General features: G+C 73.6%; 8 protein-coding genes and 4 pseudogenes (2 of these 12 cut by a window edge). 1 reads left to right on the top strand and 11 read right to left on the bottom strand.

Annotated features, from left to right (window positions below; all coding sequences use genetic code 11):
• Positions 1-714: the 3' portion of a cytochrome P450 gene (locus HNR22_RS00995; protein ID WP_179778574.1), read on the top strand. 528 nt of this gene lie to the left of the window's left edge; the window shows 714 of its 1,242 coding nt (coding positions 529-1,242); its start codon lies beyond the left edge, outside the window; it ends in the stop codon at positions 712-714.
• A gap of 58 nt (positions 715-772) precedes the next feature.
• Here the strand turns inward: HNR22_RS00995 and HNR22_RS00990 are convergent, their stop codons facing one another.
• The 11 genes and pseudogenes from HNR22_RS00990 to HNR22_RS00930 all read right to left on the bottom strand — a co-directional run.
• Positions 773-2,722, bottom strand: coding sequence for a hypothetical protein (locus HNR22_RS00990; protein ID WP_179778573.1), 1,950 nt, complete (start codon positions 2,720-2,722; stop codon positions 773-775).
• Positions 2,707-3,477, bottom strand: coding sequence for an ATP-binding cassette domain-containing protein (locus tag HNR22_RS00985; RefSeq protein ID WP_179778572.1), 771 nt, complete (start codon positions 3,475-3,477; stop codon positions 2,707-2,709). Before HNR22_RS00985 ends, HNR22_RS00990 begins: the two co-directional genes overlap by 16 nt.
• Positions 3,478-3,520: 43 nt before the next feature.
• Positions 3,521-4,279 (bottom strand): thioesterase II family protein, encoded by a 759-nt coding sequence (locus HNR22_RS00980; protein WP_281374099.1) that lies wholly within the window; start codon positions 4,277-4,279, stop codon positions 3,521-3,523.
• Positions 4,280-4,306: 27 nt separating this feature from the next.
• Positions 4,307-8,149 (bottom strand): annotated as a pseudogene (locus HNR22_RS00975) (type I polyketide synthase); the annotation flags it as partial.
• Between the two features lie 25 nt (positions 8,150-8,174).
• A pseudogene (locus tag HNR22_RS30770) lies at positions 8,175-17,408 on the bottom strand (type I polyketide synthase); the annotation flags it as partial.
• 29 nt (positions 17,409-17,437) lie between these two features.
• Positions 17,438-22,294 (bottom strand): type I polyketide synthase, encoded by a 4,857-nt coding sequence (locus HNR22_RS00950; RefSeq protein ID WP_425488037.1) that lies wholly within the window; start codon positions 22,292-22,294, stop codon positions 17,438-17,440.
• Entirely contained in the window at positions 22,291-32,952 is a 10,662-nt protein-coding gene (locus HNR22_RS00945) for a type I polyketide synthase (RefSeq protein ID WP_179778569.1), read from the bottom strand. Before HNR22_RS00945 ends, HNR22_RS00950 begins: the two co-directional genes overlap by 4 nt.
• A gap of 36 nt (positions 32,953-32,988) precedes the next feature.
• Complete coding sequence (locus HNR22_RS00940; protein ID WP_425488087.1) at positions 32,989-42,249, bottom strand: type I polyketide synthase; 9,261 nt, start codon at positions 42,247-42,249, stop codon at positions 32,989-32,991.
• A gap of 33 nt (positions 42,250-42,282) precedes the next feature.
• A pseudogene (locus HNR22_RS31975) lies at positions 42,283-42,360 on the bottom strand (polyketide synthase docking domain-containing protein); the annotation flags it as partial.
• Positions 42,361-42,393: 33 nt separating this feature from the next.
• Positions 42,394-48,726: pseudogene (locus HNR22_RS00935) on the bottom strand (type I polyketide synthase); the annotation flags it as partial.
• A 127-nt stretch (positions 48,727-48,853) separates the two neighbouring features.
• A protein-coding gene (locus HNR22_RS00930) for a type I polyketide synthase (protein ID WP_179778566.1) crosses the window boundary here: on the bottom strand, positions 48,854-57,671 show its 3' portion. 9,284 nt of this gene lie beyond the right edge of the window; the window shows 8,818 of its 18,102 coding nt (coding positions 9,285-18,102); its start codon lies off the right edge, out of view — the gene reads right to left on this strand; the stop codon is at positions 48,854-48,856.

The raw sequence follows: 57,671 nt of genomic DNA, 5'->3' as shown, positions 1-57,671 counted from the left end.
CGCGAGCAGTTCCAGACGTTGACCGCGGCGATGCTGCGCACCGACGCCACCCCGATGGAGATCGGGATGTCCGCCTGGAACCTGCGCCAGTACCTGGCCGCCCTGGTCGCCACCAAACACGACGAGCCGGACGGCGCCCTGATCTCCGGCCTGATCCACGACTCGGACGACGAGCCGCTCACCGACGAGGAACTGACCAGCATCGCCATGCTGCTGCTCGTCGGCGGCCACGAGACCACCGCCAACCAGCTCAGCCTCGGCGTGTTCGCGCTGCTCAGCAACCCCGAGCAGCTGGCCGTCCTGCGTGCCGACCTGGACCGGATCCCGGACGCCGTCGAGGAGCTGCTCCGCTACCTGCCGACCTTCCAGTTCGGCGTGACCCGCCTCGCCACCGAGGACGTGCCGGTGGGCGGGCAGCTCATCCGCGCCGGCGAGAGCGTCAGCCTCTCGCTGTCCGCCGCCAACCGGGACCCGTCCCGCTATGCCGATCCCGGCGTCCTCGACGTGACCCGGACCGGCAACCAGCACCTCGCCTTCGGTCACGGCGTGCACCTCTGCATCGGCCAGCAACTCGCCCGCGCGGAACTCAGGATCGCCCTGCGGGCCCTGTTCACCCGCTTCCCCGGCCTGCGCCTGCACGGGGCGATCGAGGACGTTCCGTTGCGCTCCGAGTCGCTGATCTACGGCGTACGCGAGCTGCCCATCACCTGGTGACGCTCCAGGCGTACGAAAGGGCTCGGCCACCGCGGTGGCCGAGCCCTTTTCCGTCCGGTCAGTGGTTCAGCTCGTCCACCTTCTCGGGTTGGCGGGTCACCACCGGCGCGTGGCCGGCCCGGTCCACTGTGGCCCGGCGGCTCTCCGCACGGGCCACCCGCAGCTGGTGGAAGCCGACGGCGATGAGACCCAGGCCGAGCACGACCATGACGCCGACGACCGGCCAGTGCAGCGCCTCGGGCACGAGGCGGGCCACGAACCAGGAGTCGCGGTCGGGGTCGTTGTATTTCAGGAAGGCCGGAACGACGCCCTGGGCGACCAGCGGGACCCAGCAGACGGTGAAGCACGCGTAGATGACGGCGCGGCGGGCCGGCGACGCCTTGTCGATGCCGAGGCGGCTCTCCCCGAGATCCACCCCGCCGAGGGAGGCGGTGATCTGATCCCAGTCGACGTCGCCACTGAGGTTGCTCTTGCGGGAGGTGGAGGCCCGCATGGTGGCGAGCAGGTCGGGGCCTGTCGCTTCCAGGTGCTTGGCGGCCAGGTCGCCGAGCAGCCAGGCCAGCAGGATGCCGGTGACCAGGCCGACGCCGGCGCCCGCCCACTCCGGGCCGTAGCGGACGGTGAGGTAGGCGGGCGCCGCGGTGGCGGCGACCAGCACCAGCATGAGCAGCACCTGGGTGAAGTCGGTGCCGTTCTCCAGGAGGTTGCCGCTGCGCTTGTGCGGGTCGGTCATCGGCACCGGGCGCAGCACCGAGATCAGCACGATGATGCCGGCGCCGCCGCCGATCAGGGCCGGCACCAGGGCGGCCAGCCACGGCCAGGCCCACGTCTGCCCACTGAGCAGGGTCGGCACGACGCTGAGGACCACGACCGCCGGGGCGGTCAGCAGCAGCCAGGCGAGCTGACGACCGCGGACGTCCTTGCGGGCGGCCCCGGGAGTGAGCACCGTCTGCCAGATCACCGTGCCGTCCTCGCCGTACAGGTTGGCGGAGATGGCCGCGGCCCAGATGCCGAACGCGACACCGATGAACGGCACGAAGATCGGCAGGTCGACCAGGAGCGGCAGCAGGCAGAACGCCAACGCGTAGACCAGGGAGAAGACCAGGTAGTGGAAGCGCATCAGATCCCGGGACGCGGTGCGCAGCTCACGACCGACGACGGCCCGCACGCCGCCACCGCGGATCTGCCGCGCGGCGGTGCGGCCCCGGGCCGGGCGGCCGCTGGCGCCCCGGTGGCTGAGCCGGCGGACCAGCAGCGCGGACCAACCGAGCATGGCCAGCACGCTGAGTACGGCGAGACCAGCCGGCGCGGCGAGGGCGAGCAGCCAGTCACCCCGGCCGGCGGCCTCTACCGCGACGATGCCCCAGCCGGACGGCAGGCGGCGCACCCAGTCCGCCAGGTTCTCCGGGAAGCCGGCGGTGAGGGCGTACTGGATGGTGGGTTTGAGCACCCACCCGGTGTGCGTGAGCGCCAGGATGCCGCCGCTGATCACGGCGGCCAGGACCGCACCGATCTTGGCGCGCATCAGCGTACTGAGCGCGGCGGTGACGAACCGGGAGGCGAGCACCACGAACAGCAGCTGGAGGAAGACCACCGGCACCGCGATCAGGGCGGCGGCACCGCCGACCGGGAGGGCGACGACGATCAGCGCGGTGAAGGCCACCAGGCTGACCACCGGTGCGACGCCGACGAACGCGACGGCGAGCAGACCGGTGGCGAGCCGGCGCGGCGGGATCGGCAGCAGGGCCAGGTGCTCCGGGCGCAGCGTCTCGTCGCCGCCACCGAACAGCACCGGGCCGAACAGCCAGCCGATCATCCAGATGGCGAACGCCGCGCCGACCAGGTCCAGTGGCAGGCCGTCGACCGGCCAGTCGTGCAGGGCCAGCCAGATCGTGCCGCCGGCGAGGACCAGGCCCAGCACGCCGCCACCGATCATGTCGGCGGCGCGCTGCCCGGTCATCGAGTGCCGCAGGACGGCCAGCTTCATCCGGATCAGGATGCCAACCATGACAGCTCCCCCGCGCTCACCGGCTGGCCGCCGACCAGGTCGACGAACCGGTTCTCCAGGGAGCTGCCGCCGCGGACCTCGTCGAGCGGGCCGGAGGCGACCACCCGGCCGCCGGTGACGACCGCGACGTGGTCGCAGAGCTGCTCGACGACCGCCATGACGTGACTGGAGAAGACCACCGAGCCGCCGGCGGCGACGAAGCGCTGGAGGATCACCTTGATCGTCGCCGCCGAGACGGGGTCGACGGCCTCCAGGGGCTCGTCGAGCACCAGCAGCTTCGGTGCGTGCAGCAGGGCCGTGGCCAGCCCGATCTTCTTGCGCATGCCGGTCGAGTATTCGAGGACCAGGGTGCTGTCGGCCCGGTCGAGTTCGAGGACCTCCAGCAGCTCCTGGCTGCGCTTGGCGACCGCCTCGGGCTCCATGCCCCGCAGCAGACCCAGGTAGCTGAGCACCTCCCGGCCGGTGAGCCGCTCGGGCATGCCCAGGCCGTCGGGCAGGACGCCGATCAGTTCCTTGGCTCGGACCGGGTCGGCCCAGACGTCGACGCCGAAGATCTCGGCGCGACCGCTGTCGGGGCGCAGCAGCCCGACGGCCATGGACAGCGATGTGGTCTTGCCGGCCCCGTTGGGGCCGACCAGCCCGAAGAACGAGCCGCCCGGAACCTCCAGATCGACGTTGTCGACGGCACGCTTGTCACCGAATGCCTTGGACAGCCCGATGAGCCGCAGAGCCGGCGTGGGTGTCGGGGTTGTCACTGGTACCTCCGGAAGTCTCGGACTGGTCGGACCGGCGTTGCCGTCAGCCTGACGTCAGGCGGTCCACAATGGTCTCCATTATGTCCGTCTGGTGGTTGTTCAGGTAGAAGTGACCACCCCTATAAACTTTCATGGCGTAGGGGCCGGTGGTGTGCGTCCGCCAGGAGTCGGCCTCGTCCACGGTGACCTTCGGGTCCGAATCGCCGGTCATCACCGTGATCGGACAGGACAGCGGCGGGCCGGGTCGGTACACATAGGTTTCCGCGGCCTTGTAGTCGTTGCGGATCGCGCCGATGATCATGCGGATCAGCTCGTCGTCGTCGAGCAGTTTGCCCTCGGTGCCGTTGAGCCGGCGCATCTCCGCGATCAGGCCGTTGTCACCCAGCTGGTGGATGTGCTCGTCGCGGTGCCGCGAGGGCGCGCGCCGCCCGGAGGCGAACAGGTGCTTCAGGACGATGCCGTCCTCCTCGAGGAGCCGGGCCACCTCGAAGGCGACCGAGGCGCCCATGCTGTGGCCGAACAGGGCGATCGGGCGGTCGGCGAGCGTGGCGACCTGCTCGGCGACCCTGGCGGCCAGGCCGTGGACGGTGTCGATGCAGGGCTCGGCGCGACGGTCCTGCCGGCCGGGGTACTGCACCGCGAACACCTCGACGCCGGTCAGGGCGCGCGAGACCGGGTGATAGTAACTGGCCGAGCCGCCGGCGTGCGGTAGGCAGACCAGACGCACCGGCGCGTCCGGTGCCGGGTGGAACCGGCGCAGCCACAGGCTGGTGTCGACAGTGCTGGTCGTCGTGATGGTCATGTCGGGTCTCCGTTCACGAAAGTCAGGTCAGAGGGTCGCGGTCAGCCAGTCGTGCACTGTCTGCGCGGTGCGGTCGACCTGGTCGCCGACCATGGTGAAGTGGTTGCCGGTGGCGTCGGCCACCGTGTGCGGGTGCAGCCAGGACGGCCGCCAGTCGCGGTCGTCCGGCACCGTGCCGAGGGGTTCACCGGCGCGGACCAGCAGGGTCGGTGCGCTGGTGGGCAGCGGTTCGAAGTCGCCGTAGTGGCGCACGTAGGACGCCCAGGCGAGATACCGCTGATCGGCCACGCCGGCGTCGTCCAGGTCCAGGCCGTCGAGCAGTTCGGGTATCCACCGGCCGAGCACCGCGTCGGCCGGCGGGTAGGAGTCGAGCAGCACCACGGCGGCGGGATTGACGCCGTCGGCCTCCAGCTCGGCGGCGAGGGCGTTGGCGACCAGGCCGCCGGCCGAGTGTCCGAGCAGGATGAACGGCTCGGTGCCGACGTCCGCGCGGATCGCCCGGACCTGGAGGCGCAATGCCGCGGCCAGGTCGGCGGGGGCCGGCTCGTCCTCCTGGTAACCGGGGTTGACCAGGGCGGAGATCTGGTACCGGCCGCGCAGGGCGCCGGCCAGCCGGGCGTACTCCTGCGGGCCGGCCATCAGCGAGGTGGTGCAGCAGGCGATGACCCGTGGGCCGCCGCCGTCCTCGGCCAGGCGCGCCAGAGCGGGTACGGCCACCCGCCCCTCGTCCACGTCGGCTGCGGTGAAGCTCGGCCGGTACTCGGCCAGCCGCATCAGCAGTGTCGTGAACTCGTGCAGGTCGTCGCGGTGCCGCGCCTGCCGGAACATCACGTCCAGCGTGGGGGCCGGCGAGGCCGACGTCGTCCCGGCCATTTCCGCCATCAGGTGCCGGGCCAGCCGGTCCGGGTCCTGGTGAGCGAAGAGCAGACCGGGGGCCAGGGTGAGGCCGGTGGCGGCGCTCAGACGGTGGCGGATCTCCTGCGCGATCACCGAGTCGACGCCGAGTTCGAGGAAGTCTCGCCCGGGCCGGATGGACTCGATGCCGGAGTAGCCGAGCATCTCGGCGGTCTCCTGCCGGATGAGGTCGCGGACCTCCTCGAACGCGGAGTCCCGCGACAGGACCGGCGCCGACGAGACGACCGGCGGCTGCTCGGCGGGTGCCGCGGCGGTCGGCATGGCGACCGGCTCCAGCGCCGGCCAGTAGTGCTGCCGCTGGAACGGGTAGGTGGGCAGGTCGACCCGCACGGTTCCGGGCAGCAACGCCGCCCAGTCCAGTCGTACGCCCCGGCAGTGCAGTCGGGCGAGCGCGGTGACCAGGGCCTCGGCCCCGTCCCCGTCGCGTCGCTGCGCGGCGACGAACAGCGGGGCGCTGTCCCGGTCGGCGCCCTCGACGCAGTCGGCGCCCAGCGGGGTGAGCACCGCGTCCGGGCCGATCTCCAGGTAGGCGCTGACGCCCCGCTCGTGCAGAGCCCGGATGCCGTCCGCGAAACGCACGGTGGCGCGGATCTGGTCCACCCAGTAGTCGGTGCCGAACTCGGCGACGTCGCCGCTGACCGTGGAGATGACCGGGATGCGGGCGGGCGCGTGGATCAGCCCGCCGATGGTCCGGGCGAAGTCCGCGGTCATCGGTGCCATCAGCGGCGAGTGCAGGGCGTGCCCCACGTCCAGCTTCCGGGTCTTGCCGAACCGGGCGACCACCTGCTCGACCGCCTCCGCCGCACCGGACACCACCACCGACTTCGGCCCGTTCACCGCGGCGACGGACACCACCGCCTCGTGTCCGGCGAGCGCCTCGCGGACCTCCGCCTCCGTCGCCCGGACCGCGACCATGACGCCACCGGCCGGGAGTGCCTGGATGAGCCGCCCCCGTGCCGCGACGAGCGCCGCCGCGTCGGGCAGTGACAGCACCCCGGCCACGTGCGCCGCCGCGATCTCCCCGGTGGAGTGGCCGATGAGCTGATCCGGGACCACTCCGAACGACGTGACCAGGCGGTACAGCGCGACCTCGACGGCGAACAGCGCCGCCTGGGCGTACCCGGTCCGCTCCAGCGCCGCCTCGTCGTCGAGGATCACCTCCCGGATCGGCCGGTCCAGGTGCACGTCGAGTTCGGCGCACACCGCGTCGAACGCCTCGGCGTACGCCGGGAAGGTGGTGTAGAGGTCCCGGCCCGTACCGGCCCGCTGGGCGCCCTGGCCGGAGAAGACGAAGGCCACCTGCGGCCGGGCGGTCGCGAGGTCGCCCGGGTCGGTCCCGTCGGCGATCCGGGCCAGCGCCGCGGTCAGGCTGTCCGTTCCGGTGCCGACCGCAACCGCCCGGTACTCGAAGTGCGACCGGGTGACCGCGAGCGAGCCGGCCACGTCGGCCGGGTCCAGGTCGGGATGTCCGGTCAGGTGGTCCAGCAGCTGCGCCGCCTGGGCCCGGAGCCCGGCGGGCTCGCGGGCCGAGACCGGCCAGGCCAGGACGCCGTGCGCCGCACGGGTCCCCGGGGTGGCGATCCGGTCCTCTTCCTCCGCGGGCTGTTCGAGGATCACGTGGGCGTTGGTGCCGCTCACCCCGAACGAGGAGACGGCGGCGCGACGCGGCCGACCCGTGGTGGGCCACGGGCGCGCCGAGGTGAGCAGTTCGACGGCTCCGGCGGACCAGTCCACCTGCGGGGTGGGCCGGTCGACGTGCAGGGTGGCCGGCAGCACGCCGTGCCGCATCGCCTGGATCATCTTGATGATGCCGGTGACCCCGGCGGCGGCCTGGGTGTGGCCGATGTTGGACTTGATCGAGCCGAGCCACACCGGCTGGTCGGCCGGCCGGTCCTGGCCGTACGTGGCCAGCAGCGCCTGCGCCTCGATCGGGTCACCCAGCCGGGTGCCGGTGCCGTGCGCCTCCACCACGTCGACGTCGGCCGCGGTCAGCCGGGCGTTCGCCAGCGCGGTCCGGATCACCCGCTGCTGGGCGGGGCCGTTCGGGGCGGTCAGGCCACTGGACGCGCCGTCCTGGTTGACAGCGCTGCCGCGCAGCACGGCGAGCACCGGATGGCCGTTGCGGCGGGCGTCGGACAGCCGTTCCAGCAGCACCATCGCGGCGCCCTCGCCCCAACCGGTGCCGTCGGCGGCGGCGGCGAACGACTTGCAGCGGCCGTTGGCGGCGAGCCCACCCTGCCGGGAGAACTCGACGAAGACCGACGGGGTGGCCATCACCGCGACGCCGCCGGCCAGCGCCAGACTGCACTCGCCGTCGCGCAGGGACTGGGCGGCGAGATGCACCGCGACCAGCGACGACGAGCAGGCGGTGTCCACGGTGAGCGCCGGGCCCTCCAGGCCGAACGTGTACGAGATCCGCCCGGAGACCACGCTCGCCGAGTTGCCGGTGCCGAGGTGCCCGTCGAAGCCCTGCGCCAGGGCGGCGACCAGCACGCCGGTGTAGTCCTGGTTGTTGGTGCCGGCGAAGACGCCGGTGCGGCTGCCCCGGGCGGTGGCCCGGTCGATCCCGGCCCGCTCGAAGGTCTCCCACGCGGTCTCCAGGAGCAGCCGCTGCTGCGGGTCCATGGCGATCGCCTCGCGCGGCGAGATACCGAAGAAGCCGGGATCGAAGTCCCCCGCGTCGTAGAGGAACGCGCCGGCGCCGGCGGTGCTGAGCTCGGACAGGGCAGCCAGGTCCCAGCCCCGGTCGGGCGGGAACTCGCCGATCGCGTCCCGGCCGTCGGTCACCAGGTCCCAGAGCTGCTCGGGGCCGCGGATCCCGCCGGGCAGCCGGCAGCCCATCGAGACGATCGCGATCGGCTCGGGCGCGGGCGGGGCCGCCGGGACGGCGTTGCGCTGCTTCAGCCGCTTGTTGTCGGCGAGCGCCGCACGCAGCGCCGCCACCACCTCGTCGTAACTCGTGGCCATCGTTTACTCCCCGTCAGCTCTCGGTGCCGTCGAGGGCGAGGCGGACCAGCTCGCTGACATCGAGCTCGGCCAGGTCCTCGCCGTCGTCATCGGTGGCCGGCGGCGCATCCGGCGCCTCCGACCCGGTCTGTGCCAGGCCGAGCAGGGTGTCCAGCAGGCCGGCCGCGCGCAGCCGCTCCACCGGGATCCGGGACAGGACCTGTCGGACCTGCTGCTCCTCCGGGTCCCCGCCCGCCTCCGGGCCGGCCAACTGGTCGAGCACGTGCTCGGCCAGGACCAGCGGTGACGGGTAGTCGAAGATCAGCGTCGCGGGCAACGGCAGGCCGAGTTCGGCGGAGAGCGCGTTGCGCAGCTCCACCCCGGTCAGCGAGTCGAAGCCGAGTTCCAGGAATCCACGGTCGACGTCGACGCCGCCGGGGGCGGTGTGCCCCAGCACCCTGGCCGCGTTCTTGCGGATCAGATCGAGCACGACCCGTTCCCGCTCGGCTGCCGGCAGGCCGGTCAGACTGCGGCGCAACGCGTCGGCGTCGGCCGCGCTCTCGGCGCCCGGCGCGGCGGCGGTGAGCGCCGCCCGCGCCTCGTCGATCTCGTCCAGCAGCCGGCCGGAGCGGACCGCCTGGAACGGCAACGCGAACCGGGCCCAGTCGACGTCGGCGACGGCGAGCGCCACCTCACGGTCGTCGATGGCGGCGGCGAGCGCCTCGATCGCCGACTCCGGGTTCATCACCGGCAGGCCACGGCGGCGCAACTGCTCCTGAGCCGGCCCTTCGGCCATGCCACCGTCGCCCCACGGACCCCAGGCCACCGCGGTACCGGCGAGGCCGCGACCACGCCGAGCCTCGGCGAGGGCGTCGAGGTACGCGTTCGCGGCCGCGTACGCGCCCTGGCCGCCGCTGCCCCAGATCCCCGCGATGGAGGAGAAGAGCACGAACGCGTCGAGCGGCCGTTCGCCGAGCAGTGCGTCCAGGTGCACCGCACCGGCGATCTTGGCGCGGACCACGGAGGCGAACTCGTCCAGATCGGTGTCCCGCAGCGATCCGGGGGTGCCGATGCCGGCGGCGTGCACCACAGCGGTCAGCGGCAGGTCGGCGGGGACACGGTCGAGCACGCCGGCCAGCGCGTCCCGGTCCGCGACGTCGCAGGCCTCGACGGTGACCCGGGCGCCGAGCGCGGTCAGCTCGCCGGTCAGGTCGGCCACCCCGGGTGCGTCGGCGCCCCGGCGGCTGAGCAGGAGCAGGTGCTCGGCTCCTCGTTCGGCGAGCAGGCGCGCGACCCGCCCGCCCAGCGCTCCGGTGCCACCGGTGATCAGGACCGTGCCGCGCGGACGCCACTGCGGACCCGGTGTCGTGCTGCGCGGGTGGCGGACCAGGCGGCGACCGAAGATCGCCGAGGCGCGGACCGCCACCTGGTCCTCACCGCCTCCGGCGCCGGCACCGGCCAGCACGGCGCAGAGCCGTGAGCCGGCGCGGTCGTCGAGCAGGGGCGGCAGGTCGACCAGACCGGCCCACAGCCGTGGCTGTTCCAGGGCGGCGACCCGGCCGAGGCCCCATACCTGCGCCTGGGCGGGCGCGGCGACCCGCTCGGAGCCGCCGATCGCGACGGCGCCGCGGGTCACGCTCCACACCGGAGCGGTGGCGCCGAGCTGGTCGAGGGCCTGGACCAGCGTCACCGTGCCGGCGACGCCCCTGGTGAGGATCGGGTGCGTGGGGTGCGGCTCCTGGTCGAGGGCGAGCAGGGACAGGATGCCGTGCACCGGGCCGTGTTCGTCGAGGGCCGCGCCGAGTCGCGCGGCGGTGCCGGCCCGGGTCAGGTCGGCTGGCGTCAGCGTGACGGTTCCGGTCGCCGCACCGTGTCGGCGCAGCACGGCGGCGAGTTCCGCCGTGGGGTGTTCCGGGGTGCTGACCAGCAGCCAGGTGCCGGTCAGGGTGGGCGTCCCGGTCGAGGACAGGGGCCGCCAGCGTACGCCGTAGCGCCACCCGTCGATCGTCGAGCTGCGCCGGGCCTGCCGCCGCCAGTCGGAGAGTGCCCGGACGACCGCCGGGAGGGTGGCGTCGGACGGCAGGGCGAGTTCGGCGCTGATGCCGTCGAGGTCCGCACGCTCGATGCGGTCCCACAGGTGCTCGTCGTTGTCGGCGGCGGGCCGGGCCCAGGAGACCGACCCGGGCCAGTAGTGCTGCCGTTGGAAGGCGTAGGTGGGCAGGTCGACCCGACGCGCCCCGGGGTGCAGGGCGGCCCAGTCCACCGCGACGCCTCGGACGTGGAGCTGGGCGAGCGCGGTGCGCAGGGCGGTGGGCTGGTCCCGGTCGGATCGTTGCACCGGCACGAACACCGCGTCGGTCACGCAGTCCGCGCCCATCGCCGACTGCACCCCGTCCGGGCCGATCTCCACGAACGTGGTGACGCCCAGACCTTCCAGGGTGGCGATGCCGTCGGCGAAGCGAACCGCTTCCCGGACGTGCCGCACCCAGTACGCGGCGTCCTGCGTCTCGGCGATCTGCCCGGTCACGTTGCTGACGACCGGAATCCGCGGAGACGCGTAGGTCAGCGTCTCCGCAACCCGTGCGAACTCCGCCAGCATCGGCTCCATCAACACCGAGTGGAACGCGTGACTGACCTTGAGCTGCTTGGACTTCTCGAACTGGGCGGCGACGGCCGCCACCTCGTCGGCGGCACCGGACAGCACCACCGAGCGAGGACCGTTGACCGCCGCGACGGACACCCCGTCGACCAGCAGCGGCAGCACCTCCGCCTCGGTGGCCCGCACCGCCACCATGACGCCACCAGCCGGCAGGGCCTGCATCAACCGGCCGCGCGCCGCGACCAGCTTCGCCGCGTCCGTCAGGGACAACACCCCGGCCACGTGGGCGGCGGCGATCTCACCGATCGAGTGCCCCACCAGATAGTCGGGGGTGGCGCCCACCAGGCGGTACAGCGCGACCTCGACAGCGAACAGGGCGGCCTGCGTGTAGACCGTCTGGTCGAGGTCGCCGCCGTCGGCGATCACCTCGCGCAACGGCCGGTCCAGATACAGATCCAGCTCCGCGCAGGCGGCGTCGAACGCCTCGGCGAACACGGGGTACGAGGCGGCCAGTTCCAGGCCCATGCCCGGGCGCTGCGAACCCTGACCGGAGAACACGATCGCCGTTCTGCCCCGCACCACCGAACCGGTGATCGGAGCCGGTGATCCGGCGGCCACCGCCGCCAGCTCGGCACGGCCGAACACCGCGGCACGATGCCGGTGCTGGGTTCGGGTGGTGGCGAGGGAGAAGCCGACGTCGTAGGGGTCCAGCCCCGGGTGCTCGTCCAGGTGGCCGAGCAACCTCCCGGCCTGGTCGCGCAACCCCTCCTCGGTCCGTGAGCTGAGCAACCACGTGGCGGGGCGCTGCGGGTTCGTGGCGGGGGCGGCGGTCGCCGGGGCCGGGTCGCCCTCCAGCACGACGTGGGCGTTGGTGCCGCTGATGCCGAACGACGACACCGCTGCGCGGCGCGGCCCGGCACCCTCCCACGGCAGGGACCGGTCGAGCAGCGCGACCGCACCGGACTCCCAGTCCACCTCGGCGCTCGGCTGGTCCACGTGCAGCGTCCGGGGCAGCACCCCGTACCGCATCGCCTGGATCACCTTGATCACTCCGGCGACACCGGCGGCGGCCTGGGTGTGGCCGATGTTCGACTTGATCGAGCCGAGCCGCAGCGGGCGGTCCGCCGGTCGGTGCTGCCCGTACGTGGCGAGCAGCGCCTGGGCCTCGATCGGGTCGCCGAGCCGGGTGCCGGTGCCGTGCGCCTCCACCAGGTCCACCTCGGAGGGTCGCAGCCCCGCGTCGGCGAGAGCGGCCCGGATCACCCGCTGCTGGGCGGGGCCGTTGGGGGCGGTCAGCCCGTTCGAGGCGCCGTCCTGGTTGATCGCGCTGCCGCGTACCGTGGCGAGGATCTGGTGACCCGCGGCCAGCGCCGCGGATCGGCGCTCAAGCAGCAGCATGCCCGCGCCCTCACCCCAGCCGGTGCCGTCGGCGCCGTCGGCGAACGCCTTGCAGCGGCCGTCGGCGGCGAGCCCGCGCTGGCGGCTGAACTCGACGAACCGGCCCGGGGTGGCCATCACCGTGACGCCGCCGGCCAGCGCCTGGCGGCACTCGCCCTGGCGCAGCGACTGGGCGGCGAGGTGCAGCGCGACCAGCGACGACGAGCAGGCGGTGTCGATGGTGACGGCCGGTCCCTCCAGGCCGAGAGCGTAGGAGATCCGGCCGGAGGCGACACTGCCGGCGTTGCCGGTCATGGTGTGCCCCTCGACGCCTTCGGTGGAGCCGTAGAGCAGGGCGCCGTAGTCCTGGCCGTTCGAGCCGACGAAGACGCCGACCTGCTCGCCTCGGGCGGTCGACGGGTCGATGCCGGCGTGCTCGAAGGCCTCCCACGCGGTCTCCAGCAGGAGCCGCTGCTGCGGGTCCATGGCCAGGGCCTCACGCGGTGAGATGCCGAAGAACTCGGGATCGAAGGCGGCGGCGCCGTAGAGGAAGCCGCCCTCGCGCACGTAGCTGGTGCCGGCGTTGTCCGGGTCGGCGTCGTAGACGCTGTCGACGTCCCAGCCGCGGTCGGCGGGGAACGTGGAGATCGCGTCCACCTCGCCGTGCACGAGCTGCCACAGCTGGTCGGGGTTGTCCGCGCCGCCGGGGAAGCGGCACGACATGCCCACCACGACGATCGGGTCGTCCTGGTCGGCGGCGGTGGAGGCGTTCGGGCCGGCATCCGGGCCGGCATCTGGCTCGGCGGCAGCGTCGGCCCCTCCGGCGAGCAGGCCGCCGAGGTGGGCGCCGAGAGCGAGGGCGCTCGGATGGTCGAAGATCAGGGTGGCGGGCAGCCGCAGGCCGATGGCCGCGCCGAGCGCGTTGCGCAGTTCGACAGCGGTGAGCGAGTCGAACCCGAGGTCACGGAAGGCGCGCTCCGGTTCCACGCCGTCGACGCCGGAGTGGCCGAGGACCGCCGCGGCGTGCCCGCGGACCAGCTCGACCAGGGCTGCGGCGCGGTCCCGGGCGGTCATCGACCGCAGCCGCCGGGTCAGGTCGCCGGACGGGTCGGTTCCGGTGCTTCCGGCGGCTTCCCAGAGGGTGGCGAGGGTGGGGTTGGGGCGTACGGCGGTGAAGGTAGGGGCGAACCGCTGCCAGTCCACGTCGGTCAGGGCCAGGGCCGACTCACCGGCGCCGATCGCGGCGGCGAGACCGGTGAGGGCCAGCGCCGGGTCCATCGCGCCCAGTCCGCCCCGGCTGAGCCGCTCCCGGCGTACGGCTTCCTCGGCGAGGCCACCGTCGCCCCAGCGGCCCCAGGCGATCGAGGTGGCCGGCAGGCCGGCGGCGGCCCGCTGCTCGGCCAGGGCGTCGAGGTACGCGTTCGCGGCGGCGTACGCGCCCTGCCCGGCGTTGCCGAGGGTGCCGGCCAGCGACGAGAACAGCACGAACGCGGTCAGGTCCCGGTCCCGGGTGAGGTCGTGCAGGTGCTGGGCGGCGACGGCCTTCGGGGCGAGCACCCGCTCGATCCGGTCCCGGTCGAGGCTGCCGAGCGTGCCGTCGTCCAGGACGGCGGCGGTGTGGAAGACGGAGGTCAGGTCCGCCAGGCCGTCGATCAGGGTGCGCAGGGCGTCCCGGTCGGCGATGTCGCAGGCGGTGATGGTGACCCGGGCGCCGGCCTGCTCCAACTCGGCTTGCAGGTCGTCGGCGCCGGGGGCGTCCGGGCCGCGCCGGCTGGTGAGCACCAGGTGCTCGGCGCCGTTGCGGGCCAGCCAGCGGGCGGTGTGCGCGCCGATCGCGCCGGTGCCGCCGGTGACCAGTGCGGTGCCCGACGGCGACCACTCGGGGGTGGCGCCCTGCGGGGCGCGGGTCAGCCGGCGGGTGTAGAGGCCCGAGGCGCGGACGGCGAACTGGTCCTCGTCGTCGCCGGTGGTGAGTGCCGCGACGAGCCGGGCGGCCGACCGGGAGTCGGGCTGCGCCGGCAGGTCGATCAGGCCACCCCAGCGGTGCGGCTCTTCGAGCGCGACGACCCGGCCGAAGCCCCAGAGCGCGGCCTGCGTGGGCGCCGGGGCGGCGTCGGAACGGCCGACCCGGACGCCGGAGCGGGTGGCGAGCCAGAGCGGGGCGGTGACGCTCGCGTCCGCGAGACCGTGCAGCACCGTTGACGCGTCGTTTACCGCGTCGGCGGCCTCGGCGGCGGGCAGGGAGAGCAGGGACAGCACTCCGTCGACGGGTGTCGCGCCGATGGAGGCGTTGACCGCGTCGGCGAGGGCGCTCCGGTCGATCGGGCCGGGGGCGATGGCCACCGGTACGACTCGGGCGCCGGCCTGTGCGAGGGCGTCCTCGACGGCGTCCGACCAGGGTTCGCCGGCAGGGCGCAGGAGCAGCCAGGTGCCGGTGAGGGTGTTCTCGGCCGGGGTGGTCCTGCTCTGCCAGGTGACCCGGTACCGCCAGTCGTCGAGGGTGTGGTGCTCGCGCTTGCGGCGGCGCCAGGCGGTGAGGGCCGGCAGCAGCTCGCCACCGTCGCCGGTGATGCCCAGCGGGGTGAGGTCGCCGTTCTCGACGGCCTGCCAGAACTCGCTGTCCACCGGGTCGGCCGCGCTGATCGCGCTGCCACGGGTGGGCCAGTAACGCTCGTGCTGGAAGGGGTAGGTGGGCAGGTCCACGACCCGGGTGGCCGGGATGATGGTGCTCCAGTCGACCGGCGCGCCCCGCACCCACGCCTCCGCAAGGGACCGTACGACCTGTTCGGGGCCGCCCGCGTCACGGCGCAGCGTGCCGATGGTGGTGGCCTCGATCGCGCCGGCGAGCACCGGGTGCGCGCTGACCTCGATGAAGATCCGGTGCCCGGCCGCCTGCGCCGCCGCAACCGCCAGGTCGAGACGCACCGGCTGACGCAGATTGCGATACCAGTAGCCGGCGTCCATCGCACCGCCGTCCTCCACAGTGGAGAACACGAGCACCTCGCCGGCCAGCAGCTGCACCCCGTCGAGGACACGGGTCAGCTCCGCTTCCACCGGTTCGACCAGAGCGCAGTGCGAGGCGTAGTCGACCTTCACCCGCCTGGCCCGCACCCCGGCCGCCTCAGCGGCGGCCAGGAACGGATCCAGGTCGGCCCCGGCGACGGCGACGCTGGTCGGACCGTTGACCACCGCGACACTCACACCGTCGGTCAACAGCGGGGTGACCACGTCCAGGCCGGCGTTGACCGACACCATCCCGCCAGTGCCCGCGATCGACAGCAGAGCCTTGCTCCGCAACGCCACAACCCTCGCCGCGTCACTCAGTGACAGCACTCCGGCCACACAGGCCGCCGCGATCTCCCCCTGCGAATGACCGATCACCGCATCCGGGGTCACACCCCTGGCCCGCCACACCTCCGCCAGGGACACGTGCACCGCCCACAACACCGGCTGCACCACATCCACCCGCTCCAACGGATCGTCCGAGCGCAACACGTCGAGGAGGTTCCAGTCCACGAACGGAGAAAGCGCCGCCGCGCACTCCGCGATCCGCGCCGCGAACACCGGCTCGGCATCCAGCAATGCTGTGGCCATGCCGACCCACTGCGAACCCTGACCCGGGAACACGAACACCACACCCGAGTCCGGGTGGGCCGCACCGGAGACGACCGAACCCGACGGCAGACCGTCCCGGAGGGCGGACAGGCCAGCGGAGTGGTCCGGGCCGAGCACGACCGCCCGGTGGCTCAGCACCGACCGGGTGGACAGCAGCGAGTACGCCACCGCGCCCGGATCCGCCGTCACCCGCGACAACCGCTCCGCCTGCCCGCGCAGCGCCTCGGGCGCCGCCGCCGACAACAGCCACGGCACGTCCGGCGCCGTCCCGACGGGTTCGTCGACCGGCGCGGCCGGCGCCTCCTCGATGATCACGTGGGCGTTCGTGCCGGACACCCCGAACGACGACACCCCGGCCCGGCGAGGACGCTCCCCCGCCGCCCACGGGCGCGGCGACGTCAGCAGCTCCACCGCACCATCGGACCAGTCCACCTGCGGCGTCGGCTCGTCCACGTGCAGGGTCCGCGGCAACGTCTCATGACGCAGCGCCTCGACCATCTTGATGATCCCGGCGACCCCAGCGGCGGCCTGCGTGTGCCCGATGTTCGACTTCACCGACCCCAACCACAACGGCTGGTCCGCCGGGCGCTCCCGGCCGTAGGTGGCGAGCAGCGCCTGCGCCTCGATCGGGTCGCCCAGCCGGGTGCCGGTGCCGTGCGCCTCCACCACGTCGACGTCCGCCGCCGAGAGCCGGGCGTCGACCAGTGCCGCCTGGATGACCCGCTGCTGCGACGGCCCGTTCGGGGCGGTCAGCCCGTTGGACGCGCCGTCCTGGTTGACGGCGCTGCCGCGCACCACGGCGAGCACGGGATGCCCGTTGCGCTGGGCCTCGGACAGCCGCTCCAACAGCAGCACACCGGCGCCCTCGGCGAAGCCGGTGCCGTCGGCGGCGCCGGCGAAGGCCTTGCAACGGCCGTCGGCGGCCAGGCCGCGCTGACGGGAGAAGCCGACGAACAGCGACGGGGTGGCCATCACCGTCACACCGCCGGCCAGCGCGAGCGAGCACTCACCGGCCCGCAGCGCCTGCGCCGCCAGGTGGAGCGCGACCAGCGACGACGAGCAGGCCGTGTCGACGGTGACCGCCGGCCCCTCCAGGCCCAGCGAGTACGACACCCGGCCGGAGATGACCGCGCCCGCGTTGCCGGTGGCGAGGTAGCCCTCCAGGCCCTCGGACGCACCCATCAGCATGGCCGCGTAGTCCGAGCCGTTGGTGCCCGCGAACACGCCGGTCGGCGACCCGGACAGCGACGCCGGGTCGATGCCGGCCCGCTCGATGGCCTCCCACGACACCTCCAGCAGGAGCCGCTGCGCCGGGTCCATCGCCAGGGCCTCGCGCGGGCTGATGCCGAAGAAGCCGGCGTCGAAGTCACCCGCCCCGCTGAGGAACCCGCCCTCGGCGGCGTACGACGTCCCCGGGTTGTCCGGGTCGGGGTCGAACAGCGCCTCGGTGTCCCAGCCCCGGTCGGCCGGGAACGGCGTGATGCCGTCCCCGTCCGCCGCGACCAGGTTCCACAGTGACTCCGGGGAGTCCACGCCACCGGGGAACCGGCAGCCCACACCGATGATCGCGATCGGTTCGTCGGCGCGTACCTCCAGGTGCCGGATACGCTCCTGGGCGGTTTCCAGGTCGGCGGTGACCCGCTTGAGGAAGTAGCGCAACCGCTCTTCGTTGGCCATCGGTAGGTCTCCCCTTGTGAGCGTGCGGGTCAGGCGATGCCGAACTTCTTGCCGAGGAGTTCGAACATCTCCTCGTCGGTGGCGTCGGCCAGGGCTTCGCCCGCGGTCTCCACCGGCTCGGCGCGGCCGTGCTTCCAGTCGGCGACGAGCGCCTGCATGCGGGTCATCAGCCGGACGTACGTGACGTCGTCCGGTTCGAGGCTGTCCAGGGCCGCTTCCAGCCGGTCCAGGTCGTCCAGCGCGGAACTGTCGTCGGCGCCGCCGCACAGGCTGTCCAGGAAGGCGGCGAGCGTGACCGGGTTCGGATAGTCGAAGACGAGCGTGACGGGCAGCCGCAGCCCGGTGGCGGCGCCCAGACGGTTGCGCAGCTCCACGGCGGTCACCGAGTCGAAGCCGAGCTCCTGGAACGCCTTCTTCGGCGGCACCTCGTCGGCCGAGGCGTAACCGAGCACAGTGGCCACCTGCGCCCGTACCGTCTCCAGCAGGACCTTGGCCCGCTCGGCCGGCGGCAGGCCCGCCAGGCGCGCCGTGGCACTCTCGCCGGCGCCGTCCCCGTCGCGGGCGATCGCCGCGAGCACCTGCTGTGCCTCCGGGATCGCGCTGACCAGCGGGCTGGGCCGGGTCGCGGTGACAGCGACGAAGAACCGCTCCCACCGGATGTCCGCGACGGTGAGGAACGGCTCGGAGTGCTCCACCGCCTGGCGCAGCGTGGTGATCGCCAGCTCGGGCGCCATCTCGGCGACACCGTGGCGGGTCAGCAGCTCACCGAACTCGCCGTCGGCCATGCCACCGCCACCCCAGGCGCCCCAGGCGATCGCGGTGCCCGGCAGGCCGAGCGACCGGCGGTGCTGCACCAGGGCGTCCAGGTAGGCGTTGGCGGGGGCGTAGTTGCCGACGCCGGAGCTGGCCACCGTGCCGGCGAACGAGGAGAACGTGATGAACGCGTCCAGGTCCAGGCCCCGGGTCAGCTCGTGCAGGTGGCGAGCCGAGTCCACCTTGGCGCGCAGGACACCGTCGACGCGGTGTGTCTCCAGCGCGTCGATCACGCAGTCGTCGAGGACTGCGGCGCTGTGCACCACGGTGGTCAGCGGGGTCTTCGCGGGGATCGCCTCGATCAGCGCGGCCAGGGCGTCCCGGTCGGTGGCGTCGCAGGCGGCCACTGTGACTGTCGCGCCCAGCGCGGTGAGGTCGTCGCGCAGACGGTCCGCGCCGGGCGCGTCCGGGCCGCGGCGGCTGACCAGCAGCAGGTGCTCGGCGCCGTGCTCGGCCAGCCAGCGGGCCAGTTGGGACCCGAGGCCGCCGGTGCCGCCCAGGATGAGGGTGGTGCCGCGCGGCTGCCAGCTCCGCGCCGGGCTGCGGTCGCCGACCGGGGCGCGCATCAGTCGCCGGCCGAGAAGGCCGGGTGGACGGATCGCGGCCTGGTCCTCGCCGGTCGCGCCGGAGAGCAGGGCGCAGAGCAGACCGGAGCCGCGCTCGTCGAGCGTCCCGGGCAGGTCCAGGAGGCCGCCCCAGCGTTCCGGGTGTTCGAGCGCGGCGACCCGGCCGAAGCCCCAGAGCAGCGCCTGGACCGGATTGGTCAGGGGGTCGCCCGCTCCGGTGCCGACCGCGCCGCGCGACGCGCACCAGAGCGGGGCGCCGACGCCGAGGTCGCCGAGGGCCTGCACCAGTACGACGGTGGCGGCGAAGCCGCGCGGGGTGGAGCGGTGCCCGTCCAGGACCCGTTCGTCCAAGGCGAGCAGGGACAGCACCCCGTCGGGGCGGTCGCAGCCGGCCGCGTCGAGCGCCAGGGTGAGCTGGGCGGCCAGGGCGGTGCGCTGGACGTCGACCGGTTCGATCTCCAGCGGCACCACGTGCGCGCCGCCGGCCCGCAGGGCTCCGCTGACCTGGGCGGGCAGCGGGGAGTCGAGGCCGGCCGGTACGGCGACCAGCCAGGTGCCGGTGAGGCGGGCGGGCTGGTCGGGGACGCGTACCCACTCGTCGCGGTAGCGCCAACTGTCCAGCATCGAGCCGGTCTGCCGCTGCCGCCGCCACGACGACAACGCCGGGAGCAGGTCCCCCACGGCCGCCGGGTCGGCGCCGATGGTCTCGGCGAGCACGTTCGCGTCCTGCCGCTCGACGGCGTTCCAGAAGACCGCGTCGTCGGTGCCCGGGGCCGCGGCGGCGGGAGCCGGGGGTCGCTGGCCGCCCAGCCAGTACGGCCGGCGCTGGAAGGCGAAGGTCGGCAGCGGCACGATGCGCCCCTGCGGCTGGACCGTCGCGAAGTCGACAGCCGCACCGTGCACGTACGCCGCGGCCAGTGACTGGGTGAACCGGCGGAGCCCACCGTCGCCGCGGCGCAGCGTGCCGAGGACCACGGCGTCGCCGCCGGTCTCCTCAGCGAGGCCGGTGAGCCCGGCGATCAGCACCGGGTGCGGGCTGATCTCGACGATCAGGGCGTGACCGGCACCCAGGGCGGTGCGGACCGCCCGGTCGAGGCGGACCGGGTTGCGCAGGTTGTCGTACCAGTAGCCGGCGTTCATCGCGGAGCCGTCGATCGGCTCGCCGGTGACCGTGGAGATGATCGGCACGGTGCCAGCGGTCGGCGTGATCCCGTCCAGGAGCCGGGCCAACTCGTCCTCGATCGGCTCGACCTGGGCGCAGTGCGAGGCGTAGTCCACCTGGACCTGACGGGCGCGGACCCCGGCCGCCTGGGCCGCGGCCAGGAAGCCTGCGACGTCGGCGCCGGCCACGACCACGCTGGACGGGCCGTTCACGGCGGCGACGGCGATGCCGCCGGTGAGCAGCGGTTCGACCGCCGAGAGCGGGGCGTTGACCGACACCATCCCGCCGGTGCCGGACAGGGCCAGCAGCGCGCGGCTGCGCAGGGCGACCACCTTGGCGGCGTCGGTCAGCGACAGCGCGCCGGCCACACAGGCGGCGGCGATCTCGCCCTGGGAGTGGCCGATGACAGCGCCGGGCCGTACGCCACGGGAGATCCAGGTTTCGGCCAGCGAGACCATCACCGCCCAGAGTGCGGGCTGCACCACGTCGACGCGGTTCAACGCGGCCGGGTCGGTGGAGCGCAACACGTCGAGCAGCGACCAGTCGACGTGGGGGTCGAGGGCGGCGGCACACTCGGCGATCCGGGCGGCGAAGACCGGCTCCTGGTCGAGCAGTTCGGTCGCCATGCCGAGCCACTGTGAGCCCTGGCCGGGGAAGACGAACAGCGGCCTGCCGCCGAGCTGCCGGTCGGCCCGGGGGGCGCTGCCGTCGGGGAACTCGGCTAGGCTCTGCAGCATCTCCCTGCGGTTGGAGCCGACGACGACGGCGCGGTGGTCGAAGATGGCCCGGGCCTTCCACAGCGAGTGACCGACGTCCGTCGGCGTGAGCGAGGGGTGCCGGGTCAGGTGGTCGTGCAGGCGCCGGGCCTGCTCGACGAGACCGGCCTCGGTACGTGCCGAGATCGGCCACGCGGCGAGGTGACCGTCGCTGCCGTCGGTGGGGTCGACCGGGGTCTCCGCCGGTGGCTGCTCCAGGATGATGTGCCCGTTCGTGCCGGAGACGCCGAACGACGAGACCCCGGCCCGGCGCGGGTGCCCGGTCTCCGGCCACGGGATCGTCTCGGTGAGCACCTGCGCGGCGCCCGCCGACCAGTCCACGTGCGAGGTGGGCGCGTCGACGTTGAGTGTCTTCGGCAGGACCCCGTGCTGGATGGAGAGCACCGCCTTGATCAGCCCGGCGATGCCGGCCGCCGACTGGGTGTGCCCGATGTTCGACTTGACCGAGGTGATCCAGAGCGGGTGCTCCGCCGGACGGCCCCGGCCGTACGTCTCCAGCAGCGCCTGTGCCTCGATCGGGTCGCCGAGGGTGGTGCCGGTGCCGTGTGACTCGACGGTGTCGACCTGGTCGGGGGTGAGTCGCGCGTTGGCGAGCGCGGCCCGGATGACCCGCTCCTGGGCCGGCCCGTTCGGCGCGGTCAGGCCGTTGGAGGCACCGTCCTGGTTGGTCGCGCTGCCGCGCACGATGGCCAGGATCGGGTGGCCGTTGCGCTGTGCGTCGGAGAGCCGCTCGGCCATGATGATGCCGACGCCCTCTCCCCAGGCGGTGCCGTCGGCGGCCTCGGCGAAGGGCTTGCACCGGCCGTCCGCGGCCAGCCCCTTCTGCCTGCTGAACAGGATGAAGGCGCCCGGCGCCGCCATGATCGTGACGCCGCCGACCAGGGCCAGGTCGCACTCGCGCGACCGCAGCGACTGGACCGCCCAGTGCATCGCGACCAGCGACGACGAGCAGGCCGTGTCCACTGTGACGGCCGGCCCACCGAAGCCCAGGCTGTACGCGATCCGGCCGGACGCGACGCTGGTGGTGGTGCCGGTGCCGAGGTACATGTCGACGCCCTCGGGCGCCTCGTGCAGAGCGGTGCCGTAGTTCTGCTGGGTGATGCCGACGAACACGCCGGTCTGGCTGCCGCGCAGGCTCTGCGGGTTGACGCCGGCCCGCTCGATCGCCTCCCAGGACGCCTCGAGCAGCAGCCGCTGCTGTGGGTCCATGGCGAGCGCCTCATGCGGGCTGATCCCGAAGAACGCGGCGTCGAAGTCGGCGGCGTCGGTCAGGAACGAGCCCTCCCGGACGTAGCTCTGGCCGGGTGCGTCCGCGTCCGGGCTGTAGAGCGACTCCAGGTCCCAGCCACGGTCGGCGGGGAGCGGGCCGAGCGCGTCGCGCCCGCCGATGAGCATCTGCCAGAGATCTTCCGGCCCGCGTACGCCGCCGGGGAACCGGCAGCTCATCGAGACGATCGCGATCGGCTCCCGGTCACGGTTCTCGGCCTCGTGCAGCTGCTGCCGGGTCTCCTGCAGGCTGGTGGTGACCTTCTTGAGGAAATGGCGAAGCTTCTCGTCGTCTGCCATCACGACACTCCGAACTCTCGGGTGATGAACTCGAACATTTCGTCGTCGGTGGCCGACTCGAGGTCCTGCGCCACGTCCGCGGCGCCGGTGGGCTCCAGCCCGGCCAGCAGGTCCCGCAGGCGACCGGTCACCTGCTCGCGGACCGGTCCGTCGCCGGGCAGCGTGGCCACGGCGGCTTCGATCCGACTCAGCTCGGCCAGCAGCGGCTCGGCCGCCCCGACCTCGTCCGGCACCACCTGCGCCCGCAGGTACGCGGCGAGCGAGTGGGCGTTCGGGTAGTCGAAGACGAGCGTGGCGCGCAGCCGCAGGCCGGTCGCGACGTTGAGCCGGTTGCGCAGCTCGACGGCGGTCAGCGAGTCGAAGCCCAGCTCCTTGAACGGCAGGGTCGGGTCCACCTCGTCGGGGCTCGGGTAGCCGAGGACGGCGGCGACGTTGGCGCGTACCACCTGGAGGACCAGGGCGTCGGCGTCCTCGTCGGCGAGACCGGCGAGCCGCTGGGCCAGGCCGACGACCGACGGGCCACCGACCGGTTCGGCGACCGGCCGGTTCGCGCCACGGACCAGTCCGCGCAGCAGCGCCGGCACGGTCTCCACCGGCTGGTTGCGCAGCCCGGCCAGGTCCAGGTCGGCCGGGATCAGCAGCGGCTCGTCCAGCACACCTGCCGTGTCGAACAGGGCGAGCGCCCGGGCGGTCGGCAGTCGCCGGACCCCGCCGCGCGCCACCCGGCGCAGGTCGGCGCCGTCCAGGTGCCCGGTCATGCCGCTGGCCTGCTCCCACAGGCCCCAGGCCAGGGATTCGGCGGGCAGGCCGAGCGCCCTGCGGTGCCGGGCCAGCTCGTCGAGGAAGGCGTTGGCCGCCGCGTAGTTGCCCTGCCCCGCGCCGCCCAGCACGCCGGCCGCCGAGGAGAAGAGCACGAACCGGGCGATCTTGCGGTCCCGGGTCAGCACGTGCAGGTTCCACGCCGCGTCGGTCTTCGGTGCCAGCACGGCGTCGATGCGCTCCGGGGTCAGCGCGGTGACCACGCCGTCGTCCAGCGCGCCCGCCGCGTGCACGACGGTCAGTGGCCGGTCGGCCGGTATCCGGTCCAGTACCGCCGCGAGGGCGTCCCGGTCGGTGGCGTCGCAGGCCTCTACTGTGACCTCGGCGCCGAGGTCGGTCAGGTCGGTCACCAGGTCGTCCACCCCGTCGGCGGAGCGTCCGCGACGTCCGGTCAGCACCAGCCGCCGAACGCCGTGCTCGGTGACGAGGTGCCGGGCGAGCAGCCCGCCGAGGGTGCCGGTGCCGCCGGTGATCAGCACGGTGCCGTCCTGGCCGCCGGGGGTGATGTCCGCGCGCGGTTCCGGCGCGACCGGGACCGGCGCCAGGCGTGGGGCCAGCGGGCGGCCGGCACGGACGACCACCTGCGGCTCGCCGGAGGCGACCGCCGGGACGGCCACCGCGAGCGAGGTGGGATCGTCGTCGAGGTCGAGCAGGACGAACCGGTCCGGGTTCTCGGCCTGCGCGGTGCGGATCAATCCCCACGCGGCGGCCGCGGCCAGGTCACCGGCCGCATCGTCGGTGTTCGCCGCGACCGCGCCACGGGTGACGACGACCAGGCGCGACGCGCCGAACGCCGGCTCCGCGAGCCATCGCTGCACCAGGTCGAGCGCGAGCGTGGTGCTGTTCCTTGCGCCGACGCCGGGTTCGGCCGTCCGCAGTGGATCCGCTTCGAGCGTCACGAAGACGAGCTCGGGTACGGCCGGGGCGTTCGCCAGCGCGGCCAGGTCCGGGTACCCGGTTCCGGCGACACCGGTGAGCTGGTACGGGTCGGCGCCGACGACGGCGGTGGCCGGCGCCGTCGCGGGCAGCACCGGGGTCCAGTCCAGCCGGTACAGCGACTCGTGGTCGCCGCCACGGGCACTGGCCAGCCGGTCCGCCGAGACCGGCCGCATGATCAGCGAGTCGATCTCGGCGACCGGGGCGCCGGTGCTGTCGGCGACGGTGAACGAGACGCCGACGGCGCCGGCCGGCTTGAGGCGGATCCGGAAGCTGGAGGAGCCGGTGGCGTGCAGCGAGATGCCACTCCAGACGAACGGCAGGCGGCTCCGTTCGGCTGGTTCGCCGTCGCCCATCCGGGTCAGGAAGGTGTTCAGCGACATGGCCTGGAGGCCGGCGTCGAGCAGGGCCGGGTGCATGCCGTAGGCGCCCGCGGCGGCCCGCCCCGACTCGGGCAGGGACAGTTCCGCGTAGACGTCGTCCTCGGTGACCCAGGCGGCGCGCAGGCCCTGGAACATCGGTCCGTAGTCGAACGCGGTCCGGCTGACGGCTTCGTAGAACTCGGTGAGGTCGACCGGCCGGGCGCCGGGCGGCGGCCAGGTGGTGAGGTCGGCCGGTGCGGCCGGATCGGCGGCGGTGCTGATCGCGCCGGTGGCGTGGTGGATCCAGCCGGTGGGGCTGAGCGCGTCGGCGGGCTCTGCGTCGTCGGAGCGGGAGCGGACGTTGAAGGCGCGCCGGCCGTTGCCGTCCGGTGGGCCCACCCAGAGCTGTAGTTGGCGGGCGCCGCGCTCGGGCACGATCAGCGGGGTGAGCAGGGTGAGTTCTTCCAGCCGCCGACATCCGGTCTGGTTGGCGACGTGCAGGGCGAGTTCGACGAAGGCGGTGCCCGGCATGACGTTGGCGCCCATCACCTTGTGCTCGCCGAGCCACGGGTGGGCCTCGACGGAGAGCAGGCCGGTGAAGAGGACCGCGTCGGAGTCGAGCAGCGGGATGGCGGCGCCGAGCATCGGGTGGCTGGCGGCGCTGAGTCCGGCGGTGGCGATGTCGGCGGTGACCGGGAGGTTGACCTCGTCGACCCAGAACCGCTGGTGCTGGAACGGGTAGGTGGGCAGGTCGACGGTCCGGGTGGGCGGGACGACGGTGCTCCAGTCGACGGGGGCGCCCTGCACCCAGGCCTCGGCGAGGGCCCGCACCACCTGTCGGGGGCCGCCGTCGCCTCGGCGTAGCGTGCCGACGGCGGGAACGTCGGCGGTGTCGGCGATCGCGCCGGTGAGCACCGGGTGAGCGCTGACCTCGATGAAGATCCGGTGCCCGGCGGTGTACGCGGCCTGCACGGCCTGGTCGAGCCGGACCGGCTGACGCAGGTTGCGGTACCAGTAGGCGGCGTCCATGACACCGCCGTCCTCGACGGTCGAGAACACCGGCACCGCACCGGGCAGCGGTCGCACACCATTCAGCACCCGGGCGAGTTCGGCTTCCACCGGTTCGACCAGCGCGCAGTGTGAGGCGTAGTCGACGTTGACGCGCTTGGCTCGCACGCCGGCCGCCTCTGCGGCGGCCAGGAACGGATCCAGGTCGGCACCGGCGACGGCGACGCTGGTCGGGCCGTTGACCACCGCCACACTCACACCGTCGGTCAGCAACGGGGTGACCACGTCCAGGCCGGCGTTGACCGACACCATGGCCCCGCTGCCGGACAGAGCCAGCAGAGCCCTGCTGCGCAACGCGACGACCTTCGCCGCGTCGCTGAGCGAGAGGACACCGGCGACACACGCCGCCGCGATCTCTCCCTGCGAGTGACCGATCACCGCGTCGGGGGTGACACCCTTGGCCTTCCACACCTCCGCCAGGGACACGTGCACCGCCCACAACACCGGCTGCACCACGTCGACACGGTCCAACGGGTCGTCGGAGCGCAGCGTGTCGAGGAGGTTCCAGTCCACGAACGGCGACAGCGCCGCCGCGCACTCGGCGATCCGGGCCGCGAACACCGGCTCGGCATCCAGCAGCTCCGCAGCCATCCCGACCCACTGCGAGCCCTGACCGGGAAACACGAACACCACACCCGACGAACGCGCCACACCAGAAACCACACCGCTCGACGGCAAACCGTCGGCCAGGGCGGCCAGACCGGCCCGGTGATCCGGACCGAGCACCACAGCCCGCTGGACGAACTCGGATCGGGCCAGCAACGAGTGGGCGACCTCGGCCGGTTCCGACGCCACGCTGGCGAGGTGACGGGCCTGGCCGGCGACAGCCTTGGCGGTACGCCCGGACAGCACCCACGGCACGTCCTGCGACACCGCAGCCGGCTCGTCGACCGGCGCTGCCGGCGCCTCCTCGATGATCACGTGCGCGTTGGTGCCGGAGACACCGAAGGACGAGACGCCGGCCCGGCGTGGACGCCCGTACGCCTCCCACGGCCGGGCGTCGGTGAGCAGCTCGACCGCGCCGGCCGACCAGTCCACCTCGGGGGTGGGCTCGTCCACGTGCAACGTGCGCGGCATCGTGGCGTTGCGGATCGCCGCGACCATCTTGATGATCCCGGCGACGCCGGCGGCGGCCTGCGCGTGCCCGATGTTCGACTTGATCGACCCGAGCCGCAGCGGCCGGTCCGCCGGCCGGCCCTGACCGTAGGTGGCGAGCAGCGCCTGCGCCTCGATCGGGTCGCCCAGCACCGTGCCGGTGCCGTGCGCCTCGACCACGTCGACGTCGGCGGTGCCCAGGCCCGCGTTGGCCAGGGCGGCCCGGATGACGCGCTGCTGAGAGGGGCCGTTCGGGGCGGTCAGGCCGTTGGAGGCGCCGTCCTGATTGATCGCGCTGCCCCGCACCACGGCGAGGACGTGGTGGCCGTTGCGCCGCGCGTCGGAGAGCCGTTCGACCACCAGGACGCCGGCGCCCTCGGCCCAGCCGATCCCGTCGGCGGACCCGGCGAACGACTTGCACCGACCGTCCGGGGCCAACCCGCGCTGCTGGCTGAACGCGACGAACGCGGCCGGGGTCGCCATCACCATCACGCCACCGACCAGCGCGAGGGAGCACTCCCCCTGCCGCAGCGCCTGGGCCGCGAGGTGCAGGGCGACCAGCGACGAGGAGCAGGCGGTGTCCACCGACAGCGACGGCCCCTCCAACCCGAGCGCGTACGAGACACGACCGGAGATGACGCTGGCGGTGGTGCTGGTCAGGCCGAAACCGCCGACGCTGGACGGGTCACGGCCGAGCACGCCGCCGTAGTCCTGGCCGCTGGTGCCGGCGAACACGCCGGTCCGGCTGCCGCGCAGCGACACCGGGTCGATGCCGGCCCGCTCGATCGCCTCCCAGGAGACCTCCAGGAGCACCCGCTGCTGCGGGTCCATGGCGACGGCCTCGCGGGGGCTGATCCCGAAGAACGCGGCGTCGAAGTCGGTGGCCCCGTCGAGGAAGCCGCCCTCCCGGACGTAGAAGCCCCCCGGTCGGTCCGCGTCCGGGTCGTAGAGACCGGCGATGTCCCAGCCCCGGTCCTCCGGAACCCCGGTGATCCCGTCGGTGCCCAGGTCGACCAGCTGCCACAGGTCCTCGGGTGTCCGCACGCCGCCGGGGTAGCGGCAGGCCATGCCGACGATGGCGATCGGCTCGTCCGCGGCGATCGGCGCCGCCTCGGGGCTCGCCGGTGTCGGCGCCTCGATGCCGATCAGCTGGTCGTGCAGGTATCCGGCGAGGGCCTGCGGGGTCGGGTAGTCGAAGATGAGGGTGGCCGGCAGGCGCAGCCCGGTCGCACCGCCCAACTGGTTGCGGATCTCCACGGCGGTCAGCGAGTCGACGCCGAGTTCGGAGAGGGGCTGCTGCGGCGGGACGGCCGCCGGACCGGGGTGGCCCAGGACGGCGGCGGCCTGTCCGCGTACGAGATCGAGCAGTGCGCGCTCCCGGTCCGCCTCGGCGAGGGCGGCGAGGTGGGTGAGGAACGCGTTGCCGGCGCGGGTCTTGGCGCCCGGCCTGCCACCCGGCAGCCGGACCAGGCCGCGCAGCAGCACCGGGACGCCGCCCTGGGCGGCCTGGGCCCGCAGCGCGGCGAAGTCCAGCCGGGCCGGCGCGACCACCGGTACGGACGCGGCGATCGCCCTGTCGAAGAGCGCGAGCGCGTAGTCGGACGGCATCGAGACGATGCCGCCGCGGGCGATGCGGGAGAAGTGGGTGTCGTCCAGGTGCTCGGACATGCCACTGCGGGCGTCCCACAGGCCCCAGACAAGCGACACCGCGGGCAGCCCGGCGGCCCGCCGGTGCTGGGCGAGCGCGTCCAGGTAGGCGTTCGCCGCCGCGTAGTTGCCCTGACCGCCACCGCCGAGGGTCGCGGCGAGCGAGGAGAACAGGACGAACGCGCTGAGGTCCGCGTCCCGGGTCAGTTCATGCAGGTGGTGGGCGGCATCGACCTTGGGCCGCAGCACCGCGCCGACCCGGTCCGGGGTGAGCGCGCTGACCACGCCGTCGTCGGAGACTCCGGCGACGTGCACCACGGCGGTCAGGGGATGCTCGGCGGGCACCGAGGCGAGCAGCGCGGCGACCGCGTCCCGGTCGGCGGTGTCGCAGGCCTCCAGTGTCACCGCGGCGCCCAGCCGGGTCAGTTCGGCGCACAGCTCGGCGGTGCCTTCGGCGGCGCCGCCCCGGCGGCTGGTGAGCAGCAGGTGCCGCGCGCCGTGCCGGGTGACCAGGTGCCGGGCGAGCAGGCCGCCCAGGGTGCCGGTGGCACCGGTGATCAGCACGGTGCCGTCCGGGTCGAGCGGGCGGTGCGACTCGCGGGTCGGGGCGAGCCGGGCCAGCCGGGGCACCCGTACCGTGCCGCGGCGGACGGCGATCTGCGGTTCGCCGGAGGTGACCGCCTCGATCAGCCGGCCCGCGCTCTCCGGGTGCGGGTCCAGGTCGGCCAGGACGAAGCGTTCCGGGTTCTCCGACTGGGCCGAGCGGATCAGGCCCCAGACCGGGGCGGCGGACAGGTCGGTGACGTCCTCGTCCGGGCCGGCGGCGATCGCCCCGTGGGTGACCAGGACCAGCCGGGCCCCGTCGAAGGCCGGGTCGTCCAGCCAGTGCTGCGCGGTGACCAGCGCGGCGATGGTGGTGGTGTGGGTGGATCGCGGGTCCGGGTCCGTCCCGGAGCAGCCGGCCAGGACCAGGTCCGGGCGGTCCGCCCCACCGGCCACTGCGACACCGAGGGCCGCGAGGTCCGGGTAGCGGTCTACGCCGCGAGCGTCGAGTTCGGGCAGGTCGTCGCCGAGGATCACGATGCGGCCCGGGTCGACGGCGGCGGTCGTGACGGCCGGCCAGTCGACGTGGAAGAGCGTGTCGTCGGTGGTGGCGAGTTGTTCGGCGGAGATTGGCCGCAGCGTGAGCACCCGCACCTCGGCGACCGGCGCGCCGGTGGCGTCCGCGACGGCGACGCTCACGTCGGCGTTCTCCGCGATCCGCACCCGGACGCGCAGGTCGGTGGCGCCGGCCGAGTGCAGCGCGACGTCGTTCCAGGCGAACGGGAGCCGGTTGCCCTGCTCGGTGGTGCGGGCCGGCAGCAGGCCGGTGGCGTGCATGGCCGCGTCGAGCAGCGCCGGGTGCAGACCGAAGTCGGCCGGGTCGGTGCCGCTGCCGTCCGGGATACGCACCTCGGCGTACGCGTACTCGCCGGCCACCCAGGCCCGCTGGAGCGCCTGGAACGCGGGTCCGTAGGTGAACCCCTCCGCGGCTAGCCGGTCGTAGAAGCCGGTCAGGTCGGCGGGGTGCGCCCCGGCCGGCGGCCAGTTGGCGAAGTCCCGCCAGTCGGCGGTGGATGCCTCGGCGGCCTGGACCACCCCGGCGGCATGGCAGGTCCACGGCTTGTCCGGGTCGGTGACGTCGACCGCTCGGGAGTGGATGGTCACCGCGCGGGAGCCGTCGTCCTCGGCCGGGCCGACCCACACCTGAAGTTCGGTGTCGCCGCGCTCGGCGAGCACCAGCGGCGCCTGGAGGGTGAGTTCCCGCAGATGGCCGCAGCCGACCTGCTCACCGGCGCGCAGCGCGAGTTCCACGAAACCGGTGCCGGGCACCAGCACGGTGCCCTGCACGGCGTGGTCGGCCAGCCAGGAGTGCTGGTCCAGGCTGAGACGGCCGGTGTAGAGGAAGCCGCCTCCGTCGGCGAGCGCGACGGCCGCGCCGAGCAGCGGGTGCCCGGCCGGGCGTACGCCCACGTTGGTCAGGTCGCCTCTCCACCGGCGGGAGGTGTCCGGCCAGTAGCGCTCGTGTTGGAAGGCGTAGGTGGGCAGGTGCACCGGCCGGCCGGCAGGGAGCACGGCACGCCAGTCCGGGGACACACCGTGCACGTGCAGGCGGCCGACCGCGGCGAGCAGGGCCACCGGTTCGGGGCGGTCCTTGCGCAGCGCGGCGACGACCACCTGACCGTCGGTCAGGCAGTCCTCGGCCAGCGCGGTGAGGACGCCGCCCGGGCCGATCTCCAGCAGGGTGGTGACGCCGGCGTCCGCCAGCGCGGTGATGCCGTCGGCGAAACGGACCGCGTCGCGGACGTGCCGCACCCAGTAGGCGGCGTCCTGTCGCTCGTCGAGCCGGCCGGTGACGTTGGAGACGATCGGGATTCGCGGTTCGTGATAGGTGATGCTCTCGGCGACCCGGCGGAAGTCGTCGAGCATCGGCTCCATCAGCGCCGAGTGGAAGGCGTGGCTCACGGTCAGTCGCTTGGCCTTGCCGAAGTGCGCGGCGACGGCCTCGACCGCGTCCTGCCGGCCGGAGAGCACGATGGAGCGTGGGCCGTTGACCGCCGCGATCGACACGTCCTCGGTCAGCAGCGGCAGCACCTCGGCCTCGGTGGCCCGAACCGCGATCATCGCCCCGCCCGAGGGCAGCGCCTGCATCAGCGTGCCGCGAGCGGCGACCAGGGTCGCGGCGTCGGCCAGGGACAGCACCCCGGCGACGTGCGCCGCGGCCAGCTCACCGATCGAGTGGCCGATCAGGTGGTCGGGGACGATGCCCCAGGACTCGACCAGCCGGTACAACGCCACCTCGACGGCGAAGAGAGCGGCCTGGGTGTAGGCGGTCTGGTCCAGCAGGCCGTCCGGGTTCTCCGCGATCACCCGGCGCAGCGGCTGCTCCAGGTGTGGCTGGAGCGCGTCGCAGACCTCGTCGAACGCCGCCGCGAAGGCGGGGTACGCGGCGGCCAGCTCGGTGCCCATGCCGGCGCGCTGGGAGCCCTGACCGGAGAAGAGAAAGGCGGTACGCGCGGTCTCCCGCTGGCCGATGAGCACTCCGGTGTCGAGGCGCCCCTCCGCCAGCGCCGCGAGCCGGTGCACCAGGTCGGCGCGGTCACCGGGCAGGAGCACGGCCCGGTGGTCGAACGTGCCGCGGGCGGACGTCAGGGCGTACGCCAGGTCGCGCAGGTCGACCCGGTCGTCGCCAGCCACCCGGGCGAGCAGTTTCGCCGCCTGGGCCCGCAGTGCCCGTTCGGTACGCCCGGACAGCAACCACGGTCCGTCCGGCGTCGGGCTGACCGCCGGTGCCGGTGCGGTGTCGTCCGCGACCTCCGGGGCCTGTTCGAGGACCACGTGCACGTTGGTGCCGCTGACCCCGAACGAGGAGACGGCCGAGCGGCGGGGCTCCCCGGTGCGCGGCCACGGCCGTCGGCTGGTGAGCAGCTCGACGGCGCCCTCGGACCAGTCGACCTGCGGGGTCGGCTCGTCGACGTGCAGCGTCTGCGGCAGGACACCGGCGCGCATCGCCAGGACCATCTTGATGATGCCGGCGACCCCGGCGGCGGCCTGGGTGTGCCCGAGGTTGGACTTGATCGAGCCGAGCCACAGCGGACGCTCGGGGTCGCGGTCCTTCCCGTAGGTGGCGATGAGGGCCTGCGCCTCGATCGGGTCGCCGAGGCTGGTGCCGGTGCCGTGCGCCTCGACAGTGTCGATCTGCGCCGGGGTGAGGCCGGCGTTGGCCAGTGCCCGTTGGATGACGCGCTGCTGGGCCGGGCCGTTCGGCGCGCTGAGCCCGTTGGAGGCGCCGTCCTGGTTGACCGCCGAGCCGCGGATCACGGCGAGGATCGGGTGGCCGTTGCGTTGCGCGTCGCTGAGCCGCTCCAGGACCAGCACACCGGCGCCCTCCGCCCAGCCGGTGCCGTCGGCCGCGGCGGCGAACGCCTTGCACCGCCCGTCGCCGGACAGCCCGCCCTGGCGGGAAAACTCCAGGAACGCGCCGGGGGTGGCCATCACTGTGGCGCCGCCGGCCAGCGCGAGCCCGCATTCCTGCTGGCGCAGGGCCTGCGCGGCGAGGTGCAGCGCCACCAGCGACGACGAGCAGGCGGTGTCGACGGTGACCGCGGGGCCCTCCAGCCCGAGGCAGTACGAGACCCGGCCGGAGACCACCGCGGCGGCGTTGCCGGTGAGCAGGTGTCCTTCCAGTCCTTCGGAGGCGCCCAGCAGCAGAGTGCCGTAGTCCTGACCGGCGGTGCCGGCGAAGACACCGGTCTGGCTGCCCTTCAGCGTCGACGGGTCGATCCCGGCGTCCTCCAGGGCCTCCCAGGTGACCTCCAGCAGCATCCGCTGCTGCGGGTCCATGGCGGTGGCCTCGCGCGGCGAGATGCCGAAGAAGGCCGCGTCGAAGTCGGCCGCGTCGTAGACGAAGCCGGCCTGGCGGGCGTCGGAGGTGCCCGCTGCGCCGTCGCCGAACAGGGCGTCCAGGTCCCAGCCCCGGTCGTCCGGGAACTCGGCCATCGCGTCGCGTCCGTCGAGCAGCAGTTGCCACAGGTCCTCGGGGGCACGCACGTCGCCGGGGAAGCGGCAGCCCATGCCGATGATGGCGATGGGCTCCTGCTCGCCCGCCTCGACCTCGCGCAGCCGTTGCCGCGTCTGGTGCAGGTCGGCGGTGACCCGCTTCAAATAGTCGAGGAGCTTGTCTTCAGTCAGCATCGCTTGCCAACCCCTCCGGATGCGCGCATCGTTCGGTCAGGACACCGAAAGTTGCGTGTCGATGAAGTCGAAGATCTCGTCGGCGCTGGCCGACTGGAGCTTCTCGGTGACGGTGTCGCCGCTGTGTTCGGTGGTTCCGTGCAGGTCGGCCAGGAGTGTCTGGAGCCGCGCGGTGAGCTGCGACCGCGCGCCCTTGTCGAGGGTTCGCCCGGCGATCAGCCCGGCGAGCCGGTCCACCTCGGCCAGCAGCGGCAGCTCGGCAGCCGAGTCACCGACGATCCGGCCCACCAGGTGTGCGGTGAGGGCCCGGGCGTTGGGGTGGTCGAAGGCCAGCGTCGCCGGAAGCTTGACGCCGGTCGCCACGCTGATCTGGTTGCGCAGCTGCACCGCCGTCAGCGAGTCGAATCCCAGTTCCTTGAACGCCCGGTCCGGCTCGACCGCCGTGCTGTCCGGGTGGCCGAGCACCGAGGCCGCCTGGGCGCGGACCAGATCGAGCAGGACGGCGTCCCGCTCGGCCGGGTCCAGGCCGTCGATCCGGCGCAGCCACGGCGCGCCCGACGGGTCGGCGGTGCCGGCGGCCACCGCGGCACGCACCGCGGGCAGGTCGCTGACCAGGCGTGGCGGGCCGGCCGGGTGCTGTTCGGTGAAGCGGTCCCAGGCGATGTCGGCCAGCACGATCCGGGTGTCGGCGTGGTCGAGGACCTGACCCAGCGCGGTCAGGGCGGACGGGGTGGGCAGCGGGGTGGTCGCGGGGCCGTCGGTGGCCTCGCTCTGCGCCCACCCGCTCCAGGCGATCGAGGTGGCGGGCAGGCCGGCGGCGGTGCGCCGGTCGGCCAGGGCGTCGAGGTACGCGTTCGTGGCGGCGTACGCGCCCTGTCCGGTGCTGCCGAGAGTCCCGGCGAGCGCCGAGAACAGCACGAACGCGGTCAGGTCGTGATCGCGGGTCAGCTCGTGCAGGTGACGGGCGCCGGTCGCCCGGCCGGCGGCGACGGCGGCCAGACGCGCACCGGTGAGTCCGGTCAGCAGGCCGGAGTCGCGGGTCCCGGCGAGGTGGAAGACCGCGGTGAGGTCGTCGATGTCGTGGAGCAGTCCGCGTACCGCGTCGCGGTCGGCGACGTCGCAGGCGGCGATGGTCACCCGGGCGCCGAGCTGTTCCAACTCGGTGCGTAGGTCACCGGCACCGGGGGCGTCCGGGCCTCGGCGGCTGGTGAGCACCAGGTGCTCGGCGCCGCGTCCGGCCAACCAGCGGGCCACGTGCGCGCCGATCGCGCCGGTGCCACCGGTGATCAGGGTGGTGCCGGTCGGTGCCCATCCGGTCGTCGGCGCCGGGGCGGTGAGCGGTGCCGGTCGCAGGCGGCGGGCGACCGCCCCCGCGGACCGGATGGCCACCTGGTTCTCGCCGGTTGAACCCGGCTCGCCGCGAAGGGCGACGGCGAGCCGGGTTCCGGCCACCGGGTCGAGAGTGTCGGGCAGATCGATCAGCCCGCCGAAGCGCTGCGGGTCCTCGGCCTCGAGTACGGGTCCAAGGCCCCAGAGCATCGCCTGGGCCGGATGCGGCACGTCCTCGCCGGGGGCGACGGCAACCGCCCCACGGGTGACGCACCACAGTTTCGCCGGGGAACCGATGTCGCCGAGCGTCTGCAGCAGCGTCAGCGTGGCGGTCGTCCCGGTGGTGATCTGCGGGTTCTCTCGATCCGGACGTTGGTCGAGCGCGAGCAGCGACAGGACGCCGGCGAGCGGGATGTCGATGTCGGAGAGCCGGTTCAGCAGACTGGCCAGCTCGGAACGCTCGGTGGTGGCGGGTGCGATCTCCAGGACCTCCGCGCCGTGCTCGCGCAGGGCGGCGGCGCAGTCGGTTGCGATCCGGTGCTGGTCGGTGGTGTCCGGCACGACGAGCAGCCAGGTGCCGTCGAGCCGGGGCGGTGTGTCGGCGTCCGGGATCGGGGTCCAGCCCACGGTGTGGCGCCAGGTGTCGGTGGTGTCCCTCTCCCTGCGGGCGCGCCGCCAGGTGGCGAGCGCGGGCAGCAGGTCGCCACCGTCGCCGGCGATGCCCAGCGGGCTGAGGTCGCCGTCCTCGACGGCCTGCCAGAACTCACTGTCCACCGGGTCGGCCGCGCTCATCGCGCCGCCTCCGGTGGGCCAGTAGCGCTGGTGCTGGAACGGGTAGGTGGGCAGGTCGACAACCCGGGTGGCCGGGATGACGGTGCTCCAGTCGACCGGAGCGCCCCGCACCCAGGCCTCGGCCAACGACCGCACGACCTGGTCGGTGCCGCCGGCGTCGCGGCGGAGCGTGCCGACGGTGGCCGCGTCCACCGTGTCGGCGATCGCGCCGGTGAGGACGGGGTGGGCGCTGACCTCGATGAAGATCCGGTGACCGGCGGCGTACGCGGCCTCGACGGCCAGGTCCAGTCGCACCGGCTGGCGCAGGTTGCGGTACCAGTAGGCGGCGTCCATCGTGGCGCCGTCCTGAACGGAGGAGAACACCGGCACCGCACCGGCCAGCGGCGTGACACCGTCGAGCAGGCGGGCCAGCTCGGCCTCGACCGGCTCGACCAGGGCGCAGTGCGAGGCGTAGTCGACCCGGACCCGCCTGGCGCGTACGCCGGCCGCCTCCGCGACGGCCAGGAAGACGTCGAGGCTTTCCGGAACCCCGGCGACGACCACGCTGGTCGGCCCATTGACGGCCGCGACGCTCACGCCGTCGGGAAGCAACGGGGTGACCACGTCCAGACCGGCGCTGACCGAGACCATGCCGCCCGTGCCGGCGACCGCCAGCAGCGCCCTGCTGCGCAACGCGACCACCTTGGCGGCGTCGGCGAGGGAGAGGACCCCGGCGACACAGGCCGCCGCGATCTCACCCTGCGAGTGACCGATCACCGCGTCCGGGACGACACCCCTGGACCGCCAGACCTCGGCCAGCGCGACGTGCACCGCCCACAACACCGGCTGCACCACGTCGACGCGCTCCAACGGGTCGTCCGAGCGCAGCACGTCCAGCAGGTTCCAGTCCACGTACGGATCCAGTGCTGCGGCGCACTCGGCGATCCGGGCCGCGAAGACCGGCTCGGCGTCGAGCAGCCCCACCGCCATGCCGACCCACTGCGAGCCCTGACCGGGGAAGACGAAGACGACCTCGGCGTCGGCGTACGCCGACGCGGAGATCACCGAACTCGACGGCAGGCCGTCGACCAGCGCGTCCAGACCGGCGGAGTGTTCCGGACCGAGGACGACGGCCCGTTGGCTGAACGCCGACCGGGTCGCGGCGAGCGAGTAGGCCACCTCGGCGGCCGGGGCGTCCAGCGCGGCGAGTTGCCGTGCCTGGTCGGCGACGGCCTTGGCGGTACGCCCGGCCAGCAGCCACGGCACGTCCGACGTCGGCGCGGCGACCTGGTCGTCGGTGGCAGTCGGCGCCTCCTCGATGATCACGTGGGCGTTGGTGCCGGACACCCCGAACGACGAGACACCGGCGCGGCGCGGGCGCTCCCCCGCCGTCCAGGGTCGCGACGACGTGAGCAGCTCCACCGCGCCGTCGGACCAGTCCACCTGCGGCGTCGGCTCGTCCACGTGCAGGGTCCGGGGCAGGGTTCCGTGGCGCAGCGCCTCGACCATCTTGATGATGCCGGCGACACCGGCGGCGGCCTGGGTGTGCCCGATGTTCGACTTGACCGAACCGAGCCACAGCGGCTGGTCGGCGCGACGTTCCTGACCGTAGGTGGCGAGCAGCGCCTGGGCCTCGATCGGGTCGCCGAGCCGGGTGCCGGTGCCGTGCGCCTCGACCACGTCGACATCCGCGGCGGACAATCCGGAATTGGCGAGAGCGGCCCGGATGACGCGTTGTTGGGAAGGCCCGTTCGGTGCGGTCAGACCATTCGAGGCACCGTCCTGATTGACCGCCGAACCGCGCACCACCGCGAGTACGCGGTGACCGTTTCGGCGCGCGTCGGAAAGTCTCTCCACGAGAAGCATTCCGACGCCCTCGGAGAATCCGGTGCCGTCGGCGGCACCCGCGAAGGCCTTGCAGCGCCCGTCGGCGGCCAGGCCCCGCTGGCGGGAGAAACCGACGAACAACGACGGGGTGGCCATCACTGTCACACCACCGGCCAGGGCGAGATCGCACTCGCCGCTGCGCAGGGCCTGCGCAGCCAGATGCAGCGCCACCAGCGACGACGAGCAGGCCGTGTCGACGGTGACCGCCGGACCCTCCAGGCCCAGGACGTAGGACACCCGGCCGGACAGGACCGCGCCGGCGTTGCCGGTGGCCAGGTAGCCCTCCAGACCGTCGGAGGCGCCGAACAGCACGGCCGAGTAGTCGGAGCCGTTGGTGCCGGCGAAGACGCCCGTACGCGAACCGGCGAGTGCCGCCGGGTCGATTCCGGCGCGCTCGACGGCCTCCCACGAGGCTTCCAACAACAGCCGCTGCTGAGGATCCATCGCTAATGCCTCACGCGGATTGACACCAAAGAATTCGGCATCGAACTCACCTACGTCGTAGAGGAACCCGCCATTCCGGGTGTATGTGGTCCCAGCGTTGTCGGGATCGGGATCGAACAACACCCCTAAATCCCAGCCCCGATCCGTAGGAAACGCGCCCATGCCGTCGCCGTCCGCGCTGACCAGCCGCCACAGGTCCTCCGGGGAGCCGACGCCGCCCGGGTAGCGGCAGCTCATGCCGACGATGGCGATCGGCTCGTCGACCGCCACCGGGGTCGTCGGGGCCGGGGTGGCCGGCCCCGGGTCGGTGTCCAGGAGCTGTTCGCGCAGCCGGGCGCTCAGGGCGTGCGGCGACGGGTGGTCGAAGACCATGGTGGCCGGCAGGCGCAGGCCGGTGGCGCGGGCCAGCCGGTTGCGCAGCTCGACACCGGTCACCGAGTCGAAGCCGAGTTCCTGGAAGGTGCGGCGCGGCTCGACCGCCTCCGGCGACGGGTAGCTGAGCACCGCGGCCACCTGGGCGCGGACCAGGTCGAGCAGCGTGCGCCGCTGGTCCGCCTCGGACTGGCCGGCGAGCTGCCGGGCGTACCCGTTGGCGGGTGTCGCGGCCGGGTCGTCGGCCGCGCTCGTCGCGGTGCGCGACAGCAGTTCCCGCACCTCGGGCACCGCGTCGAGCAGCGGGGCCGCCCGGGTGGCGGTGAAGGCGACGAAGTACCGCTCCCAGGCGATGTCGGCGATGGCCAGGTACGTCTCGTCGTGGTCGACCGCGCCGCGCAGCGCCTCGATGGCGAGGGCCGGTTGCATGCCGGGCATGCCGTGCCGGTCGAGCAGGTCGCCGAACCGGCCGTCGGCGAGTCCGCCGCCGTCCCAGGCGCCCCAGGCCACCGAGAGGGCGTGCCGTCCGGCGGCACGACGCTGCTGGGCGAGCGCGTCGAGGTAGGCGTTGGCCGGTGCGTAGTTGCCCACGCCGGAGCTGGCCAGGGTGCCGGCCACCGACGAGCAGAGCATGAAGACGGCGAGGTCCAGGTCGCGGGTCAGCTCGTCCAGGTTGGTCGCGGCGGTCATCTTGGCGTGCAGGGCACGCGACATCCGGTCGACGTCGAGGGCGTCGACGACGGTGTCGTCGATGGCGGCGGCGGTGTGCACGACGGCGGTCAACGGGTGCTCGGCCGGCACGTCCGCGAGGACCCGGGCCAGCGCGTCCCGGTCGCCGGCGTCGCAGGCCACCACGGAGACCGTGGTGCCCAGTGCGGTGAGTTCGGCGGCGAGGTCGGCGGCGCCCGGCGCGTCCGGTCCACGGCGGCTGAGCAGCAGCAGGTGCCCGGCTCCGGAGCGGGCCAGCCAGCGGGCGATGTGGCCGCCCAGCGCGCCGGTGCCCCCGGTGATCAGGACGGTGCCCTCGGGGTTCCAGCGGCGGGTCGGGGCCGTCTCGGCGAGCGGTGCGCGGACCAGCCGGCGACCGAAGACGCCGCTGCTGCGCAGTGCCACCTGGTCCTCGCCGGTGGCGCCGGAGACAACGGTGGCGAGCAGTCGTCGGGTGCGGTCGTCCAGTTCGGCCGGGAGGTCGACGAGCCCACCCCACCGGTCCGGGTGCTCCAGCGCGGCGACCCGCCCGAAGCCCCAGACCAGGGCCTGGGCCGGGTTGGTGACCGGGTCGGTACGACCGACCGACACCGCGCCCGAGGTGGCGCACCACAGGGGCGCACCGAGGTCGGCGATCCCGAGTGCCTGGGTGAGCGCGACCGTGGCGGCGAAGCCGGCCGGCACGTCCGGGTGGTCTGGCAGCGGTTGTTCGTCCAGGGCGAGCAGGGAGAGGATGCCGCCGGGCTGCGCGCCGCGCAGGGTGTCGGCCAGCGAGTCCCGGTCGGCGGTGCGGGTGTCGACCTCGACGGCGATGACCCCGGCGGCGTGCTGTCCGAGGGCGTCGAGGGCCGCGGTGACCCGGTCGTCGTCGCGCCGCCCGGCGGGCACCAGGACCAGCCAGGTGCCGGCGGGGGCGCCGTCAGCGCCTCCCGGGTGCGGACGCCACGCGATGTGGTATCGCCAGGAGTCGACTGTCGCCTGGTCGCGACTGCCGCGGTGCCACGAGGTGAGGCTGGGCAGGATCGGCTCGACCACGTCACCGGGCACGCCGAGGGTGGCGGTGAGCGCGCCCACGTCGGCCCGGTCCACCGCAGACCAGAAGCCGGCCTCGGCCGGGGTGCCGCCGCCGGTGCCGGTGCCCGGGTCGGCGGCACCGAACTCCACCTCCAGCCAGAAGCGCTGGTGCTGGAACGGGTAGGTGGGCAGGGCGACGGTACGCGCGCCGGGGAACACCGCCGGCCAGTCCAGTCGGACGCCGTGCACGTGGGCCTCGGCCAGTGACCGGGTGAAGCGGTCGAGGCCGCCCTCGTCGCGTCGCAGGCTGCCGATGACCGCGGCGGCGTCGTCGTCCGTGCCGCCGAGCAGTTCGGTGAGCCCGCCGGTCAGGACGGGGTGCGGGCTGCACTCGATGAAGACGGTGTGCCCGTCGGCGCGCAGGCGTTCCACGGTCTGCGCGAAGAGGACCTGCTGGCGCAGGTTGCGGAACCAGTAGTCACCGTCCAGCGTCGTGGTGTCCAGCGGCTCGCCGGTGACAGTGGAGTAGAACGGGATGGCCGCCGGGCCGGGCGTGAGCCCTTCCAGGGCGGCCAGCACGGCGTCGCGGATCCGCTCCACGTGGGCGGAGTGCGAGGCGTAGTCCACGTTGATCCGCCGGGCTCGTACGCCGTCGCGCTCGCACTCGGCGAGCAGTTCGTCGAGGGCGTCCGCGTCGCCGGCCACGACCACCGAGGCCGGCCCGTTGACCGCGGCGACGCTGATCCGACCGGGGTAGGTCTCCAGTCGTCGACGCACCGCCTCGGCGGGGGCCGCGACCGAGACCATGCCGCCGAGCCCGGACAGCGCCGACAGGGCCTGGCTGCGCAACGCGACGACCTTCGCGCCGTCCTCCAGGGACAGTGCGCCGGCGACGACCGCGGCGGCGATCTCGCCCTGGGAGTGGCCGACGACAGCGGCCGGGGTGACACCGTACGAGCGCCACAGCTCGGCGAGCGAGACCATGACCGCCCAGAGCGCGGGCTGCACCACGTCGACCCGCTTGAGCACGGCCGGGTCGGTGGAGCGCAGCACGTCGAGCAGGGACCACTCGGTGTACGGCCGCAGAGCCGCGGCGCACTGCTCGATCCGCGCGGCGAACACCGGCGCGTTGTCCATCAGCTCGGCGGCCATCCCCACCCACTGGGAGCCCTGGCCGGGGAAGACCAGCACCGCGCCGGTCGCCTCGCCCCGGGAGGCGTACGCGTCCGCGGTGTCCGGCCCCTGGTCGGCGAGCGCGTCCAGGCGCTCGCGCAGGCTCGCCAGGTCGCGGCCGACCAGCACAGCCCGGTGTTCCAGGGCGGCCCGGGTGGTGGCCAGGGAGAAGCCGACGTCCGCCGGATCGACGGGTCCGGAGGCGTCCAGGTGGGTGGCGAGGCGGCAGGCCTGGTCCCGCAACGCCGCCTCGGTACGCCCGGACAGCACCCAGGGCAGGGCCCCTCCGGCCGGCGCCGGCGTCACCGGGTCGGACGCCGGAGCGGGGGCCTCCTCCAGGATCACGTGCGCGTTGGTGCCGCTGACCCCGAAGGCCGACACACCGCCGCGCCGGGGCAACCCGGTGTCCGGCCACGGCAGGCGTTCGGTGGCCAGCGCGACAGTGCCGGCCGACCAGTCGACCTGCGGGGTGGGCTCGTCGACGTGCAGGGTGGGCGGGACCACGCCGTGCTGGATGGCCAGCGCCATCTTCATCATGCCGGCGATGCCGGCGGCGGCCTGGGTGTGGCCGATGTTCGACTTGACCGACCCGATCAGCAGGGGCCGTTCGGCGGCGCGCTGCTTGCCGTAGGTGGCGATCAGGGCCTGCGCCTCGATCGGGTCGCCGAGGGTGGTGCCGGTGCCGTGGGTCTCGACCACGTCGACCTGGGCTGCGGTCAGCTTCGCGTCGGCGAGCGCCTGACGGATCATGCGCTGCTGGGCGGGGCCGTTGGGGGCGGTGAGTCCGTTGGACGCGCCGTCCTGGTTGAGGGCGCTGCCGCGGACCACCGCGATGACCGGGTGGCCCCGGCGCTGCGCGTCGGAGAGCTTCTCCAGCAGCACCAGGCCGACGCCCTCGGCCCAGCCGGTGCCGTCGGCGGACGCGGCGAACGGCTTGCAACGGCCGTCGCGGGCCAGGCCACGCTGCCGGCTGAACTCGACGAACGGGGTCGGCGTCGACATGATCGCAACGCCACCGGCGAGAGCCAGGGAACACTCGTCGCGGCGCAGCGCCTGGGCCGCCAGGTGCACGGCGACCAGCGACGACGAGCAGGCGGTGTCGATCGTGACGGCCGGCCCCTCCAGGCCGAGGGAGTACGCGATCCGCCCGGACACCACGCTGGTCGAGCTGCCGGTGAGCAACTGCCCCTCGATGGCGTCCGGCGCGCTCATCAGCACCCGGGCGCTGTAGTCCTGCATGGTGACGCCCGCGTAGACACCGGTGCTGGTGCCGCGCAGCGACAGCGGGTCGATCCCGGCACGTTCGAAGGTCTCCCACGCCGACTCGAGGAGCAGTCGCTGCTGCGGGTCCATGGTGAGCGCCTCGCGCGGCGAGATCCCGAAGAACGCGGCGTCGAACTCGCCGACCTCGTCGATGAACCCGCCGTGCCTGGTGTACGTGGTGCCGCGGTGCTCCGGATCGGGATCGTAGAGCTCCTCCACGTTCCATCCCCGGTCGGCGGGGAACTCGGTGATGCCGTCCCGGCCGTCGGCGAGCATCCGCCACAGCTGTTCCGGGCTGTTCACCCCGCCCGGGAAGCGGCAGCTCATCGCGACGATCGCGATGGGCTCCTGGTCGCGTGACTCGACGGCCTGCAGCTGACGCTTGGTGCGCCGCAGATCAGCGGTGACCTTCTTGAGGTAGTCGAGAAGCTGCTGCTCATCGGCCATCGTTCGGCCCTCCCCTAGGACGGAAGTGGTGGATCACGGAAAGTCGAGTTCGTTGTCGATCAGGTCGAAGATGTCCTCGGCGGAGGCGCCGTCGAGGTCGGCGTCGTCGGACGTCGCCGCAGCGGGCACGGCCGCTGCCGGTTCCACGGCGGCGAGCAGTTCCCGCAGCCGGGCCGTGATGCCGGTGCCGGCCAGCGCCTCGGCGTCCAGCGCCGAGATGGCGCCGGTCAGCCGGTCGAACGCGACGTGCACGGCGTTGCCGTCCGGCTCGGCACCGGTGGTGAGTTCCTTGCCGAGGTGCTCGGCGAGCGCCTGCGCGTTCGGGTAGTCGAAGACGAGCGTGGCGGGCAGCCGCAGCCCGGTCGCGCCGTTGAGCCGGTTACGCAGCTCGACGGCGGTCAGCGAGTCGAAGCCGAGTTCCTTGAAGGCGCGGGTGGCTTCGATCGGCTCCGAGGCGGGGCGGCCGAGGACCACCGTGGCGTGCCCGCGTACCAGATCGAGCAGGATCCGCTGCTGGTCCGCCGTGCCCAGCCCGGCCAGCCGTCGGCCCAGGTCGTCGCCGGTCTCGGCGGCGGCGGCCGCCGCCCGGCGGGCCGGGGCCCGCACCAGGCCGCGCAGCAGTGGCGCCACGGCGCCGCCCTGCCCGCGCAGGATCCCGGTGTCGATGTTCGCCGGGACCAGGATCGCCTCGTCGTGGCGCAGTGCCGCGTCCAGCAGGGCGAGTCCCTGGCCGGCGGTGAGCGGGGCCATCCCTCCGCGGGCCATCCGGGCGTGGTCGGTCGCGTCCAGGTGACCGGTCATCCCACTGGCGTCGGCCCACAGGCCCCAGGCCAGCGCCACCGCGGGTAGTCCCTGGTCGCGCCGGTGCTGGGCGAGGGCGTCGAGGAAGGTGTTCGCCGCCGCGTAGTTGGCCTGCCCGGCGCCGCCGAACGTGCCGGCGCCGGCGGAGAAGAGCACGAACTCGGCGACCGGCGCCGTCCGGGTCAGCTCGTGCAGGTGCCAGGCGGCGTCCACCTTGGGCCGCATCACCTCGTCCAGGCGCTCCGGTGTCAGCGAGCCGACCACACCGTCGGCGAGGACACCCGCCGCGTGCACCACGGTGCTGAGCGGGTGCTCGGCCGGGATGCCGGCGAGCAGCCCGGCCAGCGCGTCCCGGTCGGCGGTGTCGCAGGCGACGACCCGGGCCTGTGCGCCCAGCTCGGCGAGTTCCGCGCACAGCTCGGCGGCACCGGGTGCCTGCGGGCCGCGCCGGCTGGTGAGCAGCAGGTGCCGGCGGCCCTGTCGGGCGAAGTGCCGGGCCATCAGCGCGCCGAGCGTGCCGGTGCCGCCGGTGATGAGCACGGTGCCCTCGGGGTTCGGCCGGGGTGGCACTGTGAGGGCGATCTTGCCGATGTGCCGGGCCTGGCTGAGGAAGCGGAACGCCTCCGGCGCGCGGCGCAGGTCCCAGGTGCGCAGCGGCATCGGGCGCAGGTGCCCGGCCCCGAAGAGTGCGATCAGGTCGGTCCAGATCTCGCGGATCCGCTCGCCGCCGGCCTCGATGAGGTCGAACGCCTGGTAGCCGACGCCGGGGTGCTCGGCGGCCACGGTGTCGGCGTTGCGGATGTCGGTCTTGCCCATCTCGACGAACCGCCCGCCGCGGGGCAGCAGCCGCAGCGACGCGTCGATGAACTCGCCGGCCAGGGAGTCGAGGACCACGTCGACGCCGCGGCCGTCGGTCGCCGCGAGGATGCGCTGCTCGAAGTCGAGGCTGCGCGACGAGGCGATCCGGTCGTCGGCGAAGCCGTTGGCGCGCAGCACGTCCCACTTGCCGGGGCTGGCGGTGCCGAACACGTCGGCGCCGAAGTGCCGGGCGAGTTGGACGGCGGCCATTCCGACGCCGCCGGTCGCGGCGTGCACCAGCACCGACTGCCCGGCGCGCAGGTGGCCGGCGTCGACCAGCCCGTAGTAGGCGGTGAGGAACGCGACCGGCACGGTGGCGGCGACCGGGTACGACCAGTCGTCGGGGACCTTGGCGATCATCCGGTGGTCGGTGACGCCGATCGGTGCCATCGAGCCGGAGAAGAGGCCCATCACCCGGTCACCGACGGCGTAGCCGCTCACACCCGGCCCCACCTCGACGATCTCACCGGCCGCCTCGTTGCCGAGCACCTGCTGGTCCGGAACCATGCCGAGGGTCAGCACCACGTCCCGGAAGTTCAGGCCGCTCGCGTGGATGCGGACGCGCACGTGACCGTCCGGCAGGTCCCAGCCGATCTCCGGGCAGGGCAGCAGCTCCAGGTTGTCGAAGGTGCCCCGCTCCCGCACGTCGAGGCGCCACGGCTCGTCGCCGTCCGGCAGGACCAGGGCCGAGCTGGTCGCGGCGCGGGCCAGCCGCAGCGCGTGCGCGGTGCCACCCCGCAGCGCGACCTGCGGCTCCCCGGTGCCGGTCGCGGTGACCAGCGCGGCCGCCGAGGCGGCATCGCCGTCCAGGTCGGCGAGTTGGAGCCGGTCCGGGTTCTCCGCCTGCGCGGCGCGGACCAGGCCCCACAGCGGGGCGTGCACCAGGTCCTCGATCGGGTCTTCGGGGCCGGTCGAGACGGCATGGCGGGTCACCACCACGAGTCGGGCGTCCGGGCCGGTGAGCCAGTCCTGCAACAGGGCGAGGAAGGAGTGGGTTGCGGTGGTCGCGGCCGTGGCGACGGCACCGGCGGTGCCGCCCGGGCCGAGGGGCGCGATGACCAGGTCGGGGCGCCGGCTCGCGTCGCCGGCGACATCGGCGTACGCCACGACGTCGTGCCCGGCCTCGGCGAGGGCAGCGGACACGCCGATCTCGTCGGTGCCGAGGATCGCGACGAGGGCCGGAGCACTCGCGGCGGGAAGAGTCAGCGGGGTCCAGTCGAGACGGAACAGCGAGTCCCGGGCCGGGTCGTCGGCCGCCTCCAGGGCGCCTGCGGCGATCGGGCGCAGCACGAGCGAGGCGATCGACAGGACCGGGCTGCCGGTCTGGTCGGCGGCGAGCACCGAGACGGTGTCGGCGCCCAGCGGACGCAGCCGGACGCGCAGCACCTCCGCACCGGACGCGTTCAGGTCGACGTCGGTCCAGGAGAACGGCAGCAGCCCGCCCTGTTCCGGGCCGGCCGGTCCGAGGGCCAGGCCGATCGGGTGCAGTGCCGCGTCGAGCAGCGCCGGGTGCAGCCCGTACGCGTCGGCGTCGGTCCCCCGGGGCAGGGCGACCTCGGCGTACACGTCGTCGTCGGAGCGCCAGATCGCCCGCAGTCCCTGGAACGCCGGTCCGTAGCCGTAGCCACGGGCTTCCAGGTCCGGGTAGAAGGTGTCCACCGGCACGGCTCGCGCGCCGGCGGGCGGCCAGACCGGGAGAGGTTCCGGGGCTTCCGGTCGGGTGATGCTGAGCAGACCGGTGGCGTGCCGGGTCCACTGCTGTTCGGTGTCGGCGGTGTCCGGCCGGGCGTAGAGGGTGAATGCCCGGTCGGGGCCGTCCCCGGCGGCGTCGACCACCGCCTGTAGTGCCAGACCGGCCTGGTCGGGCACGATCAGCGGCCGTTCCAGTGTGAGGTCGGCGACGATCGCGCAGCCGAGCTGGTCGCCGATCCGGATGGCCAGGTCGAGCAGCGCGGTGCCGGGGACCACCAGGCGGCCGGAGACGCGATGGTCGGCGAGCCACGGGTGCGTGGCGAGGGACAGCCGCCCGGCGAAGATCGTGCCGTCGGCGCCGGCGAGTCCGAGGGCCGCACCGAGGACCGGGTGGGTGACGGGGGCCAGGCCGAAGGCCGAGGCGTCGCCGTGCGCCCGGGTGCTGGGGCGCGGCCAGTAGCGCTGGGTCTGAAAGGCGTACGTGGGTAGTTCCACGACGGGTGCCGCCGGGATGACGGTGTGCCAGTCGACAGGTGCTCCGCGTACCCATGCCTCGGCCAACGACCGGACCACCTGCTCGGGGCCGCCCTCACCACGACGCAGCGTGCCCACCGTGGCCACCTCGGCGGTGTCGGCGATCGCGCCGGTCAACACCGGGTGGGCGCTGACCTCAACGAAGATCCGATGCCCCGCCGCGTATGCCGCCGCGACCGCCAGGTCGAGGCGCACCGGCTGGCGCAAATTGCGATACCAGTAGGCCGCATCCATCACACGGCCGTCCTCCACCGTGGAGAACACGGGTACCTCGCCAGCCAGCGGCTGCACACCGTCGAGGACACGGGCCAGCTCCGCCTCCACCGGTTCGACCAGAGCGCAGTGCGAGGCGTAGTCGACCTTGACCCGCTTCGCCCGCACGCCGGCCGCCTCAGCGGCGGCCAGGAACGGATCCAGGTCAGCCCCGGCGACGGCAACGCTCGTCGGCCCGTTGACCACCGCGACACTCACACCCTCGGTCAACAACGGGGTGACCACGTCCAGGCCAGCGTTGACCGACACCATCCCACCACTGCCCGCGATCGACAGCAGCGCCCTGCTCCGCAACGCGACCACCTTCGCCGCGTCACTGAGCGACAGCACTCCGGCCACACAGGCCGCAGCGATCTCCCCCTGGGAGTGGCCGATCACCGCATCCGGGGTCACACCCCTGGCCCGCCACACCTCCGCCAGGGACACGTGCACCGCCCACAGGACCGGCTGCACCACGTCGACGCGCTCCAGCGGATCGTCGGAGCGCAACACGTCGAGGAGGTTCCAGTCCACGAACGGATCCAGGGCCGCCGCGCACTCCGCGATCCGCGCCGCGAACACCGGCTCCGCATCCAACAACCCAGTGGCCATGCCGACCCACTGCGAACCCTGACCAGGGAACACGAACACCACACCGGCATCGGGAACCGCCGCGCCAGAGACGACCGAGCCCGACGGGACACCATTCGCCAGCGCCTGCACGCCACCGGCAACGTCCGGACCCAGCACCACCGCCCGGTGGTCGAACACCGACCGGGACGACAACAACGAGTACGCCACCGACGACGCGTGGGCCGCCACCGACGACAACCGCGCGGCCTGATCAGCGACCGCCGCCGCCGTACGCCCCGACAGCAGCCACGGCGCACCCGACCCCGTCACCTCTACCGGCGCGACGACCGGCGCGGCGGGCGGTTCTTCGATGATCACGTGGGCGTTGGTGCCGGACATGCCGAACGACGACACCCCGGCCCGGCGCGGGCGCTCCCCCGCCGGCCACGGCCGCGCGTCCACGAGCAGCTCCACCGCACCCGCCGACCAGTCCACGTCGGGCGTCGGCTCGTCGACGTGCAGGGTGCGCGGCATCGTCTCGTGCCGCATGGCGTGGACGACCTTGATGATGCCGGCGACACCGGCGGCGGCCTGCGCGTGACCCATGTTCGACTTGATCGAGCCGAGCCACAGTGGCTGGTCGGCGGCCCGCTCCTGACCGTAGGTCGCCAGCAGCGCCTGCGCCTCGATCGGGTCACCGAGGGTGGTGCCGGTGCCGTGCGCCTCCACCATGTCCACGTCGGCCGCGGAGAGCCCGGCGGCGGCGAGTGCCTGGAGGATCACCCGTTCCTGGGCGGGCCCGTTGGGCGCGGTCAGTCCGTTCGAGGCGCCGTCCTGGTTGACCGCGGTGCCCCGGACCACGGCGAGCACCCGGTGCCTGTTGCGGACCGCGTCGGAGAGTCGCTCGACCAGCAGCATGCCGGCGCCCTCGGCCCAGCCGGTGCCGTCGGCGGCGGCGGCGAACGCCTTGCACCGGCCGTCACCGGCGAGGCCGCCCTGGCGGGAGAACTCGACGAACGTGCCGGGGGTGGCCATCACGACCGCGCCGCCGGCCAGCGCCAGGGTGCACTCACCACGTCGCAGTGCCTGTGCGGCCAGGTGCAGTGCCACCAGCGACGACGAGCAGGCGGTGTCGACGGTGACCGCCGGCCCTTCCAGGCCCAGCGTGTAGGCGACCCGCCCGGACGCGACGCTGGCCGCGTTGCCGGTGGCCAGGTAGCCGTCGAGGCCGTCGTCGGCGGCGCCCATCAGCAGTGTCGAGTAGTCGTGTGAGTTGGTGCCCGCGAACACGCCGGTCCGCGACCCGGACAGCGACGCCGGGTCGATGCCGGCCCGCTCGATGGCCTCCCACGACACCTCCAGCAGGAGCCGCTGCTGCGGGTCCATCGCCAGGGCCTCGCGGGGGCTGATCCCGAAGAACGCGGCGTCGAAGTCGGCGACGGCGTCGACGAACCCGCCCTGCGCGGTGTGCGACGAGCCCCGGTCGTCCGGGTCCCCGGCCAGGGCGGCCAGGTCCCAGCCACGGTCGTCGGGCAGCCCGGAGACCACGTCGGCGCCGTCGGCGACGATCCGCCAGAGGTCCGACGGGGTGCTGATCCCGCCCGGGTAGCGGCAGGCCATCCCGACGATCGCGATCGGCTCGCGGTCCGCGGCTTCGAGGTCGCGCACCTGGTCGCGGGTGCGCTGCAGTTCGTTGATCACCTTTTTGAGGGATTCGCGCAGGCGTAGTTCGTCCGCCATCAGAACGCTCCTTGATCGGGCCGGCGGGGCAGGATGTCCGGCGTTACAGACCGAGGTCGTTGTCGACCAGGTCAAACAACTCGTCGTCGGAGGCGTCGGCGAGGGCGTCCGGGACGCCGTCGGTCTCGGCCCCGCCGGTGTTCAGCTTCGCCAGCAGGCTCTGCAGGCGCAGGACGATGCGGGCTCGGCCGCTGTCGTCGCCGTCGCGGCTGGTCAGCGCCAGTTCGAGCCGGTCGAGTTCGGCCGCGGTGGGCAGGATCGTCGCGGTGTCGGGCAGGAGCTCGTTCTTGAGGTACCGCGCGAGCACGGTCGCGGTGGGCCGGTCGAAGACCAGCGTGGCGGGCAGTTTGAGGCCGGTTTCCCGGCTCAGGTGGTTGCGGACCTCGACGGCGGCGAGCGAGTCGAAGCCGAGTTCCCGGAACGCCCGGGTCGGCGGGATGCTGTCCGCCGAGGCGTGGCCGAGCACTGTCGCCGCCGCCGTGCGTACCAGTTCCAGCAGGTGCTTCTCCCGGTCCTGCTCGCCCAGGGCCGTGAGGTGGTCGCGCAAGGCCGTCACCGTGTCGGTGCCCGCCTGCGGGCCGTCGCCGTCCGCGTCGGCCAGGGCGTCGCGGGCCTCCGGCAGGTCGGCGAGCAGGCTGCTGTGCCGGGCCATGGTGTACGCCGGGGTGAACTTCGCCCAGTCGACGTCGGCGACAGTGGTGGTGGCGTCGGTGCCGCCGACCGCCCGGGCCAGGGCCGCGATCGCCGCCTCCGGATCGAGTGGCAGCAGACCGCGTCGGCGCAGGCGGTCCTCGACCGCGGGGTCGTCGGCCATGCCCGCCCCGGACCAGGGCCCCCAGGAGACCGCGGTGGCCGGGAGCCCGGTCACGCGCCGGTGCTCGGCGAGAGCGTCCAGGTAGGAGTTGGCCGCCGCGTAGCCGCTCTGACCGCCGCTGCCCCAGATCCCGGCGATCGAGGAGAACAGCACGAACGCGTCGAGGTCGTGGCCGGCGAGCAGTTCGTCGAGGTGGGTCGCGCCGTCCACCTTCACCCGGGTGACCGCCGCGAACTCCTCGGCGGTGCAGTCGTCCAACGGGGTGGGGTGGTCGACGCCGGCCGCGTGCACGACGGCCCGCAGCGGGGCGGGATCGGCGTGCACGTCGAGGAGCAGGTCGGCGACCGCGGACCGGTCGGTGACGTCGACAGCTGCGATGGTCACCCGGGCGCCGAGGCTCTGGAGTTCGGCGGAGAGTTCCGCGGCGCCGGGCGCCGCCGTTCCGCGCCGGCTGGTCAGGACCAGGTGTTCCGCGCCGGACCGGGCGGCCCAGCGGGCGACGTGCGCGCCGAGGCCGCCGGTGCCGCCGGTGATCAGGACGGTGCCGGTCGGCTGCCAGGAGGTGCCGTCGGCGTCGGAGGTGACCCGCACGAGGCGGCGTCCGTGCGTACCGGTGCGGCGGATGGCCACCTGGTCCTCGCCGCCGGCGGCGAGGACCGCGACCAGGTCGCCAGCGGTACGCTCGTCGATCTGCTCGGGCAGGTCGACGAGCCCTCCCCAACGTCGTGCGTGGTCGAGGGCGACGGCCCGGCCGAAGCCCCAGACGGTCGCCTGGGACGGCCGGCGCAGCGGGTCGGTGCGGTCGACGGTGACCGCACCTCGGGTCAGGCACCAGAGTGGGGCGCCCGCACCGCCGCTGTCGCCGAGTGCCTGCAGCAGGCGCAACGTCGACAGTGCGGGGTCGGTGCCGCTGTCGCACAGGGCCTGGAGGGAGACGACACCGGCCAGGTCGGGGGTCTCCGAGACGATCTGCCAGAGCTGGTCGGTGAGCACGCCCCGGTCGGTGAGGGTGTCGTCGACGGTCGTGGTGATGACGTGCGCGCCGTGCTCCTCCAGGGCGGTGCGCACCCATCGGGTGTCGTCGGTGGGTGACACCAGGAGCCAGGTGCCGGTGAGGCTGGGTGTCGCGCCGGAGGTGAACGGCTTCCAGGTGACCCGGTAGCGCCAGTTGCGGACGGTGTCGTGCTGCCTGCTGCGCTGCCGCCAGGTGGAGAGGACCGGCAGGGCGGCGTCGAGCGCCTCGCGGGCGGCGCTGTCGAGGTCACCGGCGATCAGGTCGAGGTCGGAGCGTTCGACGGCGTCCCAGAAGCGGGCGTCGGTGGGGTGCTCGCCGCGGGCGGTGGGCCGCACGGTGTCCGGCCAGTAGCGCTCGTGCTGGAAGGCGTAGGTGGGCAGGTCGACGCGCCGCGCGCCGGGGTAGCACTGGGCCCAGTCCACCGCGACGCCGCGCACGAAGACGTGGGCCAGGGCGGTGAGCAGGGCGGTCGGTTGGTCGCGGTCAGAGCGCTGCACGGGTACGAACACCGCGTCGGTCACACAGTCCGCGCCCATGGCCGACAGGACGCCGTCCGGGCCGATCTCCACGAACGTGGCGACACCCAGGTTCTCCAGGGTGGCGATGCCGTCGGCGAACCGCACCGCCTCCCGCACGTGCCGCACCCAGTAACCGGCGTCCTGCGCCTCCGCGACCTGCCCGGTCACATTCGACACCACCGGAATCCGAGGCTGCGCGTAGGTCAACGTTGCCGCGACCTGAGCGAACTCGGCCAGCATCGGCTCCATCAACACCGAGTGGAACGCGTGACTCACCCGCAGACGCTTCGACTTTTCAAAGTGAGCCGCCACCGCGGCGACCTCGTCAGCGGCACCCGACAGCACCACCGAACGCGGACCGTTGATCGCCGCGACCGACACCCCGTCGGTCAGCAGCGGCAGCACCTCCGCCTCAGTGGCCCGCACCGCCACCATCACCCCACCGACCGGCAGAGCCTGCATCAACCGACCCCGGGCCGCGACCAGCTTCGCCGCGTCGGCAAGGGACAACACCCCGGCGACGTGTGCGGCGGCGATCTCACCGATCGAGTGCCCGACCAGGTAATCGGGAGTGACACCGAACGACTCAACGAGGCGGAACAACGCCACCTCGACCCCGAACAACGCCGCCTGCGTGTGGACCGTCTGATCCAGGGCCTCCGCGTCATCCGCGATCACGTCGCGGATCGGCCGGTCGAGGTGGAGGTCCAGCTCCGCGCAGGCCGCGTCGAACGCGTCCGCGTACACCGGGAAGGCCTCGGCCAGGTCCAGGCCCATGCCGGGCCGCTGCGAACCCTGACCGGAGAAGACGAAGGCCAGCTTGCCGTCGGAGGTCTCGCCGGTCACCAGGCCGGCGGCCGGCTTACCGGCCGCTGCCGCCGCCAGGGCGTCGCCGTGCTGGGGGCCGAGAACCACCAGGCGTTCGGTCAGCGCCGCGCGGGTGGTGGCCAGCGAGTGCCCGACGTCGATCGCGTCCGGCTGTTTCCCGCCGGTCATCCAGGTCAGCAGGCGCGCGGCCTGGTCGCGCAGCGCGCCGGGGCTGCGTGCGGAGAGCGTCCACGGCACGATGCCCGCCTGCGGCCGGTGCCGGGCCGGCGGACTGGCGTCGGCGGCCGGTGGCTCCTCGATGATCACGTGCGCGTTGGTGCCGGACATGCCGAACGAGGAGATGGCGGCGCGGCGCGGGTGGTCGCCGGCCGGCCACGGTCGCGCTTCGGTGAGGAGTTCCACCGAGCCGGCGGACCAGTCCACGTGCGGGGTCGGCTCGTCGACGTGCAGGGTTCGCGGGAGGGTCTCGTGTCGCATCGCCTCGACCATCTTGATGATCCCGGCGACGCCCGCGGCGGCCTGCGAGTGGCCGATGTTCGACTTGATCGAGCCGAGCCAGAGCGGTTGGTCCTTCGGGCGGTCCTGGCCGTACGTGGCGAGCAGCGCCTGTGCCTCGATCGGATCGCCGAGCACGGTGCCGGTGCCGTGTGCCTCGACCGCGTCGACGTCGGCGGTCGTGAGGTCGGCGGCGGCGAGAGCCGCCCGGATCACCCGTTGTTGCGCGGGGCCGTTCGGGGCGGTGAGGCCGTTGGAGGCACCGTCCTGGTTGATCGCGCTGCCGCGGACCAGGGCGAGGACCTGGTGGCCGTTGCGTCGGGCGTCGGAGAGGCGTTCCACCAGCAGGACACCCACGCCCTCGGCCCAGCCGGTGCCGTCGGCGGCGGCGGCGAACGACTTGCACCGGCCGTCGGCGGCGAGACCACGCTGGCGGGAGAACTCGGTGAACGTGCCCGGGGTGGCCATCACGATCGCGCCGCCGGCGAGGGCGAGGTCGCACTCGCCGGACCGCAGTGCCTGGGCGGCCAGGTGCAACGCGACAAGTGACGACGAGCAGGCGGTGTCCACGGAGACGGACGGCCCTTCCAGACCCAGCGCGTAGGACACCCGGCCGGAGATGACGCTGGCGGCATTGCCGGTGGCCAGGTAGCCCTCCACGGCGTCCGGTGCCGCCATCAGCAGGGTCGGGTAGTCGTGGCTGTTGGTGCCGGTGAAGACGCCGGTGTGGGTGCCGCGCAGTGCGGCCGGGTCGATGCCGGCCCGCTCCACCGCCTCCCAGGACGTCTCCAGCAGCAGGCGCTGCTGCGGGTCCATGGCGAGCGCCTCGCGGGGTGAGATGCCGAAGAACCGGGCGTCGAAGTCGGCCACGCCGTCGAGGAAGCCGCCGGCTGCGGCGTACGAGGTGCCGCGGGCGTCGGGGTCGGCGTCGTAGAGGGCGTCCAGGTCCCAGCCTCGGTCGACGGGCAGACTCGAAACGGCGTCGGTGCCGGTGTCGACCAGTCGCCACAGGTCCTCCGGCGAGCCGACCCCACCGGGGTAGCGGCAGGCCATGCCGACGATGGCGATCGGTTCGTTGGCGGCGGCCGTCACCCGCGTCTCCGGGGTGGCACTGTCGTCGGCGCCGAGCAGGGCGGCCAGGTGGCCGGCGAGCGTGGCGGCGTTCGGGTAGTCGAAGACGACGCTGGACGGCAGGTGCAGGCCGGTCGTGGTGACCAACCGGTTGCGGAGTTCCACCGCGGTGAGGGAGTCGAAGCCGAGTTCGCGGAAGGGTCGGTCGGTGCCGATGTCGGCGACGCCACCCAACCCGAGGACCGCGGCCGCTTCGGTACGGACCACGTCCAGGAGTCGCTTCGCGCGTTCGGTGGCGCTCAGGCCGTCGAGGACAGTGCTCTGCGCGACCACATCCTCGACCGGGGTGTAGACCTCGTCCAGCAACGGACGCGGCCTGGCCGAGGTGAACGACGCACCAAACCGCTCCCAGTCCACGTCAGCGACCGTGACCGCCCGCTCCCCCGACCCCACCACCTGCGCGAACGCGGCCATCGCCAACTCCGCCGACATCGGCGGCAACCCCCGACGACGCAACTGCCCGTCATCACCGGCCGCCGCGACCATCCCCCCACCAGCCCACGGACCCCACGACAACGCCGTACCCACCACACCACGAGCCCGACGCGCCGCGATCAACCCATCCAAAAACGCATTCGCCGCCGCGTACGCACCCTGACCACCACTACCCCAGATCCCAGAGATCGACGAGAACACCACGAACGCGTCCAGGTCATCGGGCAGCAACTCGTCCAGGTGCACCGCACCTGCGGTCTTGCCGGACACGACCTCGTCCCAGATCTCAGGCGTGAGGTCAGTCAGCACCGCCGTCCGCTCGACACCTGCGGCGTGCACGACGGCTCGTACGGGTGCGTCCAGGCTCTGCAGCAACGCGCTGACCGCGTCCCGGTCGGCCATGTCGCAGGCGGCGACGGTCACCCGCGCACCTGCCGCCTCGACCGCGGCCGCGATGTCCGCCGCCCCTGCGGCCTGCGAACCGCGCCGCGACACCAGCACCACATGCTCGGCACCACGCTCGGCCGCCCACACGCCGACCCGACCACCCAGCGAGCCCGTTCCGCCGGTCACCAATACCGTGCCGGAGGGCTGCCAGGCCGGCTGCTCACCAGCCACCACCGCCGAACGGACCAACCGCCGCACGTACACACCGGAGGGCCGCACCGCCACCTGATCCTCGGCACCAAAGCCACCAGCCAACACCCGCACCAACCGGGCACCCACCCGCGCATCCCAGCCCGCCGGGACATCGACAAGACCACCCCACAGGTGCGGCAACTCCAGGCCGACCACCCGACCGACACCCCACACCGCCGAGGCCTCCGGACTGACCACATCCGCACGTCCCACCGACACACCGCCGGCCGTCACCACCCACAGCGGAGCGACAACGCCAGCCCGCACCAGCTCCTGCACCAGGGCGAGGGTGAGTTCAGCTGGGTCGGTGAGCCCGGTCTCCAGGGCGAAGAGCGAGACGACGCCGGTCACGTCCTCCGGCAGGTCGTTGAGGACGGCAGCGACGACGGCCCGGTCGGCGGTCGGGGCCAGTTCGACGCTGATGACGTCCGCTCCGGCGCCCGCCAGAGTGGTGGTGATGCCCTCGCCGGTGCCGGTGGGGCCGATGACCAGCCAGGAGCCGGTCAGGGCGGCCGCCGCGTCCCCGGTCGCCGAGCGCCACTCGACGCGGTAGCGCCGGTCGTCGAGGAGGTAGCCGTCCTGGCGCTTGCGGTGCCACTCGACCAGGGCCGGGAGCAGGTCGCCGGCGCTGTCCACGGTGATGCCGAGCCGGTCCAGGTCGCCGTCCTGGACGGCGGCCCAGAAGTCGTCGTCGCCGGCACCGGACGCCCCACCGTCGACGCCGGAGAAGACGTCGGCCAGGGTAGTGCTCGGCCAGTAGTCGCGGTGCCGGAAGGCGTAGGTGGGCAGGTCGATGAGGCGACCGCCGGGGTAGCACTGCGCCCAGTCCACCGGGACGCCGCGGACGAAGGCTCGGGCCAGGCCGGTGAGGAAGGTCAGCACCTGGTCGGGGGTCGCGCGCTGAAGGGGGACGAGCGCGGCCCCGGTAACGCAGTCCGCTCCCATGGCGGCGAGTACGCCGTCCGGGCCGATTTCGAGGAAGGTGGTGACGCCGTCGGCCTCCAGCGCCGCGATGCCGTCGGCGAAGCGCACCGCCTCGCGGACGTGCCGCACCCAGTAGTCGGCGTCCTGCGCCGTCGCGACCTGTCCGGTGATGTTGGAGACGACCGGGATGCGCGGCGGGTGGTAGGTCAGTCCGCCGGCCACCTGGGCGAAGGCGCCCAGCATGGGCTCCATCAGCGAGGAGTGGAAGGCGTGGCTGACCCGCAGTCGCTTGGACTTCTCGAAGTGGGCGGCGACGGTCGCCACCGCGTCAACGGCACCGGACAGCACTATCGAGCGGGGTCCGTTGATCGCCGCGATGTCCACGCCCTCGGTCAGCAGCGGCAGCACCTCGGCCTCGGTGGCCCGTACGGCCACCATGACGCCGCCGGCCGGCAGGGCCTGCATCAGCCGACCTCGGGCCGCGACCAACGTCGTCGCGTCGGTGAGGGACAGCACGCCGGCGACGTGGGCGGCGGCGATCTCCCCGATCGAGTGCCCGACCAGGTAATCGGGGGTGACCCCGAACGACTCGACCAAGCGGTAGAGGGCGACCTCATAGGCGAACAGCGCCGTCTGGGTGTAGAGGGTCTGGTCGAGCTCGACGCCCTCGGTGATCACGTCGCGCAGCGGGCGGTCCAGGTGGATGTCGAGTTCGGCGCAGGCCGCGTCGAACGCGTCGGCGAAGACCGGGTACGTCTCGGCCAGTTCCAGGCCCATGCCCGAGCGCTGGGATCCCTGGCCGGAGAAGACGAACGCGAGCTTGCCGTCGGAGACCTCGCCCACGACCAGACCGGCCGTCGAGGTGCCGGCCGCGAGCGCGTCGAGGGCGTCACGGTGGTCGGCGCCGAGCGACACAGCCCGGTACGGCAGGGCGGCGCGATGCGTGGCGAGGGTGTGACCGACGTCGACGGGCTCGGTTTCGGGTCGTTGGTCGAGGTGGTTGGTGAGTCGGGTGGCCTGGGCGCGCAGGGCGTCGTCACTGCGCGCGGAGATCAGCCACGGCACCACCGCGTTCGGCGCGGCGGTCGGAGAGTCAACTGCTTCGCTGGTGGGTGGTTCCTCCAGAATCAGGTGGGCGTTGGTGCCGGAGAATCCGAACGACGACACCCCGGCGCGGCGGGTTCGGCCGGCCTGCGGTTGCCACGGGCGGGTCTCGGTCAGCAGCCGCACATCACCGGCGGACCAGTCGACCTGGGGGGTGGGCTCGTCCACGTGCATCGTCGCGGGCAGCACCCCGTGCTTGAGCGCCTGGACCATCTTGATCACCCCGGCGACGCCTGCGGCGGCCTGGGTGTGGCCGATGTTCGACTTGACCGACCCGAGCCACAGTGGCTGGTCGGCGAGGCGGTCCTGGCCGTAGGTGGCGAGCAGCGCCTGCGCCTCGATCGGGTCGCCGAGCCGGGTTCCGGTGCCGTGCGCCTCCACCACATCCACATCGGAGGTCGAGAGATCAGCGGCCGCGAGCGCGGCTCGGATCACCCGCTGCTGCGACGGACCGTTCGGTGCGGTCAAACCATTCGAGGCGCCATCCTGATTGACCGCACTCCCCCGCACCACCGCCAACACCGGATGCCCGTTGCGCACCGCGTCCGACAAGCGCTCCACCACCAGAACGCCAACACCCTCCCCCCACGCCGTGCCATCCGCCGCCGCCGCGAACGCCTTACACCGCCCATCACCGGACAACCCCCGCTGCCGCGAAAACTCAATGAACGTCCCCGGCGTCGACATCACCGTCACACCACCGGCCAGAGCCAAACCACACTCACCCGACCGCAACGCCTGCACCGCCAAATGCAACGCCACCAACGACGACGAACACGCCGTATCAACAGTGACCGCCGGACCCTCCACACCTAACACATACGAAACCCGACCCGACAACACACTCGCCGCATTACCCGTCCCCAGGAAACCATCAGCCTCCCGCGGCACCGCCAACAACAACGTCGAATAATCCTGACCATTAGTCCCCGTGAACACACCAACCGGCGAACCCCGC

The sequence above is a fragment of the Micromonospora jinlongensis genome, assembly GCF_013410645.1.
GTDB classification, from domain to species: Bacteria; Actinomycetota; Actinomycetes; order Mycobacteriales; family Micromonosporaceae; genus Micromonospora; species Micromonospora zamorensis.
Note: the sequence above shows the minus strand (reverse complement) of the source record. Positions and strands in the feature narration are given on the sequence as shown.

Bases quoted from the DNA above. Each gene is read 5' to 3' on its own strand.
- HNR22_RS00990 (WP_179778573.1), bottom strand. From the start codon at position 2,722: ATGGTTGGCATCCTGATCCGGATGAAGCTGGCCGTCCTGCGGCACTCG.
- HNR22_RS00980 (WP_281374099.1), bottom strand. From the start codon at position 4,279: ATGACCATCACGACGACCAGCACTGTCGACACCAGCCTGTGGCTGCGC.
- HNR22_RS00945 (WP_179778569.1), bottom strand. From the start codon at position 32,952: ATGCTGACTGAAGACAAGCTCCTCGACTATTTGAAGCGGGTCACCGCC.